The sequence below is a fragment of the Ehrlichia canis str. Jake genome (assembly GCF_000012565.1).
In the GTDB taxonomy this organism is placed as follows: Bacteria; Pseudomonadota; Alphaproteobacteria; order Rickettsiales; family Anaplasmataceae; genus Ehrlichia; species Ehrlichia canis.
In genome coordinates this window covers 1,153,433-1,211,103 of sequence record NC_007354.1, presented here as the reverse complement: position 1 = coordinate 1,211,103, position 57,671 = coordinate 1,153,433, and the positions used below count along the sequence as shown (strand labels likewise).

At 29.4% G+C, this 57,671-nt stretch carries 37 protein-coding genes (2 of these 37 running past the window's edge); 18 read left to right on the top strand and 19 right to left on the bottom strand.

What is annotated here, in order from left to right:
• Positions 1-846 carry the 3' portion of a protein-disulfide reductase DsbD family protein gene (locus ECAJ_RS04415; RefSeq protein ID WP_011304968.1) on the top strand. 384 nt of this gene lie to the left of the window's left edge, so only the last 846 of its 1,230 coding nucleotides appear in the window; its start codon lies off the left edge, out of view; it ends in the stop codon at positions 844-846.
• 617 nt (positions 847-1,463) lie between these two features.
• Here the strand turns inward: ECAJ_RS04415 and ECAJ_RS04410 are convergent.
• Positions 1,464-2,603, bottom strand: a complete 1,140-nt coding sequence (locus ECAJ_RS04410) for a D-alanyl-D-alanine carboxypeptidase family protein (RefSeq protein WP_231243035.1) — start codon at positions 2,601-2,603, stop codon at positions 1,464-1,466.
• A gap of 296 nt (positions 2,604-2,899) precedes the next feature.
• Between ECAJ_RS04410 and ECAJ_RS04405 the strand changes: the two genes are divergently transcribed.
• From ECAJ_RS04405 to prmC, 4 genes are all read left to right on the top strand, one after another.
• Entirely contained in the window at positions 2,900-3,418 is a 519-nt protein-coding gene (locus ECAJ_RS04405) for a gamma carbonic anhydrase family protein (protein ID WP_011304966.1), read from the top strand.
• 820 nt (positions 3,419-4,238) lie between these two features.
• Positions 4,239-5,441: a 2-oxoglutarate dehydrogenase complex dihydrolipoyllysine-residue succinyltransferase gene (gene odhB / locus ECAJ_RS04400; RefSeq protein WP_011304965.1), complete on the top strand. Its 1,203-nt coding sequence runs from the start codon at positions 4,239-4,241 to the stop codon at positions 5,439-5,441.
• A gap of 942 nt (positions 5,442-6,383) precedes the next feature.
• Positions 6,384-7,184 carry a type I methionyl aminopeptidase gene (gene map, locus ECAJ_RS04395; RefSeq protein ID WP_011304964.1) on the top strand — a complete coding sequence of 267 codons (801 nt, stop codon included), beginning with the start codon at positions 6,384-6,386 and terminating at the stop codon, positions 7,182-7,184.
• A gap of 6 nt (positions 7,185-7,190) precedes the next feature.
• Positions 7,191-8,033 (top strand): peptide chain release factor N(5)-glutamine methyltransferase, encoded by an 843-nt coding sequence (prmC, locus tag ECAJ_RS04390; protein WP_011304963.1) that lies wholly within the window; start codon positions 7,191-7,193, stop codon positions 8,031-8,033.
• A 923-nt stretch (positions 8,034-8,956) separates the two neighbouring features.
• Here the strand turns inward: prmC and grxC are convergent.
• Positions 8,957-9,202: a glutaredoxin 3 gene (grxC, locus tag ECAJ_RS04385; RefSeq protein WP_011304962.1), complete on the bottom strand. Its 246-nt coding sequence runs from the start codon at positions 9,200-9,202 to the stop codon at positions 8,957-8,959.
• Between the two features lie 71 nt (positions 9,203-9,273).
• On the opposite strand from grxC, the gene ECAJ_RS04380 reads away from it, so the two are divergent.
• Positions 9,274-10,191: a bifunctional riboflavin kinase/FAD synthetase gene (locus ECAJ_RS04380; protein ID WP_011304961.1), complete on the top strand. Its 918-nt coding sequence runs from the start codon at positions 9,274-9,276 to the stop codon at positions 10,189-10,191.
• Complete coding sequence (gene lspA, locus ECAJ_RS04375; RefSeq protein WP_011304960.1) at positions 10,191-10,652, top strand: signal peptidase II; 462 nt, start codon at positions 10,191-10,193, stop codon at positions 10,650-10,652. The genes ECAJ_RS04380 and lspA overlap by 1 nt, the downstream gene beginning before the upstream one ends.
• An 82-nt stretch (positions 10,653-10,734) precedes the next feature.
• On the opposite strand, the gene ECAJ_RS04370 is transcribed toward lspA, so the two are convergent.
• The 9 genes from ECAJ_RS04370 to hflK form a co-directional block, all read right to left on the bottom strand.
• Positions 10,735-11,400 (bottom strand): hypothetical protein, encoded by a 666-nt coding sequence (locus ECAJ_RS04370; RefSeq protein ID WP_155799213.1) that lies wholly within the window; start codon positions 11,398-11,400, stop codon positions 10,735-10,737.
• A gap of 518 nt (positions 11,401-11,918) precedes the next feature.
• On the bottom strand, positions 11,919-13,274 hold the full coding sequence (locus ECAJ_RS04365; protein ID WP_011304958.1) for a M16 family metallopeptidase: 1,356 nt from the start codon (positions 13,272-13,274) through the stop codon (positions 11,919-11,921).
• A 2-nt stretch (positions 13,275-13,276) separates the two neighbouring features.
• A complete protein-coding gene (locus ECAJ_RS04360) occupies positions 13,277-14,593 on the bottom strand; it encodes a M16 family metallopeptidase (protein ID WP_011304957.1) in 1,317 nt (438 codons plus the stop codon).
• Positions 14,594-14,995: 402 nt separating this feature from the next.
• Positions 14,996-15,520: a cytochrome c oxidase assembly protein gene (locus ECAJ_RS04355; protein WP_011304956.1), complete on the bottom strand. Its 525-nt coding sequence runs from the start codon at positions 15,518-15,520 to the stop codon at positions 14,996-14,998.
• Positions 15,517-16,197, bottom strand: a complete 681-nt coding sequence (rnc, locus tag ECAJ_RS04350; protein WP_011304955.1) for a ribonuclease III — start codon at positions 16,195-16,197, stop codon at positions 15,517-15,519. The genes ECAJ_RS04355 and rnc overlap by 4 nt, the downstream gene beginning before the upstream one ends.
• A 6-nt stretch (positions 16,198-16,203) precedes the next feature.
• Entirely contained in the window at positions 16,204-16,785 is a 582-nt protein-coding gene (locus ECAJ_RS04345; RefSeq protein ID WP_011304954.1) for a LolA family protein, read from the bottom strand.
• Position 16,786: 1 nt separating this feature from the next.
• Positions 16,787-18,202 carry a Do family serine endopeptidase gene (locus ECAJ_RS04340; RefSeq protein ID WP_011304953.1) on the bottom strand — a complete coding sequence of 472 codons (1,416 nt, stop codon included), beginning with the start codon at positions 18,200-18,202 and terminating at the stop codon, positions 16,787-16,789.
• 3 nt (positions 18,203-18,205) lie between these two features.
• Positions 18,206-19,078: a protease modulator HflC gene (gene hflC, locus ECAJ_RS04335; protein WP_011304952.1), complete on the bottom strand. Its 873-nt coding sequence runs from the start codon at positions 19,076-19,078 to the stop codon at positions 18,206-18,208.
• Positions 19,079-19,082: 4 nt separating this feature from the next.
• A complete protein-coding gene (gene hflK / locus ECAJ_RS04330; protein WP_011304951.1) occupies positions 19,083-20,150 on the bottom strand; it encodes an FtsH protease activity modulator HflK in 1,068 nt (355 codons plus the stop codon).
• 821 nt (positions 20,151-20,971) lie between these two features.
• Here hflK and ECAJ_RS04325 point away from each other — a divergent pair.
• The 8 genes from ECAJ_RS04325 (at position 20,972) to ECAJ_RS04285 (ending at position 42,390) form a co-directional block, all read left to right on the top strand.
• Positions 20,972-21,349 (top strand): TrbC/VirB2 family protein, encoded by a 378-nt coding sequence (locus ECAJ_RS04325; RefSeq protein WP_011304950.1) that lies wholly within the window; start codon positions 20,972-20,974, stop codon positions 21,347-21,349.
• 1,516 nt (positions 21,350-22,865) lie between these two features.
• Positions 22,866-23,231, top strand: coding sequence for a TrbC/VirB2 family protein (locus tag ECAJ_RS04320; RefSeq protein ID WP_011304949.1), 366 nt, complete (start codon positions 22,866-22,868; stop codon positions 23,229-23,231).
• 71 nt (positions 23,232-23,302) lie between these two features.
• On the top strand, positions 23,303-23,665 hold the full coding sequence (locus ECAJ_RS04315; protein WP_011304948.1) for a TrbC/VirB2 family protein: 363 nt from the start codon (positions 23,303-23,305) through the stop codon (positions 23,663-23,665).
• Between the two features lie 788 nt (positions 23,666-24,453).
• Complete coding sequence (locus ECAJ_RS04310) at positions 24,454-26,829, top strand: hypothetical protein (RefSeq protein WP_011304947.1); 2,376 nt, start codon at positions 24,454-24,456, stop codon at positions 26,827-26,829.
• 824 nt (positions 26,830-27,653) lie between these two features.
• A complete protein-coding gene (locus tag ECAJ_RS04305; RefSeq protein ID WP_155799212.1) occupies positions 27,654-32,180 on the top strand; it encodes an entry-triggering protein EtpE in 4,527 nt (1,508 codons plus the stop codon).
• A 299-nt stretch (positions 32,181-32,479) separates the two neighbouring features.
• Positions 32,480-33,517, top strand: coding sequence for a hypothetical protein (locus ECAJ_RS04300; RefSeq protein ID WP_011304945.1), 1,038 nt, complete (start codon positions 32,480-32,482; stop codon positions 33,515-33,517).
• A gap of 1,917 nt (positions 33,518-35,434) precedes the next feature.
• Positions 35,435-39,226: a hypothetical protein gene (locus ECAJ_RS04290; protein WP_155799211.1), complete on the top strand. Its 3,792-nt coding sequence runs from the start codon at positions 35,435-35,437 to the stop codon at positions 39,224-39,226.
• Between the two features lie 818 nt (positions 39,227-40,044).
• Positions 40,045-42,390, top strand: a complete 2,346-nt coding sequence (locus tag ECAJ_RS04285) for a hypothetical protein (RefSeq protein WP_044262220.1) — start codon at positions 40,045-40,047, stop codon at positions 42,388-42,390.
• 478 nt (positions 42,391-42,868) lie between these two features.
• On the opposite strand, the gene ECAJ_RS04280 is transcribed toward ECAJ_RS04285, so the two are convergent.
• The 4 genes from ECAJ_RS04280 to ECAJ_RS04265 all read right to left on the bottom strand — a co-directional run bounded on the left by ECAJ_RS04280 (position 42,869) and on the right by ECAJ_RS04265 (position 47,370).
• Complete coding sequence (locus ECAJ_RS04280; RefSeq protein ID WP_011304941.1) at positions 42,869-43,732, bottom strand: P44/Msp2 family outer membrane protein; 864 nt, start codon at positions 43,730-43,732, stop codon at positions 42,869-42,871.
• A gap of 210 nt (positions 43,733-43,942) precedes the next feature.
• Entirely contained in the window at positions 43,943-44,773 is an 831-nt protein-coding gene (locus ECAJ_RS04275) for a P44/Msp2 family outer membrane protein (protein ID WP_011304940.1), read from the bottom strand.
• Between the two features lie 327 nt (positions 44,774-45,100).
• Positions 45,101-45,943: a P44/Msp2 family outer membrane protein gene (locus tag ECAJ_RS04270; RefSeq protein ID WP_011304939.1), complete on the bottom strand. Its 843-nt coding sequence runs from the start codon at positions 45,941-45,943 to the stop codon at positions 45,101-45,103.
• A gap of 335 nt (positions 45,944-46,278) precedes the next feature.
• The gene (locus ECAJ_RS04265) at positions 46,279-47,370 is read right to left on the bottom strand and encodes a 5-(carboxyamino)imidazole ribonucleotide synthase (RefSeq protein ID WP_011304938.1); all 1,092 of its coding nucleotides are present in this window, start codon (positions 47,368-47,370) and stop codon (positions 46,279-46,281) included.
• Between the two features lie 295 nt (positions 47,371-47,665).
• Between ECAJ_RS04265 and apaG the strand changes: the two genes are divergently transcribed.
• Both apaG and acnA read left to right on the top strand, forming a co-directional pair.
• Complete coding sequence (gene apaG / locus ECAJ_RS04260) at positions 47,666-48,070, top strand: Co2+/Mg2+ efflux protein ApaG (protein WP_011304937.1); 405 nt, start codon at positions 47,666-47,668, stop codon at positions 48,068-48,070.
• Positions 48,071-48,556: 486 nt separating this feature from the next.
• The gene (gene acnA / locus ECAJ_RS04255; protein ID WP_011304936.1) at positions 48,557-51,208 is read left to right on the top strand and encodes an aconitate hydratase AcnA; all 2,652 of its coding nucleotides are present in this window, start codon (positions 48,557-48,559) and stop codon (positions 51,206-51,208) included.
• 925 nt (positions 51,209-52,133) lie between these two features.
• On the opposite strand, the gene gatC is transcribed toward acnA, so the two are convergent.
• Together gatC and prs are read right to left on the bottom strand one after the other, a co-directional pair.
• Positions 52,134-52,478, bottom strand: coding sequence for an Asp-tRNA(Asn)/Glu-tRNA(Gln) amidotransferase subunit GatC (gene gatC, locus ECAJ_RS04250; RefSeq protein WP_011304935.1), 345 nt, complete (start codon positions 52,476-52,478; stop codon positions 52,134-52,136).
• A gap of 14 nt (positions 52,479-52,492) precedes the next feature.
• Positions 52,493-53,449: a ribose-phosphate diphosphokinase gene (prs, locus tag ECAJ_RS04245; RefSeq protein WP_011304934.1), complete on the bottom strand. Its 957-nt coding sequence runs from the start codon at positions 53,447-53,449 to the stop codon at positions 52,493-52,495.
• 118 nt (positions 53,450-53,567) lie between these two features.
• Here prs and ECAJ_RS04240 point away from each other — a divergent pair, with 118 nt between their 5' ends.
• Complete coding sequence (locus ECAJ_RS04240; protein WP_011304933.1) at positions 53,568-54,623, top strand: Mrp/NBP35 family ATP-binding protein; 1,056 nt, start codon at positions 53,568-53,570, stop codon at positions 54,621-54,623.
• A gap of 1,106 nt (positions 54,624-55,729) precedes the next feature.
• On the opposite strand, the gene ECAJ_RS04235 is transcribed toward ECAJ_RS04240, so the two are convergent.
• On the bottom strand, positions 55,730-56,458 hold the full coding sequence (locus ECAJ_RS04235; protein ID WP_011304932.1) for a DUF2497 domain-containing protein: 729 nt from the start codon (positions 56,456-56,458) through the stop codon (positions 55,730-55,732).
• An 11-nt stretch (positions 56,459-56,469) separates the two neighbouring features.
• Positions 56,470-57,671, bottom strand: the 3' portion of a protein-coding gene (locus ECAJ_RS04230; protein WP_044262213.1) for a TolC family protein. 76 nt of this gene lie beyond the right edge of the window; 1,202 of the gene's 1,278 nt are visible here — the last part of the coding sequence; the start codon falls outside the window, past its right edge; it ends in the stop codon at positions 56,470-56,472.

The window sequence follows — 57,671 nt, the reverse complement described above, 5'->3', positions numbered from 1 at the left end:
AAGAAGGAAGGGCTAATAGGCAGTTTTTTTGTTGGGGTATTATCAACATTTATAGCTACACCATGTACTGTTCCTTTTATGGTATCTGCTATCACTGTAGCTTTAAGTCAACCAAGTGTTTATTCTTTGTTAATTTTTCAGGTTCTTGGCTTTGGAATGGCCTTACCTTATTTATTATTATCATTTTTTCCAGGATTATTAAAAATTCTTCCTAAACCAGGTAAGTGGATGGAAGTTTTACAGAGGTTTCTTGCTTTTCCGCTGTATTTTTCTGCAGCATGGTTATTGTGTATCTTGGTAAAACAGAAGGGAACAGAAATATTATTTGCTGTGTTGTCGTGTGCTATATTATTTGTCATGGGGATATGGATTATGAAATTAGTAAAATCGTGGAAACCTGTAAGTAAGTTTGTGATTTTCTTATGTTTGTTACTTCTTGCAATTTCTCCTTTGTATTTTAAATCCGTGAAAGAGTTTGTAATGCAAAATAGAGAACCAAAGCGTATTGCCACTATGGAATTTTCTCAAGCAAAGCTGGATCAGCTGCTAAAAGAGAAAAAGACAGTATTACTGTCTGTGGGTGCAGATTGGTGTTTAACTTGTAAAGTTAATGAACAGGTTTTTCAGTTAAGCACTGTACAGGCTTTATTTGCAAAGAAAAATGTTTACTATATGAAAGGTGATTTAACTACTAAGAATCCTGAAGTAACAGCTTATATTAATCAACTAGATAAGAATAGCATCCCACTTTATGTGTTATATGTAGGTGGAGTTAAAGTTAAGGTGTTACCGCAAGTTCTCAGTGAAAAGACAGTAATTGATATTATAAAGCAATATGTAGAATAATTTCTTTATGTATGCCTAGTAATCTTGTGTAATGATTAATTGCATTAAAATGTATTTGTTATAGTTATATTTAAAATTTTGAAACAATGTATGTGTGTGAAAGAAAAACTTTGTTCAGTGTTCTTATGATAAAAGTAAAAATGATTAGATAATGACTATTGTTTGGTATCGTTGCAATGTTGATTCAGTTTTGTATGTCAATGAGTTATGATAGATTACTAGGAAGTCATACAGATTTTAGTAAGATAAGGTTTTGATTGTTAGTAATACTACTGTTATGTTAATATTAAAATTTGCTAAATATTGGTTATTCTGATTATTGTTAGAAATGGTTTGACTAGCTAGTAAGAAGCTATGTTTATTAATGGAAAAAAGCATTTAGGAAACTTTTTTGCATTTTCTAAGTTGTTTTCATAAGTACACCTATTAAATAATGATAGTTTGAAATATTATCTTTACGTTGCAAATTCCTTGCTGATTGTGTCAGAAAACTGATGAAGGACTATGTTTTTAAAGTGTGATAAGGGTATGATGAAAACTCATTGTCTAATTATTTTTAGTAATTAAACTTGTTAAATCAATAATAATTTAAAAATATTACTCAACTGCATGAATACTCATTGAGCAGTGGCTTCATTTGTTTTAGGAAAAAATATATACCATATTTTTTCAAAAAAACTTATTTTGTTTACAGTCCTTGTTGCGTATATAGGTATTATTTGTTCTGTAAACCCTGGTATTTGTATGTGGAATTTACCGATTTCTTGTCCTTTTTTTATTGGAGCAGAGATTGTGTTGTCATGTGAAAAAAAGGTTTTTACTGTATCATATGAACCTTTGGGATATGAGATAGTGACATCTTTATTAAAAGCAGCTCCTACATATTTTGAGTCGCCTCCTCTTACTGCTATTTCTTTTACTTTATTATCTTTATTAAATATGGTTTTACTGCTGAAATTATTGAAAGAGTAGTCCAACAATTGTTTTATCTCGGATAAGCGTTCTTCTTTAGTTTGCAGGCCATTAATAAACATAAATATTTTTCTTCCTTCATGTTTTGCTGCAACTATAGACCCATATCCTGTATCTGTATGTGCTGCAATCATACAGTCAACCCTGTTATCTGGCAGTAGCATGTTAATACTTTCTTGATATATATTATTGTATTTAAAATCCTTTTTAGAAAAGAGATGATAATACTCCGGGAAATCTTTGAAAAGATTTACCATTAATGTTATTAAGTCACGTGCTGACATTACTTGGTTTTGGTCTTGCACTCCTATTACATTGGTAAAATGGGACTTTGTTAAATTAAGTTTTTGTGCAATACGGTTCATTTCTTTCACAAACTCTTCCTGTGACCCTGATATACCTTCTGCGAGAGTAATACAAGCGTCATTTGCAGATGTTGTGATAATCCCATTGATTAAATCTCTCACTGCAACCAATTGTCCTGCTCTTAAAAAAATGGAATTACCACCTTTTTGCCAAGCTTCCTTACTAGTTTTAAATTTATCTTCCATCCTTACAAATCCAGCTTTTATGTAAAAAAATGTTACATATAAAGTCATTAAATTGCTCATGGAAGAAGATACAAATTGTTCATCAATGTTATGCTCTAATAGCATTGTCTCAGAAAGAAAATCAAAAATTCCTACTTGCGATGCTTTTGTTTGTAAGGGTAATGCTATTGCGTTGTTAATACATACCTGAATACCAAAAAAGCAAGATAATAGTAGAACTACATAACGTGACATTATAAACATCATTAAATCTATGAGCTTTTATATATATCAATCTTTGTGTTGTATCAATACATTAATTGATTTATTGATTTCTTTCTAATTTTAGTTAGAAAACATTTTTATTTCAACAATTTATATTAACTAATTTTCTGTTAAACTATTGGTTGAAAATATTTTTGTTTTATGTCAAAAAAGTTATACTATTGCTTATGTATCATAACATTTAGTTTTGTGTTTATACAATTTTGTAATAGGCTTTATAATATTATGTCATATAATATTAACATCTAGTTAGATTCAATGGTTTTATGCATAATATAATTAGTTATGGGATTTTTGTACCTAATATAGATGGTACTGTATTTGTTGCATCTACTGCTTCTATTGTAGGTAGTGTTTATATTAGTAAAAATGCTAGTATATGGTACAACTCAGTACTGCGAGGGGATGTTGGCATGATTAGTATAGGTGAAGGTACTAATATTCAGGATAATACTGTAATACATGTTGATAGAAATCAAGGCGATACAGAAGTTGGGAAGATGGTGACTATTGGTCATGGATGTATATTGCATGCTTGTCAAATACATGATTATGTATTTGTTGGGATGGGTTCTATTATTATGGATAAAGTAATTATGGAAGAGAATACAATGTTGGCGGCTGGATCTCTAGTTACAAAGGGTAAGGTCATTAAATCTGGTGAACTGTGGGCTGGTAGGCCAGCAAAATTTTTTAGGATGCTTTCTGAGGAAGAGCTAAATCATATTAAGGAGTCTGCTGATAACTACATAAGATTATCTCAAGAATATTTAGAGTGTAGATAATCAACTGGTTGCACTGTATGTTATAAGGTAAATCTCTATCACATTACTTGAGTATTAAGTTTTTTGTTAAATTCTCAATTATTAGATATGAGGTAAAGATATATCATGGTAGTTATTGGGATAACTGGTTTCGTATAATGGAAATTTCATTATTTTTTGAATAAGAAGTAATAAAACTATAGATGTTATTGCTAATTAAAATTGTATATTTTAATTCATGTAAATTTTAACAGATTTTTTTAGAAATATGTTACTTAATTAATATGAGTAAAATGTAGATTTGTTGGTATGGAAAATTTAGTAGATGATAAATTGTTATAATAGACTGTAGCATTTTGAAAATTGTTTTAAATATTCAAAATATTTATCAATGATGAATGTAGTTTTTGTGGTGAAACTGGATTTCATTTGTTTTGTAATAGGAGCTTATGTTAGCCAAAAACTAGATACTAGACTCTGTATTTTAATTACTGCTTCAATAACTAACTGATGGTATCAGTAATATTGACATTGGATATATATTAAAGTTATTTAGTAGAAGTTTTTGTTTGTAGTGTATATAAGAAAACCGATTGTTAATTCGCATGACAAAGTTTATAAATTCTTACAGTGTTAGGGTTTTTATTAAAATGCAATATATATTACTTGTAGTATTTAAACAGCAGTCTATTCTTAAATAAAATGAAGTTTTTAGTATGTTATAAAAAGTGAAATTTAAATGTTGAATTGCTATGACAATTTAAATCATAATTAGTTGTCGAATTGTATATGATTGCATATATAATCTAAGTCTGTATGGGGAATTTTTAAGGTACATTTTATGAGCGAGATACAAGTAAAGGCTGAAAATCTTGGTGGTGAGTCAATATTGGAGGCTCCTATTAGAGTTTCAGTGAATGTTGGTGATACGGTAAAACAAGGTGATATGTTGTTTATCATAGAGACTGATAAGACTTCGCTTGAAATTGTATCTCCTGAAGATGGTGTTATTGGTGAAATATTTGTTACTGATGAAGCAATGATACAAAGAGGACAAGTGTTGTGTACAATAAATACTGTGCAATCAAGTGCTGTTGAATCGTCTGATACTTCTTCTGCGCATAATGCTACTACTACAGCGGCTGATTGCATGCAGCAATTTATACAGAAAAAAGATGCGCCATCTGCAACGAAGCTGATGAAAGAAAATTCAATAGATCGAGATCAGATAAGTGGTTCTGGTGTTAGTGGGAGAATTACAAAGTCTGATGTTTTGAATTACATGAAATCTACTGCTTCTGAAGGAAGCAATATTAATCGATTGGCTGTTGTTTCTGAAGGAAAAAGGGAAGACCGTGTCAAGATGAGTAAAATTAGGCAAGTAATTGCTGCAAGGTTAAAAGAATCTCAAAATACAGCTGCCATATTAACTACTTTTAATGAAGTTGATATGAAAAATGTTATGGATCTTAGAGCTCAGTATAGGGAAAATTTTGAGAAGAAATATAGTATAAAGCTTGGTTTCATGTCGTTCTTTATAAAAGCAGTAATATTGGCATTAAAAGAGTTACCGGTAATCAATGCTGAAATATCAGGTAATGAAATTGTGTATAAGCATTATTATGATATAGGTATTGCTGTAGGTACAGACAAAGGGTTGGTTGTGCCAGTAATACGTGATGCTGATAAAATGTCTTTTTCTGAGCTTGAATTAACGCTTGCTGCTTTAGGCAAGAAAGCAAGAGAAGGGAAGTTAGAAGTTTCTGATATGGCAGGTGCAACATTTACTATTACCAATGGTGGTGTCTATGGTTCATTGCTTTCTACTCCTATAATTAATCCTCCTCAATCTGGGATTTTAGGTATGCATTCAATACAGAAGCGTCCTGTTGCAGTTGATGACAAAACTATAGAAATTAGACCAATGATGTATATTGCTCTATCTTATGATCATCGGATTGTTGATGGACAAGGTGCTGTGACATTTTTGGTAAGAGTAAAACAATATATTGAAGATCCTAGCAGAATGTTTTTAGAAGTATAATCAGGTAAGATTTTAGATTATATTGCTTTTATATGATGATGATTTATTTGTAGTTATATGTTGCAATGCTTTTAATTGAAGCGTAGCGATATATTTAAAATTAAGAAGGAGTGTTTGCTATAAATTAGTATATGGTTTAGTATATCCTGCTTGATAATAATATGGTTCTTGTGAATGGTATGTTCAATGTATTCGATAAAATGAATTGGTGTGTTTAAATTGTCAGTGAGATATTTTAAGAGAGAACAGTGGGACTTCCAAATGTCTTTGTGTCATCTTGTGATCATGAGTAGTTTGTAAGTAATGTGTTACATTTTTAATTAATGTGTCGAGTATGGATATTGGTTGCATGTTTTCACAGTATAAATTTTGCTGATCTTGTTTATAATCATAGAGTTTTTAATGAGCAGTGTGTCCATTGAATTAAAGTTATGTAATGTGTTGAAACAATACGTCGGCAAAATGTTTTTAGAATATAAGTTTATGTGTAAGTTCTAAATGTGTTTCTAATATCTTGTGATCATGAGTAGTTTGTAAATAATGTGTTATCTTCAGTTAAAGTTTATATATTGCAAGTTCTAATTGGATATTTTTTGATTAACATAAGGTTTAAAATACTCTGTATGTTGTGAGATGTACTGATAAAGAGCAAATTTTTGTGGTATTTGTTTTGTAATATATAAAAATAAAGCTGGTTTAAAAATTATTAGCAGTTGATAAAATTTTTGTAACCTTGTTAGATATGTATAAGGTTGTGTATAAATAGTAGTCACTTCTGAGAATTGCTGTTTAGGTATCTAAATATATTTGTTTTGTTTTAAGCATTAAGAGTTTATTATTTATGCTAAGCCAATAAAGGGAGATTCTTGTATTGTAAATATGATGTTTTTATAGCACAAGTAGTAATGTGATTTAATGTAAAATTTAAGGTTATGAAAAAATATGAGTAATTTGGAAAGAAGTATTACTATTCATAATAAAGAAGATTTTCAATATATGCGTAATGCTGGAAAGCTTGCAGCTGAAGTATTGGATTTTATTACATCATATGTAAAACCAGGAGTTTCTACTAATGAACTTAATAATTTGTGTCATGATTTTATTATTAATGCAGGTGCAATTCCTGCTCCTCTCGGCTATAGGGGGTATCCTAAATCTATTTGTACTTCGAAGAATTTTGTAGTTTGTCATGGTATACCTGATGATATACCTTTAAAAAATGGTGATATTGTTAATATAGATGTTACTGTTATAGTAGATGGATGGCATGGTGATACTAGTAGGATGTATTGGGTTGGTGAACCATCAATAAAGGCAAAGCGCTTATGTGAAGCTGCATATAAAGCATTGATGGTAGCAATTGAGCAAGTAATGCCTGGGCAGAAGCTTAATCAAATTGGTTTGGCTATTGAAAAAGAAATGAAGAAATATGGATATTCTATTGTTCGTGATTATTGTGGTCATGGTCTAGGAAGGGTATTTCATGCTTCTCCGAATGTTGTACATTATTATGATCCGGATGATACTGTAATTATTAGAGAAGGAATGTTTTTTACAATAGAACCAATGATAAATGCTGGAAAATGTAACACTATGCTTAATAAGAAGGATGGATGGACTGTTACAACCAGAGATTTGTCTTTATCAGCGCAATTTGAACATTCCTTAGGTGTTACTGAGAATGGAGTAGAAATATTTACATTGTCTCCACAAAATATGCATTATCCTCCTTATATGTGTTAATTTATTATGGATACTGTAATTTCTTTATATAATAGTGCTGTTAATTTTCTATCTAATTATAATATAGAGAACCCAAAACGTGATGTAGAAATAATAATAAAGCATCTTATCGATACTAAAAGCTTAGTGACTATACTTGACCCATATATGTCTGTTGATAAGTGTGATGTAGAAATGTTTTGGAAAATGATAAAGCAACGTGCTGCTAATGTGCCTGTATCACATATTATAGGTAGACGTGAATTTTGGAGTACAGAATTTATTGTAAATGCTGATGTTTTAGATCCTAGACCAGATAGTGAAACAATAATTTCTTCTGTACTTGCAATGTATCCTTGTAAAAATCGTAGGCTGGTAATAGGGGATTTTGGTACAGGTAGTGGCTGTCTATTGGCTGTTTTATTATTAAAGTATAGAAATGCTGTTGGCATAGCTATTGAAAAAAGCGTAAAAGCCTATAGAGTTGCGTATCAGAATTTTAAAAATCATCAACTATCTAGTAGGGTGAAGCTTAGATTGTCTTCTTGGGATAATTGTTATGATGTGTTTGATTTAATAGTTAGTAATCCTCCATATATTAAGAGAAGTAAAATTGCAAAATTACAGCCTGAAGTAAAACTATATGAACCGATGATTGCTTTAAATGGTGGGCCAGTAGGATTAGAAATTTATTTACAGATTTTCTTAGTTATAAAAAGATGCCTAAAGAAAAATGGTGTTGCTATTTTAGAGATAGGTGAAGATCAACATCAAATTCACAGGATAGTGCATAAATATGGATTAAAATTCTGTACTTATCATAATGACTTATCTGGGAAATTACGTTGTATAGTAGTTAAACAAGTGTAAAATCAAGTGAATATTCTAAAATCATGAGTTCCATTTAAATGTTTGGATATTTTACTAGATTTTTATCTATTGATAATTACTTATGTATTAAGAGATTAGAATTTGATATCAAGTGATTATTTGTATTGGATATTTATTGTTAGATTTCTTGGATAAAGTTCTAACGTTATTGTAATAATTCACTTGTTTTATATATAAGTTATTGACTTGTTTTATATATAAGTTATTGAGTTTATCACTTCATTATATACATAGGCTTTTTGTACATTTTCTTTCTATATTGGATAATATATTAATGAAATATAATTCTCTGTAATACTAGTTTATTTAATTTGTACAGTTATGTGTTGTTAGTCATTGGTGAGTAGTAATAATGAAGACACTATTAAATTTTGTATTATTTTTTTTAATAATATGTCAAAATATTAATCTATAATTCTAATTTAATCATTAATATAAATTACTAAGATTGCATATGTTTACTAATAATATTGTAAATTATATTTTGTATCATTTTTTGGTCATGATTTATAAATAAAGCACTAGTATTATAGTTTTTCTGTGTGTGGTTGTCATGGCTATATGTTAACAGTCGTTAATGGTAGAATAAAACTGCATTGAGTTTTTTTTATATCTTTTTTAAATGGTAACTGTATAAAGCAATAGTAGTACTATAATTCTCATTTATCTCCTATATGAATTTACAACAGCTATATATTTTGACTATTGATGAATGACGTTAGTAACCCGTGTTATTTTGTGTTTTAGTAATTAATTATATTAATGATTGCAGTGTTACATAACTTAATTTGTACCTATATTGATTGTTATAGCTGTGTATATTTACCATTGGTAATATTGAATGAATACACTGTTAAGTTTTACATTATTTGCTGGTAATAGCTATGTAAATGAAGTACAGATTATAATTCTAACTTGCCTGATTCATACAACCTGTATAAGTCATCACAACCACCTATGTGCTGATCATTGATAAATATTTGAGGTAATGTTCTCATGCCATTGGATTTTTGTATCATTTCTTCTAGCAATGTACTATTATTTGTAACGTCAATTTCTTTAAAGAGAATGTTTTTTTTGTTGAATAAAGCTTTTGCTTTAGTACAATAAGGGCAGGGGTCTTTAGTATATATTATAACTTTTGTCACTATAGTGTCTCTAAAATTAACTAAAAGTACTGGATATCATAGTAATCAGAAAAAGTAAAGGTAGGATTTTAATGAAGATAATATATGGTTATCCTAGTGAGAAAAGTGATCTCAGTAGTGTTCTTGCATTTGGGAATTTTGATGGAGTACATTTAGGGCATAAATCTATAATTAACACTGTGAAAAATATTTCAATTAAAGAAGATGTAGCGTCTGCGATTATTACATTTGCTCCACATCCTGCTGAGTATTTACATGGTAGAAAAAATTTTCTTTTGTTGAATTTTGAACAAAAGATAGAATTGTTGCAAAGCTATGAGATAGATTATCTGTATATTATTGATTTTAACCAGAGTTTTTCACAATTATCTCCTGATGATTTTATAAAAGATGTATTGGTCAGTAGCTGTAATGTAAAATATATTGTAACAGGACATAATTGTTTTTTTGGTTATAAATGTTTAGGAAATGTAGATTTGTTATATGCTTATGCAGATATTTATAACTATGAGGTTGTGCAAATAAATCCTGTTTTTATAAATGATGACATATTGTGTTCTTCTTCTTTGATTAGAGAATGTTTGTCTGAAGGAAAATTGGATTTAGCAAATAAAATTTTAGGTAGGCCATATCAAATTAGTGGTAAAGTAATAAGAGGATTAGCGAGAGGGCGTATTATTGGATTTCCTACAATTAATGTTGCTATTGAACATATGTTACCTAAAGTTGGTGTGTATTCTGCATGTGTGAAGATTAATAATACTACTACATGGTTAAATGGTATAGTGAATATTGGGTTGAGACCTACATTTGGTGACTTGAATGTTCCTATTTTAGAGATGCATATTTTTGACTTTAGTGATGATATATATGATCAATATGTAACTATTCAATTGTTGGACTTTATACGTCCTGAACGTAAATTTGATACTGTTGATCAATTAAAGCGACAAATTAATAATGATATTGTTCAGGTAAAAAAAATTTGATGAAAAAATATGTATTAATAATATGTTTAATAATTTTTATAGATCAGGTAAGTAAATGGTATGTAGTAAATTTGATAGGAGATAAAGGTGTAATAGAGATATTAAGCTTCTTGCGCTTTACTACAGTGTGGAATGCTGGAATTAGTTTTGGTATATTAAATAACTTTGAATATAGTAATGTTGTTTTTTGTAGTATCTCGATTTTGATTACTTGTGTTTTATGCTACTTATTTATAGTACAGCCACATTATAGATTACCTCTTGTAATCATTATTGGGGGGTCAATAGGAAATATCATAGATAGAATAAGATATGGTGCTGTCTATGATTTTATAGATTTTTATATCAATAACTTACATTGGCCTGTATTCAACCTGGCGGATTCTTTTATATTTTTAGGTATAGTAATAATAATGGCAAAGAGTAATAACCACATGAAACAAATTAACTGTAACTCCTAGATGTTTTATATAATATAACACACTTATATAAAGAAACGATACAACACCTAATAAAAAGGTGAATACAGGCTAAAACATAAATCTATTGATGCTGAGAGGATCCCCGGCTGCTCACTGCTAAAATGTCACAAGAAGCTATAGTCATGATGTCAATGCCAGCTGCTGGGAGTACTGCTGACAAAATATTCATTCCTTGATCTACTTTTGCTTCTTCTATAGTTTGTTGATTAGATAATATAATAACGTGAGTTTGTTTATCTGGACTTATAATGTTCTTTGCAGCATACATTACGAATGAGAGTAGGAAAACAGAAACGGCTACAATAGCTGCAACAACAAGTGGATTGGAGAGTTCTTGCATCTTGCTAAAGAATAGATCTGGGTTGTCATTACCCATTATCTTTCCACAAAATGCTGCAGCAAGTAATAAAGAAATTATTGATATTGCAAGCAGTACAGAAGAAGAAGTGCTTGACTCGTATCCAAAGCGATGTCTAATAGCATGTTGTGTGACTTGCTTACTTTTAGTTAAGCATATACTTAATGCTGCTGTTAAGGAAGCAACTAAAAGAACTGCAAGGCCAACCATTCCTGCTATTACAAATGGATTTGTTAATTGCAATCTTTGGAAACGATCACTGCAGGCAGCAGCAGCAAACAAGAATGCAGCTAAACCTAACACTGCAATGATTATAGCAGCTCTTTCTAAAGGCTGAAAGTTCCGTATACTTGTGCTATGAGCTTTCATAAATAATACCATTATGGTGAAACACTTCAAAATTTTAACTGATTAGTATTATTTTGTCAAGAACCGCAGATTGCGGCTTGTCAACAGCTATACTATTAAGTAGTAATTGCTCCGATTAATACCATCCAATACTTGGTAGTATAACTGCTTTTATTGAGTAAGTAAAATTGTAATTTTATTTTAAAAAATAAAATTAAATAATTAAGTAAAAATACTCATTGTTTTATTAATTGAATTGTAGTGATAATTTATTGATGTGTGTATCTGTTGTCATTTTCTAAATATAAGTTGTTATGGTAGGTCACAATATAATCCTGTAAAGAAAATTTGATATTGTGATTACTAATTTTTTGCTTAACATTAGCAAAACTTCATATTATCCCAGGTTAAAAGCTTATAATAAGCTTCTCCGGTAGAGCTAACACTTTGGTTAATGTTTTTTTATTTGATTGAAGCTACTTATACTTACTTAATACAACCTAATAGAATACTTGTAGTAAATACAATAACCTGTATACTTAACCAAGTATGTGTTTTTTAGCATCTATTTGTTTGCCATTTATGTTATTGTTTTTTCCTACTTCAATTATTACTAATTCATTAGATAAAATTTTCTTGGCAATTTTATTTACTTCTTCTATTGTTATTGCTTTGTAGTAAGAATTGTATTTATTAATATAACTCGGATCTAGATCGTGTAATTGTAAGCTTAACAATATCTCACTAACATTATTGTTATTTAACATAGATAAAATAAAAGAGTTGGTAATACTAGATTTTGCAATTGCAAAAGTGTCTTCATCAACTCCATACTTTTTAATGTGCTCTATAATATCTGTTAAGACGGATATACATTTTGTTACTGTGGTATTATCAGTGAATATTGTACCAAATAGCACATTACTATGATTCATGTTAGATAGTGAACTGCTACTATGGTATGTTAATCCTAACTTGTCTCTTAATTCTATCATTAATATTGAATTGAGACTTAATCCGCCTAGCATAGTATTGAACAAGTTTGATGCATGATAGTCTTTGCTGTGATATGGTACTGTGTCTGTAGCAAACATTATGACACTTTGTGGTACATCTCTCTGTACATATAATAATGTGTCTTCTCTATTAACAGTCGTATCTGGTATGGTATTTTTGTTATTACCAGATGGCAATTTGGAAAGAATATATTTATCTAGTAAATTTGATAGCTGTGTTGGATCTACATCTCCTGCTGCGCTGATAACGATTTGTTCCTTGTCAAAACTATTTTTTATATATAATGCAACGTCTTCCTGGTTGATATTATTGATTGTATTTAATGTCCCGTAAACTTTGTTAGAATATGGGTGCCCTTTGAATATAGCGTGATTCATTTCTGTTGTAGCTATAAATTCAGGAGCAGAATATAATGATTTAACATGTGCAATCTGTTCTGCTATTATTCTATTGAATATTTCTTGATCTGTGACGGTGTTGAATATGCAATCACTGAGTAAAACTAGGGCTTCTTCAAAGTTTTCTGATAAGGTTTTTAATGATATATAAAAATTGTCTAGGTCTATATCAAATTTTAAGTCTATACCTTTGCCTTCTAATTGTTGTGCAAAACTGAGAGCATAGTTGTTTTTTGATCCTTCGTTTAATATTTTTGATGTAAAGTATGCAAGTCCTTGCTTATCAAAGGCATCATAAGCGTATCCTGCTTTCTTGAATGCAAATTTTAAGGAAATTGTTGGTAGGTTATGATGTTCAACATATAGATAGTGTATTTTATTTTTAGTTGTAGCTTCTTTTATGTTAATATTGAGATCATTTGCATATGTATTGAATGAAAAGAAAATCAATATTAATGTGTAACACAATATGTTTCTCATAACTATTCTCCATTAGGTAATAAATGCCCGGTTAATCTTATATTGTTTTGAAAGATATTTTCCATAGCGGAGTTAACATCTTGGATACTTACTTTGTCTATGGTATCGTAAATATTACTGATTTCTGATAGCGGTACTCCTAGTATTAGATGCATGCCATAAAAATATGATATGAAAGTTAGTCCGTCAAATGCATAAGTTAAATGTGCTTTTACTTTATACTTTGCACTTTCTAAATATTCTGCTGAAATTCCATTTTCTAAATAATTATTTATACATTTATGAATTTCTTGTTCTACAGCTTCTGTAGAGATCCCGTTTTTAGGTATAGCTTCAATGGAAAGGTAATTATCGCTGTCAGTTAAGTAATTATAATCTGTTTTTATCGATGTAACTATTGGATTGTTAATTACCAAATCATTGTAAAGCAGGCTGAATTTACCACTACCGAGTATTTCTGCTAACATCATGTTAAGTATGTAGTTTTTATTGGTAATACCATTTGGTATTTGATACATTAAAAACAGTTCTGGGATTTCTACTGAACTGTCTTTTAATGTTAAAGTCATATTTGTTTTATGCGGTGGTTCTACCCTAACTTGACTTGAAGGTTTCTTATTATTAGATGGTATTTTCCCATAGTATTGTTTTGCAAGTGTGATTACTTCTTGTGGATCTGCATCTCCAGTTACAATTAATATAGCATTATTAGGACTATAATGTAGCTTATGAAAGGCTTCAGCAACTTCTTTGTTGTAGTTGCTAATTTCATGTTCCCATCCTACTACTGGTCTGCCATATCCATTGTAATAAAATGCATTTTCCATTTCTTCTTCTAGTATGTTTTTTGCTTGGCTTTCAACTCTCATTTTTCTTTCTTCTAAGACTACCTTTTGTTCTCTTATTAATGCTTTGTCGGTAACCTTAAAATTCTGCATTCTGTCTGATTCAATATCCATTGCAAGAGATAAATATTGTTTTGGTATTAATTCGTAGTATATAGTACAAAATTGAGATGTGCTTGCATTGAAATTTCCGCCTATATTACTAAGTGTGCTGATGAGATTAGGAAATTTTTCTGTTCCACTAAACATTAAGTGTTCAAAAAAATGTGCTAATCCAGAGTATCCTACTGGATCATCAGTTCCACCGACTTTGTATAATACCATGTGCATGACTGCTGGTGCGCGATGATTTGGAATCACGTATACTTCCATTCCATTATCTAATTTTTCATGTGTAACTTTAATGTTAAAGGATAAAGCATGATTGGCTATTGTTAAGAAAACTATGAAAAAACAAGTAAAAAATTTCATCATTACCATAACCTTGCAATAGTTTATTTGGGAGTTTATATGATTATTTAATAATATCAAGTGATAAAAAAATAAGAGTAAAGTATTTTTATTATGAAATTGTTAATAAAGGTTATGAAATTAAGGTAAATAATAATACTTTAATTAAGCATTGTTAATGTTTAATAGTATTTTTATATCAGTAATTAAATTTGATTCAAAGCTTTTAATAAAATTCTTCTATTAAAACTAAAGTTTTTTAAATTTATTTCACTTTTATATATCAGTGATAGAAAGTTGCAAGCAGTAGTTGTAGTGTTTTTGAATACTCTCTAATTGAAAAGAATCTGTTGAATAGATAAATTATTTTGCTCAATATTAATAGTTATTTTTTTTAATCAGTTTATAATGTACGGTATATGAAGTTTATTCTTTGTACTTAAAGAATACATATGAAAGAGTGATGAGTTTTACGTCAGCAGTTTCAGGATCTGTTTCTATGGCTGGATCTATAAAAAATGATACTGGCATTATAGTTTTTTGATGAGGGTATAATGTTTGTTTGGTGAAACAAAAACAAGCTACCTTATTAAAATATTTTCCTACTTTATGTGGTGTAACATTATATACAGCCATTCCTGAAGTGTCCTCATCAAGTAGATTTTCTGCGCGGTAGAAAATCAATTTTTGTTCTCCTGGTTTTACAAATACATGAGATACTTCTGGATAGAATTTCCATGGCAGTTGTTTGTGTATATCTGCATTAAATCTGACTTTAATAATAGTGTTACCTATTTTAGAATTTGATATATTACTTGTTCTTACTGTACCTCCATAACCTGTTACTTTACAAAATATACTATATAGTGGTACAGAAGCGTACACTAAACATATCATAGATAGTATTATTGCTATTAATCCATAAATAGTGTTTCTTATTCTTGGTTTCATTTTATTTGATCTTTAATTTGATTTAACATTAGACTTGCTGCTTTCTGTTCAGCTAGTTTTTTATTATTACCAGTTGCTTGTATTGTTTTGTATAGTGGGATTCTTAATTCTACTGTAAATATTGGATTGTGATCTGGTCCGGATTTATCTATGATATGATATGTAGGAGCAGGTAATCTTTTTCCTTGTATGAATTCTTGTAGTATAGTTTTTGCATCTTGAGGTGGAATATCCATATGTATTGCAGTGTGTTTCCAGAATGAATGAATGAAATTTTGTGCGGCTGTTAACCCTCCATCAAGATATATTGCACCTATTAGTGCTTCTAATGCGTTTTCTAGATTGTTGTGATTATTAGCTCCACCACAAGTTCTTTCTCCATCTGACATAATAATAAATTGTCCTAAGTTTATAGATTGTGCTACTTTTACTAACTGGTTACCGCACACTAATGCTGTTTTTTTTTTAGCAAGATTACCTTCTGTATCCTTAGGAAAAATGTTAAATAGCATTTCAGATATTACTATGTTTAGTACTGCATCTCCTAAGAATTCTAGTCTCTCATAGTTAAATTTAAGAGAATCCTTTGATATTATACTCGGATGAGTTAATGCTTCATGTAGTAGTTGAGGATTTTTAAAATGATATTTTATAGTTTTTGATATTGTTTCTATCATGTTATTTTAATTATAATAGAATGTATTGTGTTTAAATTCTGATTCTTCTATAGTAATGTTGTTTTGAATATTGTAAAACTTAATATAAATTGTAGAGTCTGGATTGATTATATTTAATCCAACAATTGTTATAGGATTTACATTAAAGACTACAGCTGCTAGTATTTGTGTTTTTTTGTCTTGTAGAGTAATTATCTTATTATTATCTACTGTGCTTATATTTGTGAAAATTATGTCTTCTATGTTTTTGATGTCAGAGCTTAATAGATTGATGATGGGATTGTTAACTATAGCATAAGAATATTCTTCTAGTTCTTTGTCATAGTAAGAAATAGTTGTACCTTGTATTATAATAGAAGCTGGAGTAGGGGCATAATAGTCCCACTTCAATAGTCCTGGTTTTTTCATTATTAACGTTCCATATTGAGCTACATTATTAGCAGAATTTGTTTGTACAAACTCTGCTTTGAAAGAATGTATAGTATTGAAATATGAAAGTGCTTCTACTTTAATTTTCTCACTTGAATATGAATGTACACTGAAAAAACATACTATAAAAAAAAATATATATACTACACTAATTTTCATATTACTGTTTTAGCTTGACTGTAACGAACATTGATATATTGTCTCTGCTTATTAGTAATGCTGCAGATTTATTTTTACGTACTTTTTTCATAACATTTTTAAAGTCTTCGAGATTGTTAATTGGTGATTGATTGATTTGTAATATAATATCACCTTTTCTTATATTTTTAGTTGAAGCATTGCTTGTATAGTCTACATTTAATATCATTACTCCTTTAACTTCTTCTTCTGTAGTATCATTAGACATGATTTGGTTATGTTTTATGTTACCTACTGTTAGCCCCAATTCATGTGATTGAACTGAATCTTTAGGAAGTTCATTTTCTGAAGGATCAGGATTTTCAAATTTTCCTATTTTGACTGATATATTTATAATACTACCATTGCGTGATACAACTAATGTCACTTCATTATTTGCTTCTGATCTTAACACTAATTGATGTAATTGTGATATTGAATTAATTTTAGTACCATTAAATTCAAGAATGATATCACCTGGAAGTAATTTTGCTTTATCTGCTGGGCTGCCTTTAACGATGTTTGTAATTAAAGCTCCACTTACTTCTTTTAATTTAAATGGTTCTACTAACTCTTCAGTAATTGGTTGCATAACTACGCCGAGCCAACCGTGCTCTACTTTTTTACCTTGAGATAATACTTTGATAATAGGAACAGCGCTGTTTGATGGTATGGCAAATCCAACTCCTATATTGCCTCCTCCTTTTTGTGTTGATAATATTGCTGTGTTAATACCAATAACTTTGCCGTCTACGTTGAATAGTGGTCCTCCAGAATTACCTTTATTAATAGCTGCATCAGTTTGTAAGAACTCTGTTGCTGTTCCAATATTAAGATCTCTTGCTCGTGCAGATATGATACCAATACTTGCAGAACCACCAAGACCAAATGGATTACCTATTGCGACTACCCAATCTCCCACCATTGCTGTGTCAGAATCTCCAAAATCTAAATAAGGAAGTTTTTCGTTAACTTCAACTTTTAATACTGCTAGGTCTGTTTGTGGATCTACTCCTAAAATTTTAGCGGGAATTGATTTATTATTACTGAATGTAATATATACCTCTTTTGCATTATGTACAACATGATAATTAGTAACAATTATGCCGGATTCATCTACTACAAACCCTGAGCCTGCACTTAATATTTCTTGAGGAACATCTTTTTTTATTTGTTTACCTTCTAATATACTACGTAACAATTCTTCAATAGTTATTAGTGGAAACTGTTCATTTGTTACATCATGTACTATACTAACATTAACAACTGCTGGTGTAGATTCTTTGATTAGTTTAGAAAAACCTGACCTAGGGTCATATTGTTCTGTGCCCTGAGCTATTAAATTACTTATAGGAATGTTTGCTAATATTAGTGTCAGTAATAATAAAAATCTTCTCATTGATTAATTACCTCTTTCCTTATTAAATAAATTAATAAAATCATTGTTAGGTGATAAAATTATCCTTGTATTTTTTCCATTGAAAGCATGTCTATATGCTTGCATTGTTCTGTAAAAACTAAAGAAATTTGGATCAACTTTTAACACATCATTGTAAATTTTTGAAGCTTTTGCTTCTCCATTCCCTCTAATGATTTGTGCTTCTTTAATTGCGTCTGCAATGATGATACGGGTTTGAAGATCTGCATCTGATTTAATACGTTGAGAAGCTTCTTCTCCTTCTGCTCTAATTTCTTTTGCTTCTTTTTCCCTGTCTGTTTGCATACGTCTGAATATAGCTGTACTATTCTCTTCTGGGAGATCTGCACGTTTAATTCTGACATCTATCATTTCTATGCCAAATTTTTCAGATTCCTTGCTAACTCCTTCTTGTATTATTGTCATAACTTCTGATCTTGCTTCATTTAAGAAGTTAATAAGTGATACATTACCTATTTTTTCACGAATGTTTGATTCAATAATAGAACTGAGTCTGTTCTTTAATCCTATTTCAGTCCTAACTGTTTGGTAAAATTTAACTGGATCTACAATTCTATATTTTGCATAAGAGTCAACAATGAACCTTTTTTGATCTGCAGCAATAACTTCTCTTGAGTCAGAACTAATGTCAATTATTCTTTTATCAACGTAAACAACTTTTTGTATGAAAGGTAGTTTAAAGTATAATCCACTATTATGTATTTGTTTAACTACACGTCCAAACTGTAAAACGATTGATTGGTGTGCTTCGTCTACAATGAATATAGAATTTAGTGATATGACTACTATTACAAGAGTTAAGAATCCTAATATAAATTTAAATGGGTTACTACTCATAAACTTACCTACTATTTTTAGGATCTGCTAGTGGAAAATAAGAAAGCATACCTTTGAGGTCATCACTTACTACCACCTTGTCATTTTTATTCAGTATTTCTTCCATGGTTTCTAGATATAGTCTATTTCTTACTGCATCTGGCTGTTGTACATATTCATTATATAGAGCAGTAAATCTTTTTGCATTACCTTCAGCTGTGTTAACTACTTCACTTTCATATGCTTCTGCATCTAACTTGATTTTTATAGCTTCACCTTTAGCTCGTGGTAGCACTTGATTACGGTATGCGTATGCTTCATTAATCAATTTCTCTTTATCCGCTCTTGCACTTTGTACATCTCTAAAAGAGCTAATAACTTTTTCTGGAGGATCAACTTTTTTAAGTTGAATTGATAAGACTTCAACTCCCATTTCGTAATGATCTAGAATATTTTGTAATAATGTTTTGGTTTCTTGTGATATTACAGCCCTTCCTTTACCTTCAATTGCAAAAGATATCGAACTTTTTCCAATGACTTCACGCATTGCACTTTCAGCTGCATTTTTCACTGTATCTCCTACTTGATTATCTCTGACTTTAAATAAGTAATTGTATGCATTATTAATACGCCAATGTACATCAAAGTTTATGTTAACTATGTTTTCATCCCCAGTTAACATTACACCTTCTCCATGATCTGAAGTACTATCTGTGTAAAGCTTTGAACCTATTTCTTCTCTATTGATTGTTTTAACTTTGAGCTTAATGATTTGCCCTATTGGTGATGGAAAATGGTAACGTAATCCAGGGCCTACAGTATTATGATATTTACCAAATAGTAATTCTACAGCTTCTTCTTCAGGTTCAACCATATAAAACCCGGAAGCCATATATAAAGATATAATGACTAAGAATGCTACTATGAATTGAATTTTTCCATAGCTATTATTTTTTTTCTTATTATGTAGAAAAGAGTTGAGTGTATTATTAAGACGATTAATAATCTTATTAATGTCATTGGAATTTTTATATCCTTTTGCTTGGTTTTCTTCTTTATTGTTGCTGTCCCAAGGATCATGATCATCAAACATATGTATGCCAACCTATTTCACTAAATGTTTTGTTCATTGTTAAAACACTCCATGCTGTTTTATATACAACAAAATATAACTATTGTTAACATTAAAATGAAAATATCTAAGTTACTACAGTTAAGTGCTGCAAAAATTAAAAAGCTTCATTGTACATGGCAATATGTTAAAACCCTATTAATAAATACTTGTATGTGTCAAAATTTATTTTTTTAATGATTAAATATAGAAAAAATTAATATTAATAACTTAAGATTTCCTAAGATAATTATTAATAGCATGCATAGATCTATTAAATTTTTAATATGGAGTTATTATGCAATAGTATAGCTTGCTCGTGTGTATTTATCATATAATATTTTTATTGAAGAACTGAAATAAAAATATTGTATTAATTAACTTTATTTATTAATCAAATAAATAATGATTATGAGTACATATTGCTAAAAATATTACAGATGATGTATTTGTAAAATAAAATCTATCAATTTTTTATCTACATTAAATATTTGATATAAACATCTAAAGTGCTAAACTATTAATAATAATTGACTTTTTAAATATTTATATGTATAGAAAAACCTAAGAACTCTGCATGACATATTAGGTGATAAAGTTTTTTAATACAATTAGTTAAGCAGTAGTTTTATACATGAATGTTGTGTTAGTATAAATCCGAATAGTTTTTTCTAAAATTATGAAAAAAACAAGAATGGTTTACTGTATAAACTAATTTTTAGGAAAAGTCTTTTATTTCTTTAATAAACATTATAGAGTGTTTTGTTGGTGTTGTTGTTTAATAAATTTATGAGGGATTAATAATGGTATATAGTGTAAGTAAGTACTTGTTGTTTTTTATATTCATAATGTTTTTTATGTTGCCTACTAATAATGCTTTTAGTAGTAGTGCAGTGCAAGGTACTACTGATGATGATACAGTTACTAAGGTAATATGTAATGTTGTTGTGTTTGTACAAAAATTAGGTCTTCCTATAATGACTGGAGTGATACTTGGTTCAAGTATTATGGCAATATTTGGTAGGTTACCATGGCCAGCTATTGTAATGTTAGTTGTGTTTACGGCAATATTCTTTGGTGCAGGTAAGTTGATATCTAAATTTGCTGGTGGTATAGATAGTGTTAAAGATGGAGGAAAGTTTGATTGTGGTAAAGTAGCAGGTACAACAGCAGGTCCTTAATTAATAATTATAATGTTATGTATTCTTTAAGAATAGTTGTGTTGATTATGTTCACTATTTTTCTGATATATAGAACTCTATTTCTGAAAATTCTTCGCGAGTTGAGTTGATTATGATGAATACATATGATTAAATTAGTAAGTCAGTTATACTATATTAATGTTAGTATCGGTAGTTTTAACATACATTTGGTTATAACTGACTTCTAATATTTTTATAACTACAAAGTAGTTGTTGTTTTAAAATAAATTAAATGCTGTAAGGTTTTAAATATGAGTTTATTAATATATACTTAATAACTTAAGCTTTTTATTAATATACTGCTTTTTAAAACCTAATATTTACATTTAGTTTAAATAGTAATTACTCCTAATTTGTTAATAATTTATTATTTTTCTTTGTTATATTCAAAATGTAACAATCATTAAGTTTGTAAAAGGATGCTTATCATTGTGATTTCTAATAGCATTGTTTAGAACACAGTGTTAAAGTTCAAGATAAAATCTTATTTAAAAACACATAGCTAATACTTAGAACTTATATTAAAAGCAAATAAGTTTTAAATATCATTTTTTATTTCAATTACAAAAAATTAAATATCACACTAAATTGTATTGCTAGTTTTAAACTAGTATTTCAAGCAAATTCTTTGTCAATCTTGATTTTGAGTAACCTGTAATAGTTTTTTCAAGTATTTTTATTAAATAAGCTTGTCTATTATAGAGTTACTATATAAGTACTAGAAATATTGCTTTTAATTATATTATTATTTTTTATTACTTTGTTTTTTGTAAGTTTGTTTCTTTATATTTGTAAGTAGTTGCGCCACTGTTGGTAGTGTTCAAAAACATCATCAATTTACATTATATTAATTATTTTATGTTCTACTTAGGGCTGTTATACAATAATTGGTTGAAAGGTATTGTGATTCTTAATATATCAATGTTGTTATTATGTTAGTGGCATGAATATTTGTTAATGAGGTTATGATGTGAGAAATGGTAAACTTTTTATATCACTATGATTGTTTTATCTGTCAGAAATTATGAGTATATTTTTAAGTTTACAGATAAGCATTAGAAGGATTAGTATACAGTAAATTCCTTGGTTATATTTTGATATAACAGGTGACACTGATATCTTCTGCATGTCTATTATAGATTGTAGTGTTTGGTTTATTATTGTGAAAATAATAGGTATATATCAGTTGCTGCAAATAAAATTGCTTTCATAATAAGTGATATGAGTTTGATCAGTGAATATTGTATTGAATCAATAGTGATAGTTGTATGTAAGCTATATTGTTGATAATGAGTGTCATACTATATAGAAGATATTTAGCATGTTTTAAAATTGCTCATTAGGACAATATGAATTACGTGTTCAGTGACGTATTTAAGTTAGTTATGAGTTTACTGAGTTTACTAAATAGAATCTGAACCAAGTATAAATATCTGATTGCTGCTTAAAGTGTGTGTAAATTTGAGTAGTTTAGGATTAATTAGGTGTAAGTTGTATGTTAAGAGCTGTTTTTGTTTTTCTAGTAATTATGGGATTTATTAGTGTTGCACCATTAACTTTTGCAAGTGGTACTGAGAAAAGTAGTAATGCTGATGCTCAAGATGAGGTAAGTAAGGTTATATGTAATGTTATAGTATTTGTACAAAAGTTAGGATTGCCAATTATGACAGGTGTAATACTTGGCTCAAGCATTATGGCAATATTTGGAAGATTACCTTGGCCAGCAATAGTAATGTTAGTTGTATTCACAGCAATATTTTTTGGTGCTGGTAAATTGGTGAGTAAGTTTGTAGCTGGAGTTAATAATACTCTAACTGCTGGGTCAGATTGTACTTCAAATACATCAATAGAAAAGAAATAGTAAGTAGTAGATATCAATAAAGTATATATTGTCCTTATAAAATCGTAAATTTGTTATAGGAGATAAATCTTATGTTAAAAATAATTGTTATGTTTTTTACCATTGTTGGGTTTATTAGTGTTACACCATTGGCTTTTGCAAATAGCAGCAGTGATACTACTGGTGCTCAAGATGAAGTAAGTAAGGTTATATGTAATGTTATATTGTTTGTACAAAAATTAGGTTTACCAATTATGACTGGTGTAATACTTGGCTCAAGTATTATGGCAATATTTGGAAAATTACCTTGGCCAGCAATAGTAATGTTAGTTGTATTTACAGCGATATTTTTTGGAGCTGGTAAATTGGTAAGTAAGTTTGTAGCTGGGGTTAATAACAATTTAACCAGTGGATCAGATTGTACTTCAGGTTCAACTCCAGAGAAAGCAAAATGAAATTATGTGTATTAGTCTTGAATAAATTTGTTAGTGGTGTGAATTTTATAATTATGTATTGTATAGTACTTTAATATATGCAGCTGCTAGTGGTACATATAATAGTAGATAGAATAATGCTAATTCTGTGTATTAATAGATAAAATTGTATTTGTATAAAAGTTAGTATTACAAATTCTGGAAGGTGTAGTATTATTGATTCAAATATTAAGCAATATTATAGAGGTTACCTTAGCAGCATATGAGTTATAGTTGTAGTCATTTTTTGTTCTTGTGAAATAACAAGGAAGTTCTCTTTTAAGAGATGTACAATAGGGTTTGATTGTTGATATCACAACGGAGACCTGGATGATTGAAATTTTACTTTATCAATAGGAGATAAATATTGGTATATAACTTGACTTTATATATACTATAGCTTTAGTTGCTATAGTATATAATTATTGATTTTATGTTTTTGATGTTCATTTTAGTGCAATAAGTGTTTCTTAATTTAAGTTTGTAAGTTTTTCTGTATTTAATATACTATATCTTTCTTATGCTTTTAATGTAATATGGCCTGCTACTGATGTTCATAGTTCTTGTTGTGTAAAAAATAAATGTAGGATTATTGATTTTTATACTATAAATTTCATGTGAGTTATCCGTTAGTGATCAATTTAATTTTAGCATAAAGGAAAATTTAATTTTATATTTAGATAATGATTAAACAGATATTATCTTTATATAGAGTTAGTTTTACTGATGGGTGTTTGTTAAATATTATAGGTTTGAAAAGGGTTTCCTATATGTCTTTTATTAAAGAAATGATTGGACGTTCTTCTGATATGCATGGTTTTTCTGTGAATGGGCGAGATGGTACCTATAATAAAGGAGATTTTGTTCCTTCAGCTTGTCATTATGATGAGAATACAATATTGAATAAGAATGGGGAGCTTGTACAAGTAATAAAAGTAGAAGATTATGTACTGACACATCATATTAACGAAAAAGATTTAAGAGCAGCAGTACGTAATAGTATAGTTAATAGTGTTAAGGTGCCTGAAGTTTCTTTTTGGATATATACGGTAAGGAAACAACACAATTTTGATTTGTTACAGTGTAAAACAAATGATGTTTCCGATGTTTTAAGTAGTGCTCATGTTGATAATATAAGTAAACGTGTGACATATATTAATGAGTTGTATATAGCAATTGTTACTAATCATTTGCCTGAAAGTATGAAGGGTGTATTTGGTGCGTTATCGTTTTCTTATATAAAGAATAAACATGAAGATTTTTTGAAAAATAAGGTAATTAGATTAAATAAAATTACCGCAAGTATCTTAGAGAGTTTAAAAAAGTTTGAGGCAAAAAAACTAGGATTAGTAGTAGTTGATGAAGAAAAGGTGAGATCAGAATTAATAGAGTTCTTCTATTATTTAACTGTGATGCGTCATAAGGAATGTTTACTTGATGTTGCAGATATTTCTAGTATATGTAGTAACCATGACATCAATATGGGATTTAATACATTTAAAGTTTCGTGTGATGATGTTCAGAAATTTGGAGCAATATTAGCAATTAAAGACTATCAAGAATCTCCGTTAGATGCAGTAGATGAATGCCTTCAGCAAGATTATGAATTTATAATAGTTGAAATCATCAAGTTTGTAAAAAGTAAAAATGCATTAAAGCTTTTTCAGAAGCAAGCTACATTTTTAGAGTTTAGTAATGATTTGCAATTAAAAAAACTATCTAATATAGATGATTTTGTATCAGTTGATGCAAATTCTTATTTGAATTTCTGTGAAAGGAAGATAAATTTTGTGATAATGTCAAATACTTTGTCACAGCTTCGTGGTAATATAAATAAAACTGTTAGCTCATTGGCTGCACTTGGTATTGTTTGTGTAAGGTGTGATTTAACTATGGAAGATGATTTTTGGTCACACCTGCCTGGGAATTTTGCTTATATTTTAAATTTTAAGTGTACTTTACTAAAATATGCTTGTGCGTTTTCTTTGTTACACTATTTCCCCTCAGGTGCACTGCAGGGTAATAAGTGGGGACAGGCGGTTACTATGTTCTTTTCGAATAAGGGCAGGCCTTATTTCTTTAATTTTCATGTTATGGATAAAGGAAATACTTTGATGGTTGGTAGCCCACAATCTTCAGTTACTATGTTATTGAACTTTTTATTGTCAGAATCTAGGAAATTAAATACGAGAATTATCTCATTGGATTACACTGGTAAATCTATTATTTTTATTAAAGCTATAGGTGGTAAATATTATAGGGCAGATCATAGACGTGACTATCAGGAAATGTCATTTAATTTCTTTCAACTTGAAGATAATGACCTGAGTCGTAAAATAGTTACTGGTGTTTTACAAAGAATGTTAAATGTTAAGAATATTACTGAAGAAATGAAGAGTTCAATAAATCAAGTAGTAGATCACATTTTTACTTTACCAATTGAATCTAGGACTATAAGCAATATTGCTGATCATATAAGTGGATTGGGTAAGAATGTTAATCAATGGGTAAATAATGGAGAGTTTGCACATTTGTTGAAAGAAGATTCTAACATTGATTGGAAAGCAAAAGTATTAGGCTTAAATGTTGGTATTGTATTTTCTAAGCCCCAGTGTGCTTCTGTAATTATTTATTATTTTTTGAATATGTTAATTAATTATCTTGATGGATCTCCTACTATTTTAGTAATAGATGAAGCATGGATTTTAGATTACATTTTTGTAAATGATAAGGAATTTGATGAGTGGATTGATACAATGAATAAGCTAAATGTTGTCATTGTATTTACTGGTGAAAATATTCCTGCTATTGTTTCTAGCAATATTATTTATAAATTTAATCAGTATGTTGAAACGCAAATTTTTATGCCGAATTCAGTGTCAACTAGTAAAATGTACATGAAAGCATTTAACTTATCAAAGTCAGAATGTAATACTATGTTTCAAATGCCATCTCAAGGAGGATATTTTTTTATAAAGCAAGATAGTGCTTCAGTAGTGTTATCTTTTAACTTACCAAATATACCAGAAACTAATATTCTTGTTGCTAATAAAAATACAATTCGATATATGTATGAATCCATTAATAGCCATGGAGATGATGTCAAAGAATGGTTACCTACATTCTATAAGAAGTGTAGTGCTTAGTGATTTACTTTGCTTATTTATAAGATTTTAATGAAGTTTGTATTTCTTGTTGTATATTATAAAGCAGCTACAAATATTGAAGAGATAGGATATGTGATTATATTCATTCATTGTAAATACTGTATATGAAGCCTGTGATAGATATGTATTTGTGTATTGTAAAGAATATAATATTGGTGAAAATAGCTAAAGTTTGGAAAATTATCCTGTATAAAAGTACAAATATTAGCAAGTTATATTACATTAGTAGCTAATGTCATCTAAAACACTGTTTTATATAAAAGATTTGAAAGTCTTAGTTATGTAAAATTTATTCTCTTTTGAATTGATGTTTGTAAAGAAGTGCAGATTTAAAAATTTAACAGCAAGGTTATCGAAGTATAATACTGTTAATCACTGATGATGATATTGTAACTATAATGATAGCACACATATTATTCTACTATTCAACGTCTTAATTAGTATATTTTGTATACAGATGACAATAATTATACTGTAGTTCTGTTTAGTTACGTATTAAGCAAGAAATTTCATAAAATAGTGTTAAATTTTTATTTAATAATTGCTGATAAATCATTATTTGTTATGTTATATCAGTAGACCTGTTATAATATGGTAGCATATACACGAAGAGAATTGTATAGTGAAGTTGTACTTTTTCAAATGTAATTAATTTATGGTTTTATAGGAAAATCTTGTTTTAATGTAAATAAATTATGATATATCTGATAAATAAAATATTTTTATTTCTATGTCTTAGTAAATATCCTTTAAGATGTATGGGGTTTTTAAATGTTTTTCTTTAATAATAGCTAAGTATGTTTATGGGAAGATGGTGGTGTAAAAATATAGTCTTGTACTTAGCAGTATTATTATTTTCCTTTTGTCCAGCTCTAGGTAAGTCTGAATATGTTACTCCTGAAAAGCTAGAGATGTATTTTGCAATGTACAATGGGAAACATTTTACATCTGAGGAGTTCATAAAGGGCATGGGCTATCATAGAGTAAGGTTCACGGACTATGTGGGTTTCTTTTATGGATATTGGTTTGGTATTCATTTTTCTGATTACAATCAAGTTTTTGATTATAAGGAAAATGATAGTGTCTATATCAGGTTTGCTGGGCATAATCAAATAAGAACTCCGTCTTTTAATGGATATTATAATGGATGGTATAAAGATATAGAAGATATTTATGCTGCTCAACTAGGTATCAATCCTGATAAGAATAGTCGTACAGTAAATGAACATGATATAATGTTGATGCAACTGTCTTCTTACTGGGGAAAAGTTACAGAGCATGCTATTCCTATAGGTAGTTGTAAATCGATTTATAAGAGTAAAAATCCTGGATTTTATAGAAGTCTTTCAGCTAGAGCGTTTTTGACTGAAAATGGTGTTCACAAAATGGTGTGTGTATGTCTTATAAACGATTGCAACCCTAATACCCACTGTATCAATGGACAAGTACGTTGTAAAAGAGTAAAAAAGTCTGTCGATCCTCCTCCTTTTTGTAGCATATTAGATTCAGCGAATATAGTTTCTATTACTCCTTTAAAATTTTCTCAGCAAACTTTTTTTAGACCTGGTGTTAGAATACATATTTATTCTGGTTCTGGAAAACCTTATATAGAGGATCTGTATGCTCAATCTTATAAGATAGGTGATAAAACTTCCTATGATATTTCATATGCTGGCATTCCCTATAAATTTCAGATCTACAAAGCTGGTTATGATATGGTATGTGCAGAATATCTTAATAATGGAGTACCAGAGAAAAAGGTATGTCTTCCTTCACCAGGGTTAGTGCGTCCTAAAGTAACTCCTAGTTCTGGTGGTGTGCATATTCAGTATCAAGATTGTCAAGGATTACCTAGTTGTGATGTTGATGTATCACCAGGCACAAAAGATAGCAATATGTTTTTTTCTGTAATAAAGCCTAAAGTTAACTTGGATGATTACACATTGATTAGTCAGTATGAATGTGATGGTGGTCAAGTTGTTCATGATATAAGTAAGTGTTCAGGTAAATCTGCTAAGGATCTAGGATATGCAAGTGATAGTAATGGTAATGTTACTTGTGTTGTTGATATGCCTTTTGTACGTATGAAATATTTTCTTAAGAAGAATAATAGAGATTTATGGTTAAGTAGATATGAAAAGATGTTTTTGGGTTATGGGGTTGTTAATGATGAAACTGATGATGGAAAAAAATCTGAAAGCTATGTAATGTGTGATTATGGGTCTGCAATAAATATTGCAAATATGCAGCAAGGAGAACTCGATAAAGTTAAAAGTGTAAAACAAGATTTATTTTTTGATATTGCGGGTCATTATAATCCTAAGGGCAATCCATGTGTGAGCAATGTATTATATAAATATGATAGTACTAGGTTTTATAAAAAAGATAGAGGAGTGTCTTGTAAGGATAATGCTGCATCAAATAATTTAATGGGTGAATTTGATGGATGTAGCTCACTTTATGACAGTGATGATGATTTTACTAATTTCTTTCATGAAGGGGATGATGAATTGGATAAAATTAAACCTTTAAATCCAATTTTACAGGGTATGTGTGTTAGTAATTTTCCATCTTATAAATATGGGAAAAGGTCTGTAGTTAGAAACGTATTACAAAATACTTATAAATTGAGTATAGATAAAAAAAACTCTACATGTGATTTTCTTAAAATAGAAGCATGGGGTGGAGGAGCATCTGGAGTATCAAGATCTGGTAAATCTGGTAAACCTGGTAACTATGTTATGGGGATATTGAAATTTGATAAAGATGTGGTTGATAAAAAATTAATTATTGATATTGGTACTGGAGGTACAGGGTCTAGCCATTTAAGCAATGCTGGTGGAGATACTACTGTAAAATTATGTGATGATGATGATGAAAACTGTACAATAAAATTAGTTGCTAATGGTGGTGATGTAGGTGGTAATTATTTAAAAGATAATTCTGAAGGAGTTGATAAGTTAGTACATTATAGATTTGCTACTGGACTCCGTGATTCAGGAGAAGGTGAAATATTAATACCATATCAAAGTCCAGATGAACCTTACGGTAAATTACAGAAGGATAGTAAAGAATGTAACTGTAATAGTAGTACTTTAGAGAAAAATTCTAATAAATATTTTGGGTCTGGAGGATGTTCTGGTATTTATAATTGTGCTCAAGAGGGGGCTGATGGTATGGTCAAACTGACTTGTGAAAAATGGTCAGGTTCTGTCGGAAAAATAAAACTAATAGATGAAAATAGTTGTAACAATGTTTTGACTGCATTTATAGAAAAGACTAATAAACCAATGGGTGGCATGCCGGACAAAGTAAAGAAGTTCTTGGATAAAATAAGTGACGTTACCTTTTGTAGAAAAGTACAGAACATGACAAGTTTAATAACTGCTTTGTATGATTATTTTTCTATGATTAATACCTTATTTAGTAGTAAAAACATGTCAAATGATTTACCAAATTTACGTAAAAGATTATTAACTGAATTGAGTAATGAAAAGGTTCAGTTGGTATTCAAAGAGTTGGGAATTGATGATAATCCTGAAACTATACTTTTATATATTGATGCTATTAACTTTAATTATGGTATTAGTATATCAAAACCACCAGAAGGTTTATTGAATCATTATGTTGCTGATGATAAGTTTGACTATGATCTTTCAAAGCATGATGTAGATTATAATACATTGTCTGATGATGAAGCAATGATGTTTAATGTTGTTGGTGAAGACACAGAGAGGTGGTTTAGTGTAAAATTACAGAATCAACAATTTGTACAGGAGTATGGTGAATTTATTGATTTTATACATAAGAATGTAATGGCAGATAAAAATGGCTATAAGAAAAACAATATAGTTGTTTCTTGGATGTATAATTTTTTTGAAACTGATAAACAAATTTTTGATCTTTACGCTGCTCCTTTTGTTGAATTGATGTTAGGCGTAGACCTAGATAAATTTATGAAGTGGAGACAATGTGGTGATACCAATGTCAAGTTGTTTGATGCTATAGCTCTATATAAAGACAAATTACCTACAGGAGTACAAGAATTTATTGAGAAAATCAGTAATCCAAATTTTTGTGTAGAATTTCCTGGTATGACATTACTTGGTGAATATATATCGGAATTAGAGAATTATATGAGTGGTAACTTATTTAATAGTCTGAATAAAAATGATATAATAGATAGGGGATCTGATAAGCTAAGTAATGTAGTTGAGCAGTTAGACGATAGCGTTGGTGAGAACTATGAAGTTTTTCACAATATGGGTATTTTAGAAGATGAAACTTTATTAATTGATGCAGTAGTATTTAATTATGTAATGTCTAAACTGAATATTAGTAGTGCTCAAATAGATAATGTGTTTTCATTATTAAATAATGTAAGTGTAAGATACACTGATAGATTACCTTATGATACGATTCTGGAATTGTTGCGAAATGCTAATAGTATGAAATATGGACAAGATGGTGTGTTTAGAGCCAATATGATAGCATTGTGGTCTTATACTTCATATTATGTTTTTGATGTTAGATGGAGTGTTAACTATTTTAGATCTTTTGTAAAGTTACTGTTAGGAATAGATCTTAAGTCTATAAAACTAAGAAGATGTGATCAAGACTTAGTTGATTTGTTTAAGGCATTCAGAGTTACCGAATATAGCTTGAGTAAGACTTTGCAAGACTTCTTAATAGACACAAATAATAAAGATTTCTGTCAGAAGATGTTACAATTCCCAGAATTAGGACGTGTGTTGTCAGAATATAAGAATATATTGAGAGATATATTACATTCAGGTGATATATTCAATGATCCTTCCAGTGCTACTGTTAATATGCAGTTATCAAATATAATGAAGTTGCGTTCTAGGATTAAATATCTTTTAAATGATCCAGCCGTGTATTCAGTTTTTACTGATGTGGGTATTACAAATACTCAAGCACAAATACCTTTGATTATTGATGCTGTTATGCTTAACACATTAATGTTAGATGCAAATATTAGTAGTGCTAATCTAAGTAAATTGATTTCATTTGCTGTTAAAGATAGAACTTTGAGTGTGGTGAGAGTTGGTGATCCAGTTCGGAAAGGTAATAAGATACTTCATAGGCTGAGAATAACTAAGACTGTTACAAAATTTCCTGATGATACTATCTTGAAATTACAAAGAAATGCTAACAGTACGCAATATGGAAATTATGGTAGTTACAAAACCGACATAATTGTAATGTGGTCTTGTATGTTATATCTTGCTTCTAAAGCATCATGGAGTAGTGAAGAATTTGAATCTTTTGTGAACTTGGTATTGGAGATCGATGTAAAGAACTTATAGTTGCTAAAATGTGATGCTGATAATGAATAACTAATTTTTTGAAACTGTTAAGTAATAACACAAGTAAGTTACCTTTTAAATTGCGAAGTTTTGCAGAAAAAATAAAAGAAAAGCGTTTTTGTGAGAAGCTGTTACAACTTGATGAATTCAGAACTACCTTATTGAAATACATGGAAGTGTTGCAGGATATATTATATATGAAAAATTTATCCTAATATTCTGTTGATAGTGTAACACGACAAGGGATTGATAGGCAGCTACCGATTGTAGAAAAATTACGTTTTGATATTATAAATCTTTTGTATGATAAAACTGTACTTAAAATTTTTACTGATGTAGGAATTAATGATGATAAAGATACAATAGTTTTGTTGATTGATGCAATTATATTTAATGCATTTATTGTAAATGGAGTTTTGAATGATAATGGACTCAATATGTTAATAGAAGAGCTTGGCAAGCGTTATAATACTGATAATAGTAATGTTTTCTTTCCCGTTAGTGCTATTTTTAAATTAAAGTATGATACTGAAGGAATGCCCTATGTGCATATAACTAATATTGTTGTATTATGGTCTTGTATGTTAACTATTCTTCCTAAAAAGCTGTTAACCGAGCAGAATTTTGTTAATTTTGTAAAACTAACTTTAAGTAGGTCTTTAGATAGTGAATATCTAGATCCATGTAATCAATTATTTTCTGAATTTGTTACTTACTATTATAAGGTTGGAAAAAATGGTAATTTACCTGAGAAGGTAGTAAATCATCTAAATGCAATAAAACAGGGAAAGATTTGTGCACAATTGTCAGCGCTATCAGAATTTCCAAAATTTACAAGTATGCTTAAAGAATATGTTGATCTTTTACAATATCTCATACGTGAAACATTTGTAGATGGGGAAGCTAGTAATCCTGCATATTGGCTGAAGCCATTAAAAACACCATATGATTTTATATCAGACTTTACTTATCAGCCAAAAGTATATCGTATTTTTGCTGATAACGGTATTGCAGTAAAAGAAGGAGATGTAATTGCGTTATTTCATGCAGCTATGCTTGGTGCTACAATTGACCATGTTGATTTTCTACGTAGGAATACTCCTCAAACTATTGCATCATTAATACATGATATGTATAGATTTAGGTATTATAAGAGTTTTGGCTTTTATTATTATGAGTCTATGTTATCTTTAGTTAAACAGATGAAAGCTGGAGGTAAGATTATACCGTTAGCTTATTATGCATTTTCTATAATGGGATGGGATGTGCAAAAGTTTAGGGATTTTGCAGAGTACGTTAGTGGGATCAGCTCACAGAGTTATGAAAAAATACGTTGAGGTGAATTGGGAAGTTGAGTACTGAATGTTACATTGGCTTGTTATGTATTATGAGAAATTAAGACTTCTCCTTTTTTGATAGTACTAAATAAATCCATATGAAAAATTCATAGTGTTGTTATTTAAATTGTATTGAAAGTTTTGTAAGCGTATTTTAAAAAGTTATAAATTAAATAGTAAATAAATTTAAAGTATGGAGGGTGTGATAAAGTTTTTGTATGTACAGTATATAATGGGATAAGGTATTATTTTACAAATTATTATTCAAAATTCTGACATATTAATACTGTTATAATTTTGTAAATGTGCTAAAAAATTACAGAAAGGGATATATGGTCTATTTAGCAATATAAAGAGTATTGTTAGATTTTTTGCATGTGCAGTAAGTAAAGGAACTTGTTTTTTTATTAGTATATGCAACAAATCTACAGTTGTATTGGTATTTTACTATAAGAGATGTAAGGAAATATTATTTACAATATTCATAAAGTGAAAATATAACCTGCTTGAGAATATAAAGAGTATTGTTAGATTTTTTGCATGTGCAGTAAGTAAAGGAACTTGTTTTTTTATTAGTATATGCAACAAATCTACAGTTGTATTGGTATTTTACTATAAGAGATGTAAGGAAATATTATTTACAATATTCATAAAGTGAAAATATAACCTGCTTGAGAATATAAAGAGTATTGTTAGATTTTTTGCATGTGCAGTAGTAAAAGAACTTGTTTTTTTATTAGTATATGCAACAAATCTACAGTTGTATTGGTATTTTACTATAAGAGATGTAAGGAAATATTATTTACAATATTCATAAAGTGAAAATATAACCTGCTTGAGAATATAAAGAGTATTGTTAGATTTTTTGCATGTGCAGTAAGTAAAGGAACTTGTTTTTTTATTAGTATATGCAACAAATCTACAGTTGTATTGGTATTTTACTATAAGAGATGTAAGGAAATATTATTTACAATATTCATAAAGTGAAAATATAACCTGCTTGAGAATATAAAGAGTATTGTTAGATTTTTTGCATGTGCAGTAGTAAAAGAACTTGTTTTTTTATTAATATATGCAGAAAATCTACAGTTGTATTGGTGTTTTACTGTGCGAAATGTAAAGAAGTATTATTTATGATATTGAAATGTATTGATTGTATTAATGTTAACGCTTATTTCTTAATAACATCTTATATCATTAATTATACTTTAAGTTTCTTTGGTGATTTTATAGGTAGTGCTGAAAAATTTTGTAAAAAGTTATTTATTGGATTTTTAAAATTTGAAATGTATTAACAAACTCAAAATAAAGTCATCTTATACCCTATGCTATTGTGCAGTATGTTAAAAAATGATTTATTAAGTTTTTTCTAAGTAGAATTTATGATGTTTAGTCATTAATTTGTTTGTGTAATTGTAAATTCATTGAATTCTGAAAAATGAATTGTTGATTACTATGTATACTAATGAATGTTATGGCTTCTTTTTCTCTTTACATATTAATTAAGAGTTAATGTATTTTGTAACTGTAGGTTGTATTTGATAAAGCTATTTGCTTTATATGCAGTGAATTTCTATTATAGATGGTATGTTTGATGTTATACATAACGATTTGGTTGCATAATATGGAGAAGTGTTAATAGTGTTGTTAGGATATATAGTTTGAAGTTCTATTAGTGTTCTTAAATTAGTGTAATGCACATAGTTTGTGTGTACTAATTTGCTGCTAATATCCTATATTTAATAGTTTAATCTTTGATTGATAAATTTTGCACTGAAGACCATCTTAAGTAGTACATGGTTAGTAGTATTATAAACTGTCTACTGTGATAAAAAGCTATGACCATGTAAGTAATTGACGATGTAAAGTACAATTTTAGATATACATTTGTGTATCTTCTGTTAAATGGTAGAGTGTGTGTTAAGAATAATAGCTCTTGTAGTATTTTGTTTATATTTTACTTTTCCTGACTCTAGCTTCGGTTTAGATCCTGATTCTAGCTTAGATGCAAATACGTGTAGCAGTAGTAGTGTATTTTATACTTTAGATCAAATTAATAAAGGCCCTTATCCTTTTTGTGAAGGCATATACAAGGAAATTCCAATTCTAGATTTTCGTATTGTACCATTTTATCTTCAGTCATTTTTTGATCCTAAGTTGTTTCTTATGCACCCTACTAAGGGATTAAAACTTGTACCAAAAAACAAAACATCAATTTCTACTGATTTTCAAACTGTAATGTCTAATGGTATAAAATCTGGAAGGGATGATCTTAATCTATCAGATTATGGTGTTAAACTCTACGGTATGCATAGGAGTGGTATGGATAGTTTATGTATCTACTATAATAGTAGGGGGCAATGTGTAAAGCAATGTTTACCAATACCTGCGTTGAGACGGCCTGTGTTAAGAGCTAATGATAAAGAAGAGATTGTTGCTGAATTTAAAGTCAGAAGTGTAATTGAAGGTAATCTGAAGAGTGCAACTAGTCGTGATTATAAAGAGAAAATAGAGGAGATGTCTTTAGAAGGGTTACAAGCTATCTTTGGTAAATCTGTTGGTCTAATACTGCCTAAAATTGATGTCAAAAATCATGAATTTGAAACTATAGATGGTTGTACTGAAAAAGATGAGAATGAGAAATGTATTAAAAGTAAAAAAGAAATTGCAACTAGTATATATGTTGACAATATAAAATGTTTAGGTGGATTAAATTATGCAGAAAATGGGTATTATGTTAAAAGATATGATAAAAGTATAGGAGGACATAGGTATTTTTGGTTAAGATCAAATAAGAAAAAGTTTGTGCGTCATATATATAGTAATGGAATATATTATCCATGTGATGATAGTATGAGTTATGATCTTGATAATATATCAATGAAATCTTTTGTCACTTCTATTAAAGGTCATGATACACATTATACTATTCCTAAAGTTAAATATAATCTTATGCCATATAGTGGGGATAAAAAGTCAAATTTGTGTAAAAATAGTGAATTGTATTTCTACATTCCAACTTATCTTAGGAGAATTAAAGATGAGAAAGAGTGTATATTTGGAGAGTTAAAATATTCTTCTGATGAAAAAGAGCATACTAAAAGTTGTTTATATAGTTATACAAGTGATGATTTTGAAACTTTTGGTGCATATAAAAATAAAAGTGAGTTGAAAAACTTAGATTTCTTCCTTCAAAATGATGGTGTTTTAAGTGGATTGGTAGAAAGAAATTTGTATTTTGAAGGCATGTGTATCGATAAATTTCCTAAGTATGAATATAAAGTAAAAAAACATGTGGATGGTACTGTAACAAAACAGTATGTATACGAAATAGGTAATTATCATAAGTGTGATTTTATAAAAATTGAGGCTTGGGGTGGTGGTCAAGCTGGTTATGTAAATTCTGGTACAGCTTATTCTGGTACTCCTGCATATTATACTCTTGGTATATTGAAAAACGATAACAATAAGTTAAATGGAAAAAAATTAGTTATATACGTAGGTGAAGGAGGAAAATATCCTAGAGAGTATGGAGAGGATACAGTGGTAGCACTATGTAATTCTGATAATTTTGATAATAGCTGTCAAATTTCGCTTGTAGCACGTGGGTGTACTCATAATAAGTGTAGAGACAACAGTTCTTTTATTAATGATGATACTGTAGTGCATTATAGGTCTGCTACTGGAATGGATTTTAATCAGCAAAGACCTTTATGGTTGCAGCACTATAGATTAATTCCATGGGGGAATAGTAATTTTCCTGAAGGCATTGTTAGGTTAAATGTTAATGATTGTAATGGGCCATTGAATGCTTTTGAAAAGAGTCCAAATCAATATCCTGGTTCTGGAGGATGTGCAAAGTTAGGTAAATCAATTCAGCAGGGTGCAGATGGGTTAGTAAGGCTCACATGTGAGATGTGGAGTAGTGGTTCGAAAGTGCAGATTCAGGATATGAGTTATACTTACAATAAATCAAAAAAATCATTATGTAGTGTAAATAGCGATAGTGGCTGTTTAAAGTCAATTTGTATATATTCTTCAAATGATGAGACTATGAAATTTAGTACTCCTATTACTATGTTTGGTGAGGAAGAGTGTAAACCTATTGTAAGTAACATTCCGAATCTTTTTGTCAATCTTTCAAAGGCTGGTGATAAAATGACTGTAAGTCGTGCTCACAATGGATATTGTTATAATAACCATAAAAAAGATTTAAGGTTAATTTATGGTTCTAATGTTGATAATGCATTGTATGAAAATAACCTTCGTATTAACTATAAAAAGTGTTGGCAGGACAATGAGCATCATGATATAGGTTTATCTTGTTATAGAAACAGAGCAAGTGATCTGAAAGTACCTAATGACAAATATATATGTTGTTATTACGATATGAAAGATACATCGCATCATAAAGATATTTGTTGGAAAACAAATGGCGCTGATTTATTGAAAAAATTTAGTTATAGTACTCTACCTTTAGCATTGAGAGAAAAGTTTGATAATGGAAGTAAGGAGTTACTTACTAAGCTACCTCCATCTAATACTATTAAACCTTTTGCAGATAGACCAGATGTTATTACAGATATAAAATATGATTATTCTAAAGAAAAGACATCATTCTGTTTGAATACTAAAGATGGTATAAAAAAAGGATGTCTGCAAACTGTTTGTGTTTATGAAAAAGGTGAAAATGATGTTTTTGCTTCGGGAACTTATCTTATAACTCGCAAAGGGGTACAGTGTCCTTCTAAAAATGAAATGCGAGTTGAAGATTCTGAAATAAGTGAAAATATTAACCTATCTTGTAAAAGCGATGGAAAATGTTGCTATAGTTCTGATAATAAAAAAGCTGAAAAACTGTGTTGGGCTAATGAAGAGGTCTCTTTATTATGTTATGAAGATGATGATACTAAAGATAGTGTAAAAGATAACATTAAAGGTGGGAAAAGTGAATCTGATGGAGTTTATAAGTGTTGTTATGGTAAATTAGAAGATTATAAATCTCCTTCAAAAAATGACAAAAAACGTATTTGTTGGAAGAAAAGTCTTACAGATTTGACTAATATGCTTGTTGGTGATGATGCAGTAGAATTAGCGAAGTTGAATACAAAAGAGATTAAAGGCAAGACACAATATAGAAGTTCACAGGTAAAAATGATAGAAGGAAAGCTAGTTGAGTTGGAATATATTTATGATCAAGAAAAAAAGACTTTTTGTCTCGATACTACTGACACATTACAAAATAGAGGATGTTTGGCTTCTTTGTGTATTTACGCCAAAGATGGAACTTTAAATAGCCAAAGTAGTAGTTATCCAACTAGTTTATGTATCACTCAAAGTGCAATGAATACAGGTCGTAGTGCTACTAAAATGGGTAAAATTGGCCAAAGTGTTAAAATGTCATGTACAAACGAGCATTGTTGTTATGGTAACGGTAATGGTGAAAGAATGTGTATGACTGATGAAAAACTTGTTTTATCATGTTATGAGACTGGAAATATATCTGAAAAAGGTGAGTTTGATTACACGTGTTGTTATACTAATACTGACAAAACAAGTGAAAATGTTTGTTGGAAAGTGAGTGATACTATATGGCAAATACTTGGTTATTATAGATTATCAGAAAAAGTTAGAGAACAAATAAATGAGCATTATAATAAGCCCACAATAAGAGTAGTGAAAGGTGAATCGGGAAAGCCTAAAGTTTAAATAGGTATCTACAGTAGATAGTGAAGTATCTAGGTAGTACTTCTATATAATCTTAGTTTTTAGGGTAGGTAATTACAATTTGTATTGTATTACTATTGTGAAATAGTTTAGGTTGAACTTTAGTGCGAGTAAGAAGAATTTCTAAAAGTTTGTAAAATGTTTTTGTTCAGTATATTTTTATAAGATGTTTAATTTTTATAATTCAATATGGCAGTATTGAAAGTACTGTAGTAGGTGCAATAGATAAGTAATCCAGTTTAAATGGTTATATAATATCTTGCAACACTAGTTTGTTCATGTATTTTCTTTCATGTTTGTTATGTTACAAACGGATGGTATAGTAAAACTAAAGTAATATATTGAGTAACAGCTCAATTTTAGTTTCAGCAGAACAATTGGGAAAATATAGTAAATTGAAGATGCTTTTTGTATATGGTAGTAGTATACTGTACTATGCATTTTTATATGTCATTTAAAGTATTGTTTGTGTATTGTAAGTTCCCTAATACTGTAGTTGATATATATAGTTTAGTAAAAGTAAAGTGTTGCTCTATGTTATAGTGATAAATGTTATTAGGTGTATAGTGATCTGATATATAATTTTGTGGTTATTACTTCTCAGGAATGGATTTATATATTATGTTGAATAATGCTATTTAGGTAATTCATTGTCTGACTCAGCTTATTTTTAAAAAATAAAACAATAAAGTGATTAATTTATTATACTTATTATAAAATATAGTTAATATAGAAAGCATTGGCATTAATATATTAATAATTATAGAGATTTTTCTTTTCCACTAAGTATATGTACGATGATGTTTAGACATGTTTTTAATATTGTAAAAAAAGTAGGATATGTTTTTATACTAATATTGTATACAGGTAATGTATATTCATTGGAAGATCGTCAGGTTTTTAATGTAAAACCGAGTTTTTCGGGTTATCGATATCTAAAGTTTCTTAATGATGAAGTAATAATCGATAATGCTATGTTCTGCACTATTATTAAGGCAGGAGAGTGTAGAACTGCAGGAGCAAATAGATTGCCTCATATTGCTTACTTTGATACAAGTAATTTTGCATATCATAAATTATGTGTATGTGGTGTATCTTCTTGTGAAGATTTGCCAGACGAACAATCTGAATGGAGTGCAAGATGTGAAACAACTGCAGTCTGTGTAAAAACTGTTCAGAAATTACTTCCATTGCAATTTTGTACTGTATTGTTTGATGAAAAAAGTAGCATGAGATTTGTGCCAATAGAGTTTTCACGTCAAATGTTTTTTAATCCGGGTATTAGGCTTATAGTAGTAGATAATGGTAAGTTATATAAACAAGACTTTTTCTTGGGTGTTGGTGTTATGAGTAGGAATTGTGACGTTACTTTTGCTGAAAAATTGTATAAGTTTAGCATTTATAAAGTTGGAAATAGTAGAATATGTGCTAGCTATTATGATCAAGGTAATTTTCTGACTAAATGTGTTCCTATTCCTGCGTTACCTAAGCCAATATTACATGGAGAAGAAGATGGGAAGATAAAAATGAGCTTTAATGGTAAGCTTATTGTGACGCAGGATAAGCGTGTGAGTGATGAAATTGTAGACCATTTTGGTATTAGTATTGTAAGACCTAAAATTAATTTTGATAATCATCAATTCTATTTGTATCAAAAATGCAAAGATGGTAAGGTACTGAAACTGGATGAATATTGTCAAGATAATGCAGTGGGTCAGATAAGATATCAACATGATGATAAAGTTACGGTAAAATGTATAGATGGGATAAATACTACTTTTGGATATGTGTTAAAGTCTCATAATGTATATGATAAACATACTTGGCTTAAACCATTGCCTAATAAAATGGTACGTTATGTACTTACAGATAAGAAACAATATATTCAATGTGCTGATTATGAATATGATCTAACAAACAAAAATCAAGATTTTTTAGATAGTATTTTAATCAATGAAGATAATTATTATTTTTTTTCTGATGAACAACATCGCAATAAAAAACTCAATCTTTACCAAGATGATAACCCATGCAACAATTTGAAAAATTCATTTTATTTGTATCAAAACACTAAATTGAAAATAGCAGATAACAAATCTACAACGTTACCTCCTGAAGTTTTTACTCAGTTTATAAAATCTGATAGCCTTAATTCTAATGTTGAATATTTTAATCTTAAAAACCAAAAAATATTATCTGCGGATCCAATGATAAAATCTTATAGGTTTGATACTCATGTGCTAAGGTACTTTAATGTTGATAATAAAGAAATGTTATCTTTAGATCCAAAATTACAACTTGAATTACAACCACTAGATTATCATTCTATGGGTATGTGTATTGATAGTTTTGAAAGTACAACATATGTACCAGAAAAAATGACTGAAAGTGATAAGAATTTTGATTCTGCATTGCCTGTATTGCAGGAAGATAATAAAAGTGAGAGTGTATTGTTGCATTATCCTAAGCTGTCTGGGATATACAACGTACCTGGTAAATGTGATTTTATAAAAGTAGAAATGCTTGGTGGTGGAGAGTCTGGCAAAATTGACATTAAAAGTTGGATAGGTAAAGAAGGACAACCTGGTGAATATGTTATGGGTATGTTTAAAACAAAAAAATCTGATAAATATTTTGTAAAAATATATTTTAAAAGAATGGAGAATAAGTCTTCTAAAAGTGAAAATGATAAACATCTTAAAGATAATAGTGATGTTGGTATGGATGCTGTAATTGAGTTTTGTAAAAAAGATGAACGTTTACATGATGGGGAAGTTTGTGAAGTACAGTTAACTGCAAATGGTGGTGGAAAGTTGCAGCATGATATTAGGAAGAACGTCAAAAGTAATAATTTGGTGTGGGATAAAAGAATGTTGTATTATAGGGTAGTTAATAGTCATGTGAGTCGTAGATCTGAAAATGTCCCACATGATAAAAGAATAAGATTTATTCCTTATCAAAACTTTATTACAGAGGCTTTATGGGAAGAAATAGAAAAAGATGAATGTAAATCTGGTAAACTTCTTGCTGAAAATAATAGTAAATACTTTGGGGCTGGTGGTTGTGTAGATGTTAGTACTGGTTCTACTGAAAGAGGTGCAAGTGGTATGGTGAAAATTACTTGTGAAGATTGGTATCATGAATAGATTTGTATGAATTAATGTAGTTCTATAATTAGAAGAGTAATTATTGATTATTTTAATTTCAAAATGTTACTAGCCAGTTGCTGATCCTTTTTGTAAATGTAATAAAATTTGTTTGATGTCAAGTTCAACAGGAGTTTTATGTTAGGGAGTAGAAGAAAATAAGTATAGATTTAGTGAATTTTTTACTGACAATCAATATAAATATTATGGTTCTGATAGATGTGGATATGCCAGTTAGTTTTGTTACAAAGTCACAGGTAATATGTTGTGAAATACTTGTAATTAGTATTAAGGATAGATTTGTATAATTGATGGTGATCATATGGTTCAAAGCGTAGTTATTGATTGTTTTAATTTCAAAATATTACTAGCCAGTTGCTGATCCTTTTTGTAAATGTAATAAGGTTTGTTTCATGTCAAATTTATTAGAAATTACAAAAAAGGATTCACACTATTTTTAACATATACAATAGAAGTATTAAAAGAAAAATCTACTTCCAATCTCTAACCCGAAATGGCACACATCTAATGTTACTGTTGCAGACTGTTGTACTTTAATGTTTGATCCATCAGGTAATAGAGTAGGAATACCTTTAAATTCATTACCTATTACTTTATGAAAGTGCCCACCTGCAAAAACAGAAACTCTTGAGTTTATAGTATAGTTTAAACCTAACTTTCCTTGATAAGATATTTTGTTTTGTGTTGTCTCAAACATAGATATGAGATCAGTACCAATACCTGCACATATATAAGGTGAAAAAGGCATTTTTTCAGTTGTTATGTCATAACATGCGTTTAACATAAATGAGACGTCAAGTAAACCTTCATTTTTCAGAAGTACAAACTTATCAGTTTTTGCAGTGTACCAATCTCCGCTATTTCCATCACTGCATATGTGACTTCCATGAGATAAAGCGCAATATTTGTGAGAGTCATTTAAATAATTGTTTCCTGGGTTTTTAGTATCAAATATTTCATGTGATACTTCTAGTTCTATTCTTGAATTGCCTATTGAATAACCAATAGCTCCTGCAAATCCTAGAAATGGGTTATTTTTGTATTTAAATGAATAATTTTGAACCTTAAGACTCTTTGCTGTATCATTATTGTTTATACTATTATGTGATAATCGTTGATCTAACCCAACTAATACCTTAGTAAAACTTTGTTCTTCTTTAGCTGAAAAAATTCCAAAATGTGACGCTGTTGGCATATATTTTCCACTAATGTAGAAGTTGTGAATTGTACTGGCACGTGCTGGACTATAAAAAGGTATAAAATGTGTAAAGGAAGTTAATAATACTAATGCAGTTACTGTAAAAGTTTTTTTATATTTCATATTTACACCAGAAACAGTGAAAGTAAATTAACGATAGTAAAAATACAGTCTAAAACAAATTAAACGACATTTTTTAATGCAAAATGTTAGCAGTTTTTGTAATAGAAATTTAATACATTACAAGATAAATTCATTAAAAACCTCCTGCTGACTATTTTGTTTATAACAGCAATGAAAATGAATTAGATTTTGATATGTGTGGTAATAGAATTAAAAACTGACCCTGTACCCAAATTCTAACCCAAAATGACATATACTCAACTTTACTATTGCAAATAGATTATCTGGAGCGAGTCCTCCAGCAGTTAATAGAACAGGAACTCTAAACTCGTTGTTTGTTACTTTGTGAAAGTGCACACCCATAGAAATGTTAGCTTCTGGGCTTATTGGATAATTAAAACCTAATTTTCCTTGATAAGCAGCTTTATGGTTTATAGCGTCAAACATGAATATTAAGTCAGTACCAATGCCTGCACATATGTAAGGTGAAAAAGGCATTCTTTTGTTTATTATATCATAACATACATTTAACATGAGTGATATGTCACTTAATCCTTCATTTTTGAGAAAAACGAATTTACCACTTTTCATTGTTTTACTGGAATCATTGGATAAAGCACAATACTTATGTGCATCATTGTTAAACTTATCTCCTGGATTTTGTACATCGAATGTCTCGTATGATACTTCAAATTCTATTCTTGGACTACCTATTGAATAGCCAATTACCCCTGCAAATCCTAAAAATGGATTATTTTCATATTTAAATGAATAATTTGGGATATTAAAAGCTGCATGTTCTTTATCAAGGATGATACCACCAGTCCATGATTCTTTTAATCCAAAAATTCCAGTTGTTGTGTTTTTTTCTTCTTTAGCTGAAAAGTTCCCAAAATGTGAAATACTTGGTACATATTTTCCAATAATGTAAAAGTTTCCTGTAGTATTGTTTTCATGTATTGGTTTGGAGAAAGATATGCCAGGTAAAAGAATTGTTAGTGATACCAATGTAGTTGTTATAAGAATTTTTTTACAGTTCATATTATTCCTAGAATAATAATAGTAAATCAAAAATAGTAAAAGTATGAAATGAGTACAAGTTAGAATATGGCTTTTTATATAAAATACTGATGATTTTCTTAAGAGAATTTTAATATATTTTATTATTTGCACAGAAAAAAAAGATAGCTTTAATCACTTATGTATACTGCAAGTGTACTTTTACAGCATAGTTAAAGAAGAATATTTATAGTGCAACAATATACATAAAGACATAAGGGAAAACTTGAAATAACTTCACATTTTCCCTATGATATGAATTGCTAAAATTTTCTTTGTTACTACTTATTAGGTGTAACAAGAAATAAGTTAGAAGGTGAACCTCATTCCAATTTCTCCGCCAAAGTATCCAACGTCAAGAGTTACTGAAGCAGATGTGGTTTGAGGAGCATCATTTAATACTACAGGAGTTATTACAGGTATCTTCTCAAATTTATTACCAATAACGCCATGGTAGTATCCACCAATAAATGCAGAGACTTCTGGTGTGATAGGGTAACTAATACCTATTTTTCCTTGGTAAGCAAATTTTAGATTGAGGTCTTTAAAAATAGTGATAAGATCTGCTCCTATACCTGCACATGCATATGGTACGAAAGATACTCCTTCAGCTGTAATGTCATAGCAAGTATTAACCATCAATGACATAAAAGTTATGCCGTCATTTTTAAGTACTACATATTGCTGATCTTCCATTGCATCTTTACGAGATAATGCAAAATGTTTATAGTATTCACCATTATCAGTATCATTGTTATCGGTGTTTTTTGGATTAAATTGTTGATATGCAGCTTCAAGTTCTATTCTTGGTCCGTCCATAGAGTAACCAATACTTCCTGAAAATCCTGATATTAAGTTATTTTGAAAATCAATGCCTGGAGCTACTCTTGTAAAATCGTCTTTTTTTGTTATATCACCATCTTTCTTTAGTCCGAAAACTTTTTTAGTGAGAGAATTTGTTCCATTAATAGGAGTTTCTTCAGCAGAGAATTTTCTAAAGTGTGATATACTTGGATTGTACTTTGCACTAATGTAGAAGCCTTCTTTGTTATCATTAGTTCTTGAACCTACAGGATCTGCAAAAGACTGATATGGTAAGATTGACATTAATGAGATTAACGCGCTTCTTACTAGAATTTTCTTATAATTCATGTTAATAAACCTTTTATAAAAGATAATAAATGAGTAAGTATAAATCTGGTGAATTTTTTGCTGATAATAATAAATATGTGGATCTGGTAGATGTAAAATGCTAGTTAGCTTTATTGGAAAAGTTACAGGAAATATATTGAGAAATACTGCTAAAATTAGTATCAAGAATGGATTTGTATTGCTCTGTATGAATTAAAAATATATCTGGTAATAATAGTGTATTGATTACATTAATGTTAAAATATTAGTTTTTGTATTAACAATATATGTGCTTAATTATATCTTTAAGTATCATTGATGCTTGCTACAGATTAAAGTAACTTTGTCTAAATAATCTATATCTCATGTTTTAGATTTAACCTATTAATGTGACCCATTTTTCTGTTTTTACTAGCTTTTGTCTTGCCATATATATATATGCTTTCATTAATCTTAGTTTTATATTGATAGTAATTGTATATATCATCTCCTAGTATATTATCCATAGTGCATGGAAAAAGTAACTTTACAGGCTTTAAAGGCAAGCCACAAATTGCCCTTGTTAGTTGTTCAAATTGACTGATATTACAAGCGTCTAAACTCCAGTGGCCAGAATTATGAGGACGAGGAGCTATTTCATTCACTATAAGTTCTTGTTCATCTGTGATGAAAAATTCTACTGCTAGTATGCCTACTAAATTGAAAGATTCTGCAATTTGTAATGCAATATTTTTTGCTTGTATATTTATTTCTTCAGAAATTGATGCAGGAACTGATGATGTTGCTAAGATGCCATTAGTGTGATGATTTTCTGCTACTGGGAAAAATTCTATGGAACCGTTAATACTTTTTGAGATTATAATGGATATTTCTTTATGTATTTTAACAAATTTTTCTAAAATATACTCCTGTTGCCAATTGAGGGTTGACAGAGTATTTAAATCACCTGGCTGTGTTATTAGGTATTGACCTTTTCCGTCATAACCTAGTTCTGTAGTTTTAAGTAATGCAGGATATCCTAATTCCAAAACATTGTGTACTAAATTGTCATAGTTATCAATTATTCTGAAATTTGCTGTTTTAATGCCTAAGTTTCTTATATATTGTTTTTCTCTTATTCTATTTTGAGAAATATGTAAGGCTGTTTTCCCTGGATAAACTTTGGTTTTCTGTGATAATATGTCTATAGTAGTGCTAGGTATATTTTCAAACTCTAATGTTGCGATGTCAACACTAGATGCAAATTCAAGCAGTAATTCTTTATTGTAGTAGTTATCTAGTATTGTTACATTGTTAGTAACATTTATTGATGGACTATCTTGATTATCAGTTAGTAGGTGTGTTTTATATCCTAGATTTGTTGCAGCTATGGATATCATTTTTCCTAATTGTCCTCCACCTATGATGCCAATTGTGGAACCAGGGCTAACATATGAATTGTGTAACATGGTAATAAGTTTGTATTATTAACATTTCTGAAAGTTAATGATAATCTTTCTAAAAAAAGTAAGTCAATTAAATAATAGAAGATATGCTATTGTATACTGTGTTCGTGCTATAAATATAGTACTACCAAGTAAAATTTGTATTGTTGAAAACGGAATATAAAATACTCAATTAATTAGTTATTTTGTCTGTACAGTAATTAATGTTTTAGTTATTGTAAATCATAAATTTTAGGTATTGTATGTTGATATATTAGTAAAATTGGTGTATCATTTATTAGGTGGCTAAGGGTTGTTTATGACGTTGCAATATTACAGCATGACTAAGCTTATTGAAGTTAAAGTCGTTCCAAGTTACTTAGAAGAACAGTCTGCTCCACATGAGAATTGTTATATCTGGTTATATAACATTAGGGTTAAAAATAGAAGTAATTCTACAGTACAGCTCTTGAGAAGAAGTTGGAAAATCATTGATTCAACTGGTATTATTAATGAAGTTACAGGTCTTGGTGTGATAGGGAAGCAGCCTATTTTGAAGCCTGGAGAGTTCTTTGAGTATACTAGTGGTGCATATTTAAGTACTCCATCTGGGATGATGCATGGAGAGTATCAATTTATGGATGAGGATGCAGCTCAGGTTTTCTATGTTAATATACCGGTGTTTTCACTAGATAGTCCTTATGTTAATACAAAACCGCATTAGTAGGTTTATAGTTTGATTACACAAGATATCTGTAAGTGGAGAATAGTATTGGGTTAGGTATTGCTTAGGTTATCGTGCAAATTTCAACGTAGGTTGGTATTTTATTAGTTTTGTTTTTGTAGGAGAGCTGTAAGTGTGTAGTATGAGCTTTTTCAATGTATACTTTGCTTAATTTTTGATAAAAATTTTTCTTATATAATTTAACGTATGTACATGCTTTAAACTAAGGTGTGAATCAGGTAATATAATTACTTAACAAACATATTATTAGGTATTTTACTTTATAATGTAGAAGTAAATTTGTATGTATTTTTAATCAGTGTTAAATTCTTGAAAGTTATATCTTGATAAGAAATATATATTTTCTAAATTCGTAATAAGAAATTGTTGTGAGTACTTTAACTTAAAGATTTAATGGTATATAATAAATTTCTATTGAGATATTAGTTATTTGTGTGAAAAATTAAGTTGAAAGGAGTGTATAGTGTGGAATTGTTAAATTCTCTTGATTCGAAGAAAAAGTTAATTACAGGAAAAAGTTATTATGAATATTTTAGCTTAAAAGCTGCATGTAGTAAGTTAGGTGTTGATATTGCTAAGTTGCCATATTCACTAAAAGTGTTGTTTGAAAATTTGCTGCGTAATGAAAATGGTCATAGTGTTAGGCTTGAAGACATAAAAAAATTAGCTCAATGTGTTAATGAACATGTAAAATACGAAATAAATTTTTCTCCTGCTCGTGTTTTAATGCAAGATTTTACTGGTGTACCTGCAGTGGTCGATTTAGCTGCAATGCGTGATTATGTTAGAGAGAATGGTGAAAATCCTAGTATTATTAATCCTAAAGTACCAGTTGATTTAATTATTGATCATTCAATACAAGTTGATTTTTATGGGGAAGAAGATGCATTTAATAAAAATGTATCTGTAGAAATACAGAGAAATTTAGAAAGATATAAGTTTTTAAAATGGGGACAACATGCTTTTAAAAATTTTCGTGTTGTACCTCCTGGAGCTGGTATATGTCATCAGGTTAATTTAGAGCATATTGCTAAAGTTGTATGGAGTGAAGGAGATTTAGTATATCCAGATACATTAGTTGGTACTGATAGTCACACTACTATGATTAATGGTTTGTCTGTGTTAGGATGGGGCGTAGGTGGCATAGAAGCTGAAGCAGTCATGTTGGGTCAGCCTATTACTATGCTTATTCCTCAGGTTATAGGCTTTAAATTAACAGGAAAGTTGTCGGAAGGTGTTACTGCAACGGATATGGTGTTGACTATTACTAGTATCTTGAGAAGTAAAGGTGTTGTAGGGAAGTTTGTTGAATTCTATGGAGATGGATTAAGTGGTTTATCTATTGCTGATAGATCGACTGTTGCTAATATGTCTCCTGAATATGGTGCTACATGTGGGTTCTTCCCTATAGATCATAAGACTTTAGAATATTTAGAGATAACAGGACGTGATATATCGCTAATAGATTTGGTAGAATCTTATGCTAAGGAACAATGTTTGTGGCATACTAAAGAAGAACCACGTTATGATGATAGAATAGAGCTTGATTTAGCAAGTGTACAACCTGTAATTGCGGGTCCAAAGAGACCTCAGGATAAAATTTTTCTTTCTGATGTCAAAGCAACAGTACAGAATTTATTACAAAGTTCAAAATCTACAGTAATTGATCCGGAAAGTCAGTCTTTACGTAATGGTGATGTTGTGATTGCTGCAATAACTAGCTGTACTAATACGTCTAATCCAAGTGTTATGATTGCTGCTGGACTTGTTGCGCGTAAAGCGAATATGTTGAATCTGAAAGCTAAACCATGGGTTAAAACTTCATTAGCTCCAGGTTCACAAGTTGTTACAGAATATCTAGTAAAATCTGGTTTACAAAAAGATTTAGATGCTTTAGGATTCCATTTGGTTGGATATGGATGTACTACTTGCATAGGAAATTCTGGTCCATTGAGTTCTAAAATTGAAGAAGATATCAAAAGGAACGATTTAATAGTAGCGTCTGTTTTATCTGGTAACCGTAATTTTGAAGGAAGAATACATCCTTGTATTAGAGCTAATTTTTTGGCTTCTCCTCCTCTTGTTGTAGCTTATGCTTTGGCTGGGACTGTTGATATTAATCTTAACGCAGACCCAATAGCTGTAGATGATGATGGCAAACATGTGTATTTACATGATATATGGCCGTCTAATGATGAAATAAATGAGGTCATCAGCAAAGCTATTGATAAACAAATGTTTGTTGATAAATATAAAGATGTTTTTAGTGGGGGAAAATATTGGGAAGATTTAAAATGTGCTAATGGTGACATTTATCTGTGGGATACAAGTAGTACTTATATACAAAGTCCTACATATTTTAAGAATTTATCTATTGCTGTGGATGATGCAAGCAATAATATTAATATTAGTAATGCGAGAATCTTAGCTTTACTAGGTGATAGTGTTACTACTGATCACATTTCTCCAGCTGGTAATATTGCTGCAAATAGTCCTGCTGGTATGTTCCTAATGCAAAATAATGTTGTAGTACAAGATTTTAATTCATATGGTTCACGGAGGGGGAATCATCATGTGATGACTCGTGGGACATTTGCTAATATTCGTGTACGTAACGAAATGGTGAATTGTGAAGGCGGGTTTACTAAATATGTACCTACTGGTGAAAAGATGTCAATATTTGATGCATCGCAGCTTTATCAACAGAATAACGTACCATTGGTTGTTATTGCAGGAAAGGAGTATGGTAGTGGATCAAGTAGAGATTGGGCAGCTAAAGGCACTTTCTTTTTAAATATTAAAGCTATAATAGCTGAAAGTTTTGAACGTATACACAGGTCTAATCTTATTGGAATGGGTGTATTACCATTAACGTTTAAGGAAGGTGATACAAGAAAAACTTTACAATTAACAGGGGATGAAGGAATTAGCATTGTTGGTGAAATTGGTATCAATAAAGAAGTAGAATGTATTATTTTTAGAAAAGATGGTGTTAGTCAAAATATCAAATTGATTTGTAACCTCAATACTGCTATTGAAGTTGATTATTTTAAAAGTGGTGGTGTTTTACAGTATGTGTTAGTAAGAATGATGCGTTCTAACTTATCAAAAGAATAATTTTTTATTTAATACAGACTTTTTTTGGTGCGGTATGTAAATATACATAGATATATTTAGAGCTGTTAGTACTGCAGTAGCGGTATAATGTTGCTTTGTATGTATTATCAAATCTTTTGTGTGTATATCATTTAAGGAGTGTCAAGTCTGCTAAATAGCTATGGAATTGTTTCTTGTATATAGAGTCAATAATAAAACTTCTTGATAAACTTTAGAAGGTTGTACTATTCAGCGATATGTGCTTAAGTTTCAGTAAATTAGTATTTTAATCAAACTTAGAGTATGGAATTGCTTTATGTGTATAAAGTAAATCATTAGATTCTTTTGTATATGGTGAAATTTAGAAAGTTGCACATATTTTATGTGAATGAGTTAGGATGATAAATTAATATTCCAAGCCACATTAATAAGCATTATAGAGTTACTTTGTATGTATAGAATGAATTGTGAAATATTTTTATAAAATTGAGGAAGTGACAATATTTTGTTGATATGATTAGAAGATTAGTTGGTATTTCAATTCACCAATACCATGTTTAGAGAGATATTATGCTTAAAAGGTTAGATGGTATGGTATAATTTTGTGTGTCAGTTAAGTGTTTGGCATAAATAGTATGTGCTTAATTATTTTTGCTATAAGTGAGTGTAGTAGAAAATTTTGTATATGTATAAAGAGTGAGTAGATTGCAAATGTAATATGCATTAAGTATTGGATATTAAGATGTCTGTATTTACAGTATGTCAATGTAATAAGTTACATTTGGCTCTGTTGCAGTGCTGTTGTGTGACGTATTACCACTCTAAAAATACTGCAAGTACCACTAAATACATCATGGTACACTGTATCAAGTTTAATGGTTACAGTAGTTTAGTAGGCATTCCATAAAACGAAGTAGAATTATTTTATTAGTATTATTTATTTGATTTACTCAATTACTTTTGGGACAACAAAGAAATCGTGTTCTTGTTCAGTAGAGTTGAACAATACTATGTCTTTTATATTACCATCGTTTATAATATCTTCACGTAAAGGTAGTGTATCGTTAATACCACCATGGCTCATAGGAGCGATATTTTGAGTATTGACTTGTGATATTGTTTGTATCCAACTTAATACTACTTTTAGTTCTTTAAGATAATAATCAATCTCACTATCATCCAGCTTTATCCTAACTAACTTTGCAACTTGTAACAAATCGTCTTTGGTTAGTGACTTGTCTGTTTGTGCAAGTGAGCTGGAAGTATTATTTTCAAGTTTATTCTCTGTCAATTTGTTCCTTAAGCTTAGACTAAATTATATAGTATATAATTGCTTAAAAATTTATCAATGGATAAAATTTGAATTTTTGGTGTATTAAATGAACTATGATTAATTGTGTTAGTAGTTGTTAAATTATCTAATTTTGAGTTAGTAACTTTTTCTATTGCATTGCCAGATAATATTCCATGTGTAACATATGCACTAACTTTGAGTGCTCCCTTGTCTTTTAGAGCTGATGCTGCATTGCATAATGTTCCAGCTGAATCTACTATGTCATCTATTATAATACAGTCTTTATTTTCTACGTTACCAGCTATATTCATAACTTCAGATACACCAGGTTTTGCTCTATATTTATCTATTACTGCTACTTGAATTTCATTGTTTAGTTTATACTGCCTTGATAGTGCATTTGCAAAGACTCTAGTTCTGTTTAATGCTCCATAGTCAGGTGAGACGATGACAAGATTATCCATGTCATATTTTCCTGCAATATCTTCTATAAAAATAGCATGTGAACTTAAGTTAGTAATAGATGTATCAAAAAAGCCAGTTAATTGATTTGAATGTAAATCAATAAAAATAATGTTATTTATATTTGCTGTTTCTAGTGTATTAATAATAACTTTTGCACTTAATGCAGAAACCATTAGACTGCTGCTATCTAAATTTCTATACATGACCCTATCTTGTCTGGTATAACACAGATATGGTACTATCAAAGTTATTTTGCTTGGACACAATGCTCTATTTGTTGCATCTATCAGTAATAGTAGTTCTATTAGATTGTCATGTGCTGGAAAGCATAGTGAATTTATAACTATAACATGCTTATTTTTGTCATCTTGATTTTCTTGTACTTCTACATTTAATTCTTGGTCAGAGAAACGCGTAATGCATGTATTAATCAACTTGATACCTGTAGTTTTTGATATGCACCTTGCTAAGTTAATACTAGACGTACCAGAAGATATTAACATTTGAAAAATCTATAGTGAAATGGATATTCTGATAATACGTAATGGTTCACTAAAAGTAAATAGGTATTTTTTTAATAATGTATGTTATCATAAGATGATCTTTGTTTAAAGGATAATAGTGATAACTAAGCAAGATGTATTAAATGCGTTATTAGCAGTTGTCGATTGTAATAGCAATAGAAGTATTGTTGAGTTAGGGTTAGTAACGTCTGTGTTAATCAAGGATAATGTAGTTTATTGTGTATTAAATTTGTTGAATGAACATCAGATAGCGCAGAAGAATGTAATTGAAAAAAAATGTAATGATGCAATTAATATTATACCACATGTTAAAGGTATAAAAATTGTTTTTACTGCTGTACATGATACTGTTAATAAAGTAAATAGAAGAGCTCCTACGGAAAAGATATCAATTACTGGAGTAAAAAGTTTAATACTTATATCTTCGGGTAAAGGTGGTGTTGGGAAATCTACGCTTGCAATGAATATAGCATTTTCATTGTTGCGTAAAGGGTATAGAACAGCATTAGCTGATCTTGATATTTATGGCCCATCTATTCCTCATATGTTGGGAGTAAAAGATTTCGCTAATCCTGAAATAGACAATGATAATAAAATGATACCAATTACTAGATATGGTCTTAGAAGCATGTCTATTGGGTATTTAATTGCTAAGGATAATGCTGCTATCTGGCGTGGTCCTATGGTAACAAAGGCAATATATACTCTGATGACAAATACTGCGTGGGAAGAAGTAGATTATTTAATAATAGATACACCTCCTGGTACGGGTGATGTACATCTTAGTCTTGTTGAGAAATTTGATATTACAGGTGTTGTTGTTGTTTCTACACCTCAAGATTTAGCTATCATTGATGCAGTAAAGATATGTGATATGATGAAAAAAATGAATGTTCATATTGTTGGTATAGTAGAGAATATGAGTTATTTTATTGATACTAATTCTGGAAATAAAACTTATGTTTTTGGCAAACAAGGTGTACATAAAGTAGCAAATGAATTAAATATAGATTTTCTTGGAGAAGTACCATTGTATCCTCAAATATGTAGTGTAGCAGAACTAGGAACACCATTATCATTAGATCATGAAATATGTGAAATTTATGATAATATTACTAACAATATGTTATGCAGTTTAAAAAGTACATGTTGATATAATATTGTGCTTATAAAAAGTAATAGTATACGATATTATTAGTACTTAAATCTGATCTTAATTTCTATGTTGTATGATTGTTTTGCTTGTAAAATATTGAAATTTTACTTAAATGTGTGAGTGTTATATAAATTTTAGTATTTAAAAATGTTGTTATTGTGAATAAGGAATGTTGAATTTGTGTTGTTGATGAAGTTATTTGTTGTACTGAGTTTGTTGTAATGGTAAATTTTAATTTGTATTAAAAGTTCTTAAAATTGCTGTATTTCAGTGTTAATCTTATGTTTTAAGTTATAAATCAAAGTAAAGAACAGTATGCACTCTGTTTTGGAAATGATTATAATAGTATCATCGGAAGAAGCTTTAGTTGTGTAATATTAATGGGAAATATTGGTTATGTATCATTATTCTATTTGTTATAAATGTTAGAAATTTTTGTGTTTGTATGGAAGATGTAGCCAGTGATGCTCTTGTAGAGAGTGGTTAATATAATTCTGTTAGTAGATAGTTGAGAGATTATTAAAAATGTTGAGTAAAAGAACTTCTTAAACAAAAAAAGTTCTCAGGTATTATGAGTATTTTTTTGTATAAGGTTTTTATATTGAAATCTTTGTATGCACGTCTGAATGTAAAGAATAACATAGTACTGAAATTGCTGAGATAGTTATTATGACAGTCTTATTAACAAGCATGATTGAGTTTATGACTTTTAAATAAATTAGTGGTACTTTAGCCTTTTAACATATGGTTCCTTAAATATTGCTCTTTTAATAAAAAATATAACCTAAAAATTATTGTTTAATCTTGTGGTTTTGGTAAAGGAATTTATGATATGTTCTGTATATATCATATAAATTCTAGTAAGCTGTAATACTAGATTTGTTGTAATGTATGTCTTAAGTATAATCGATATTATTATTTTGCTGAGGTAGTGAAATTTCTGAACTTATAACTTCGTATATTAATTTTTAAATGTTTTATTTTTGAAATAATAAGCATGGATTTTAGGAGAATGTAAAGTACCTTCAGGTACTCAAATAAATTTACAGAAAACTGGTATCAGTATAATATTTTGATATGTCACAACTTATCTAATGCAAACTTTAGTTTTGATTTGATTTTTTTATAATATGCTTTATTTCTTTTTCCACTATTTCTTTAACCAACTTCTGTAGATTATTATTAAGCCATGTTGATAATTCTGGCTTAAGCATGTTTATTACTAATTCTTCTATTGTAGGACTTTTGTCGCTTGAAACATTAGTGGGTTTTGTATAGTTGTGTACTTGTGTTATTAACTTTTTTATTTCTTCACTACTTGCAACTATACTTTCAGGAGATACTAAGTTTTCTGATATGAAGGTATTTTTTTGATGAACGCCTTTAATCTCTGATGTGTTCTTAGATATTTCTTCTGAAAGAGTATGTGTTGTTGTTAATCTTCTTTCTTGTGATGATAGTCGTTGTGTTGATTGTTCTATTGATATGAATTGATTTACATTAGATAACTGATCTGGGTAGATTTTCTCTTTCTTGACTGATATTTGTATATCTGGTTGTGTTTTGTTTTGATATGTTGTTATTGGTAAATCACTTATTGCTTGGAATGTTTGATTTATTTCATTTAGCGTGTTGTGTGCATGTTGTATGTTATGTAGTTCTACATGATTTTCTGGGTTTTCTAAATTTAATACTTCATGCTCAGTATCATCAGGTTGGGTGTTAGTATCATGTTGTTCAGTAGTAGAATCTCCATTATCATTACTAGACATAACTTTTCTAATATTTGCAATCACATCTTTTATTGATTGAAAGTCGTTAGTATTACTCATAAATTTTCATATTAAATATAATTAATGTTCAGTTGTCCTATTAATGCAAGTAAATTATACATACTTATTACAACATTACTTTGTACATTAACCAGATTGACTTTTGCTTTTAATAGTTCTTGCTCTGCATCCAGTACATCTAAAACTGTTCTTAAATTTAACTCTGCTTCCTGTTTAATGCCAGATAATACCACTTCTGAGTATTTAACAGAATCTTGTGCTGCTTGCAACATAGAATTAGCTGTGGAAATATTTTCCCAATTTAAAACTACTGCCTCCTTAATAGCATTTAATACTTCATAATGTGAATACATTTTTTGTTTTATTGCAAGTTTTGATTGTGAAATTGCAGCAATGTTTAATCCTTGTTGAAATATAGGTAATGACATTTTTATTTCGAAAAAATGATCTATTTTTTTAGGTTCTATAAGAGGATTATGAGTATCTGTATAAGTATAAGAATTTATTGATGATATACTAATGGATGGCAATAAATTTGCAATGGCCATTAAAGCTCCTTGTTTTGCTGCTTGATACCCATTATAAGATGCTTTTAGAGAAAGATTATTTTGTTGTGCTATTGTTAGGGCTTCTTCTACAGATGATGGTATTTCTGGTATAATAGGATGTTGTAAATCTACTGGTGTTTCTCCAACTATGTGTATATAGTTGGCTTCTGCAGCTTTCATATCACCATATGCTTTGATTGATTCTGATGTAGCTGATGATAATCTAGCAGTAGCTAACGACACGTCTGTTTTAGTAACTTCTCCTAATGAAAAACGTTTTTGTGTGGCTGTTAAATGTTCTGTAAATACTTTTTTAGTGTGTTGTGTTAGTTTATATACTTCAGCTGTTGTTAAAACTTTCATGTAAGCTTTAACTGTGTTAAGTACAATATTTTGTTGTTCTGATAGAAATTCAAATTCTTCTATATTTGATAGATACTTTGACTGTTGAAGAGCAGCAGCATCAGCGCCTCCGTTGAATACTTGTTGTGTTACTATAAGACGCATAGTTCTATTGTTATTACCTAAAGATAGATTTGGTTGATATGTTTCTGCTAAATATGTAACTGAAGGTAAAAACTTTGATATACTATTCAGTTTAATTTTTTGTTTATTACCTAAGTAATTATAAAGTTTTGCTTTTATATTTGGGTTATTTGATAATGCTGTATGTAAAGCTTGATCTAAATTAGTACAATAACTAC

Bases quoted from the DNA above. Each gene is read 5' to 3' on its own strand.
- ECAJ_RS04410 (WP_231243035.1), bottom strand. From the start codon at position 2,603: ATGTCACGTTATGTAGTTCTACTATTATCTTGCTTTTTTGGTATTCAG.
- ECAJ_RS04405 (WP_011304966.1), top strand. From the start codon at position 2,900: ATGCATAATATAATTAGTTATGGGATTTTTGTACCTAATATAGATGGT.
- odhB (WP_011304965.1), top strand. From the start codon at position 4,239: ATGAGCGAGATACAAGTAAAGGCTGAAAATCTTGGTGGTGAGTCAATA.
- map (WP_011304964.1), top strand. From the start codon at position 6,384: ATGAGTAATTTGGAAAGAAGTATTACTATTCATAATAAAGAAGATTTT.
- prmC (WP_011304963.1), top strand. From the start codon at position 7,191: ATGGATACTGTAATTTCTTTATATAATAGTGCTGTTAATTTTCTATCT.
- ECAJ_RS04380 (WP_011304961.1), top strand. From the start codon at position 9,274: ATGAAGATAATATATGGTTATCCTAGTGAGAAAAGTGATCTCAGTAGT.
- lspA (WP_011304960.1), top strand. From the start codon at position 10,191: ATGAAAAAATATGTATTAATAATATGTTTAATAATTTTTATAGATCAG.
- ECAJ_RS04370 (WP_155799213.1), bottom strand. From the start codon at position 11,400: ATGAAAGCTCATAGCACAAGTATACGGAACTTTCAGCCTTTAGAAAGA.
- ECAJ_RS04365 (WP_011304958.1), bottom strand. From the start codon at position 13,274: ATGAGAAACATATTGTGTTACACATTAATATTGATTTTCTTTTCATTC.
- ECAJ_RS04360 (WP_011304957.1), bottom strand. From the start codon at position 14,593: ATGATGAAATTTTTTACTTGTTTTTTCATAGTTTTCTTAACAATAGCC.
- ECAJ_RS04355 (WP_011304956.1), bottom strand. From the start codon at position 15,520: ATGAAACCAAGAATAAGAAACACTATTTATGGATTAATAGCAATAATA.
- rnc (WP_011304955.1), bottom strand. From the start codon at position 16,197: ATGATAGAAACAATATCAAAAACTATAAAATATCATTTTAAAAATCCT.
- ECAJ_RS04345 (WP_011304954.1), bottom strand. From the start codon at position 16,785: ATGAAAATTAGTGTAGTATATATATTTTTTTTTATAGTATGTTTTTTC.
- ECAJ_RS04340 (WP_011304953.1), bottom strand. From the start codon at position 18,202: ATGAGAAGATTTTTATTATTACTGACACTAATATTAGCAAACATTCCT.
- hflC (WP_011304952.1), bottom strand. From the start codon at position 19,078: ATGAGTAGTAACCCATTTAAATTTATATTAGGATTCTTAACTCTTGTA.
- hflK (WP_011304951.1), bottom strand. From the start codon at position 20,150: ATGTTTGATGATCATGATCCTTGGGACAGCAACAATAAAGAAGAAAAC.
- ECAJ_RS04325 (WP_011304950.1), top strand. From the start codon at position 20,972: ATGGTATATAGTGTAAGTAAGTACTTGTTGTTTTTTATATTCATAATG.
- ECAJ_RS04320 (WP_011304949.1), top strand. From the start codon at position 22,866: ATGTTAAGAGCTGTTTTTGTTTTTCTAGTAATTATGGGATTTATTAGT.
- ECAJ_RS04315 (WP_011304948.1), top strand. From the start codon at position 23,303: ATGTTAAAAATAATTGTTATGTTTTTTACCATTGTTGGGTTTATTAGT.
- ECAJ_RS04310 (WP_011304947.1), top strand. From the start codon at position 24,454: ATGTCTTTTATTAAAGAAATGATTGGACGTTCTTCTGATATGCATGGT.
- ECAJ_RS04305 (WP_155799212.1), top strand. From the start codon at position 27,654: ATGGGAAGATGGTGGTGTAAAAATATAGTCTTGTACTTAGCAGTATTA.
- ECAJ_RS04285 (WP_044262220.1), top strand. From the start codon at position 40,045: ATGTTTAGACATGTTTTTAATATTGTAAAAAAAGTAGGATATGTTTTT.
- ECAJ_RS04280 (WP_011304941.1), bottom strand. From the start codon at position 43,732: ATGAAATATAAAAAAACTTTTACAGTAACTGCATTAGTATTATTAACT.
- ECAJ_RS04275 (WP_011304940.1), bottom strand. From the start codon at position 44,773: ATGAACTGTAAAAAAATTCTTATAACAACTACATTGGTATCACTAACA.
- ECAJ_RS04270 (WP_011304939.1), bottom strand. From the start codon at position 45,943: ATGAATTATAAGAAAATTCTAGTAAGAAGCGCGTTAATCTCATTAATG.
- ECAJ_RS04265 (WP_011304938.1), bottom strand. From the start codon at position 47,370: ATGTTACACAATTCATATGTTAGCCCTGGTTCCACAATTGGCATCATA.
- apaG (WP_011304937.1), top strand. From the start codon at position 47,666: ATGACGTTGCAATATTACAGCATGACTAAGCTTATTGAAGTTAAAGTC.
- prs (WP_011304934.1), bottom strand. From the start codon at position 53,449: ATGTTAATATCTTCTGGTACGTCTAGTATTAACTTAGCAAGGTGCATA.
- ECAJ_RS04235 (WP_011304932.1), bottom strand. From the start codon at position 56,458: ATGAGTAATACTAACGACTTTCAATCAATAAAAGATGTGATTGCAAAT.